54 protein-coding genes and 1 tRNA gene (2 of these 55 running past the window's edge) are annotated in these 57,671 nt (G+C 37.1%); 32 read left to right on the top strand and 23 right to left on the bottom strand.

Going from position 1 to position 57,671, the window contains the following annotated elements; all coding sequences use genetic code 11:
- The 5 genes from BUA76_RS01100 to BUA76_RS01080 form a co-directional block, all read right to left on the bottom strand.
- Positions 1–4 carry the 5' portion of a 3-hydroxyacyl-CoA dehydrogenase/enoyl-CoA hydratase family protein gene (locus tag BUA76_RS01100; protein ID WP_072882794.1) on the bottom strand. It extends 2,390 nt beyond the left edge of the window, so 4 of the gene's 2,394 nt are visible here — the first part of the coding sequence; its start codon is at positions 2–4; its stop codon lies off the left edge, out of view.
- Positions 5–93: 89 nt separating this feature from the next.
- Positions 94–543 carry a MarR family winged helix-turn-helix transcriptional regulator gene (locus BUA76_RS01095; RefSeq protein ID WP_066436062.1) on the bottom strand — a complete coding sequence of 150 codons (450 nt, stop codon included), beginning with the start codon at positions 541–543 and terminating at the stop codon, positions 94–96.
- A gap of 163 nt (positions 544–706) precedes the next feature.
- Positions 707–1,630 carry an ABC transporter ATP-binding protein gene (locus BUA76_RS01090; protein WP_072882791.1) on the bottom strand — a complete coding sequence of 308 codons (924 nt, stop codon included), beginning with the start codon at positions 1,628–1,630 and terminating at the stop codon, positions 707–709.
- Between the two features lie 223 nt (positions 1,631–1,853).
- Positions 1,854–2,825 carry an iron ABC transporter permease gene (locus BUA76_RS01085; RefSeq protein ID WP_072882789.1) on the bottom strand — a complete coding sequence of 324 codons (972 nt, stop codon included), beginning with the start codon at positions 2,823–2,825 and terminating at the stop codon, positions 1,854–1,856.
- 15 nt (positions 2,826–2,840) lie between these two features.
- A complete protein-coding gene (locus BUA76_RS01080) occupies positions 2,841–3,395 on the bottom strand; it encodes a TlpA family protein disulfide reductase (RefSeq protein ID WP_072882787.1) in 555 nt (184 codons plus the stop codon).
- Between the two features lie 28 nt (positions 3,396–3,423).
- On the opposite strand from BUA76_RS01080, the gene BUA76_RS01075 reads away from it, so the two are divergent.
- Both BUA76_RS01075 and BUA76_RS01070 read left to right on the top strand, forming a co-directional pair.
- Positions 3,424–4,548: a ferredoxin--NADP reductase gene (locus tag BUA76_RS01075; RefSeq protein WP_072882785.1), complete on the top strand. Its 1,125-nt coding sequence runs from the start codon at positions 3,424–3,426 to the stop codon at positions 4,546–4,548.
- A complete protein-coding gene (locus tag BUA76_RS01070; protein WP_072882784.1) occupies positions 4,545–5,162 on the top strand; it encodes a SanA/YdcF family protein in 618 nt (205 codons plus the stop codon). The genes BUA76_RS01075 and BUA76_RS01070 overlap by 4 nt, the downstream gene beginning before the upstream one ends.
- On the opposite strand, the gene tamL is transcribed toward BUA76_RS01070, so the two are convergent.
- Positions 5,159–7,756, bottom strand: coding sequence for a translocation and assembly module lipoprotein TamL (tamL, locus tag BUA76_RS01065; protein ID WP_072882783.1), 2,598 nt, complete (start codon positions 7,754–7,756; stop codon positions 5,159–5,161). The two genes, BUA76_RS01070 and tamL, sit on opposite strands and share 4 nt — an antisense overlap.
- On the opposite strand from tamL, the gene BUA76_RS01060 reads away from it, so the two are divergent.
- On the top strand, positions 7,742–8,473 hold the full coding sequence (locus tag BUA76_RS01060; protein ID WP_072882782.1) for a TrmH family RNA methyltransferase: 732 nt from the start codon (positions 7,742–7,744) through the stop codon (positions 8,471–8,473). The genes tamL and BUA76_RS01060 overlap by 15 nt on opposite strands.
- Before the next feature lie 71 nt (positions 8,474–8,544).
- On the opposite strand, the gene BUA76_RS01055 is transcribed toward BUA76_RS01060, so the two are convergent.
- The 5 genes from BUA76_RS01055 to porQ form a co-directional block, all read right to left on the bottom strand.
- A complete protein-coding gene (locus BUA76_RS01055; protein WP_072882781.1) occupies positions 8,545–9,042 on the bottom strand; it encodes a phosphoribosyl-ATP pyrophosphatase in 498 nt (165 codons plus the stop codon).
- A gap of 3 nt (positions 9,043–9,045) precedes the next feature.
- On the bottom strand, positions 9,046–9,354 hold the full coding sequence (locus BUA76_RS01050; RefSeq protein WP_072882780.1) for a phage holin family protein: 309 nt from the start codon (positions 9,352–9,354) through the stop codon (positions 9,046–9,048).
- An 81-nt stretch (positions 9,355–9,435) separates the two neighbouring features.
- Entirely contained in the window at positions 9,436–9,783 is a 348-nt protein-coding gene (locus BUA76_RS01045) for a YtxH domain-containing protein (RefSeq protein ID WP_072882779.1), read from the bottom strand.
- A gap of 93 nt (positions 9,784–9,876) precedes the next feature.
- Positions 9,877–10,551 carry a (d)CMP kinase gene (gene cmk / locus BUA76_RS01040; protein WP_072882778.1) on the bottom strand — a complete coding sequence of 225 codons (675 nt, stop codon included), beginning with the start codon at positions 10,549–10,551 and terminating at the stop codon, positions 9,877–9,879.
- A gap of 172 nt (positions 10,552–10,723) precedes the next feature.
- On the bottom strand, positions 10,724–11,716 hold the full coding sequence (porQ, locus tag BUA76_RS01035; RefSeq protein WP_072882777.1) for a type IX secretion system protein PorQ: 993 nt from the start codon (positions 11,714–11,716) through the stop codon (positions 10,724–10,726).
- Between the two features lie 370 nt (positions 11,717–12,086).
- On the opposite strand from porQ, the gene pyrH reads away from it, so the two are divergent.
- Complete coding sequence (gene pyrH, locus BUA76_RS01030) at positions 12,087–12,794, top strand: UMP kinase (protein WP_072883355.1); 708 nt, start codon at positions 12,087–12,089, stop codon at positions 12,792–12,794.
- Positions 12,795–12,938: 144 nt separating this feature from the next.
- Complete coding sequence (frr, locus tag BUA76_RS01025) at positions 12,939–13,493, top strand: ribosome recycling factor (protein ID WP_072882775.1); 555 nt, start codon at positions 12,939–12,941, stop codon at positions 13,491–13,493.
- Positions 13,494–13,546: 53 nt separating this feature from the next.
- Here the strand turns inward: frr and BUA76_RS01020 are convergent, their stop codons facing one another.
- From BUA76_RS01020 to BUA76_RS01005, 4 genes are all read right to left on the bottom strand, one after another.
- Positions 13,547–14,188: a hypothetical protein gene (locus BUA76_RS01020; protein ID WP_143149832.1), complete on the bottom strand. Its 642-nt coding sequence runs from the start codon at positions 14,186–14,188 to the stop codon at positions 13,547–13,549.
- Positions 14,189–14,287: 99 nt separating this feature from the next.
- A complete protein-coding gene (locus BUA76_RS01015; RefSeq protein ID WP_072882771.1) occupies positions 14,288–15,748 on the bottom strand; it encodes an LptF/LptG family permease in 1,461 nt (486 codons plus the stop codon).
- An 87-nt stretch (positions 15,749–15,835) separates the two neighbouring features.
- Positions 15,836–16,483, bottom strand: a complete 648-nt coding sequence (locus BUA76_RS01010) for an outer membrane lipoprotein periplasmic chaperone LolA1 (protein WP_072882769.1) — start codon at positions 16,481–16,483, stop codon at positions 15,836–15,838.
- A gap of 144 nt (positions 16,484–16,627) precedes the next feature.
- Complete coding sequence (locus BUA76_RS01005) at positions 16,628–19,138, bottom strand: FtsK/SpoIIIE family DNA translocase (protein WP_072882767.1); 2,511 nt, start codon at positions 19,136–19,138, stop codon at positions 16,628–16,630.
- Between the two features lie 419 nt (positions 19,139–19,557).
- Here BUA76_RS01005 and ccsA point away from each other — a divergent pair, with 419 nt between their 5' ends.
- The 27 genes from ccsA to hisIE all read left to right on the top strand — a co-directional run bounded on the left by ccsA (position 19,558) and on the right by hisIE (position 48,658).
- On the top strand, positions 19,558–22,803 hold the full coding sequence (gene ccsA / locus BUA76_RS01000) for a cytochrome c biogenesis protein CcsA (RefSeq protein WP_072882765.1): 3,246 nt from the start codon (positions 19,558–19,560) through the stop codon (positions 22,801–22,803).
- Positions 22,804–23,030: 227 nt separating this feature from the next.
- The gene (locus tag BUA76_RS00995) at positions 23,031–23,897 is read left to right on the top strand and encodes an SPFH domain-containing protein (RefSeq protein ID WP_072882763.1); all 867 of its coding nucleotides are present in this window, start codon (positions 23,031–23,033) and stop codon (positions 23,895–23,897) included.
- 46 nt (positions 23,898–23,943) lie between these two features.
- Positions 23,944–24,132: a type II toxin-antitoxin system antitoxin gene (locus tag BUA76_RS00990; RefSeq protein ID WP_072882761.1), complete on the top strand. Its 189-nt coding sequence runs from the start codon at positions 23,944–23,946 to the stop codon at positions 24,130–24,132.
- 333 nt (positions 24,133–24,465) lie between these two features.
- On the top strand, positions 24,466–26,016 hold the full coding sequence (amaB, locus tag BUA76_RS00980) for an L-piperidine-6-carboxylate dehydrogenase (RefSeq protein WP_072882759.1): 1,551 nt from the start codon (positions 24,466–24,468) through the stop codon (positions 26,014–26,016).
- 120 nt (positions 26,017–26,136) lie between these two features.
- The gene (lat, locus tag BUA76_RS00975) at positions 26,137–27,459 is read left to right on the top strand and encodes an L-lysine 6-transaminase (RefSeq protein ID WP_072882757.1); all 1,323 of its coding nucleotides are present in this window, start codon (positions 26,137–26,139) and stop codon (positions 27,457–27,459) included.
- A gap of 62 nt (positions 27,460–27,521) precedes the next feature.
- Positions 27,522–27,752, top strand: a complete 231-nt coding sequence (locus tag BUA76_RS00970) for a DUF2007 domain-containing protein (protein ID WP_072882755.1) — start codon at positions 27,522–27,524, stop codon at positions 27,750–27,752.
- 237 nt (positions 27,753–27,989) lie between these two features.
- The gene (locus tag BUA76_RS00965) at positions 27,990–28,502 is read left to right on the top strand and encodes a GNAT family N-acetyltransferase (protein ID WP_072882753.1); all 513 of its coding nucleotides are present in this window, start codon (positions 27,990–27,992) and stop codon (positions 28,500–28,502) included.
- Between the two features lie 117 nt (positions 28,503–28,619).
- Complete coding sequence (locus BUA76_RS00960) at positions 28,620–29,072, top strand: hypothetical protein (RefSeq protein ID WP_029293232.1); 453 nt, start codon at positions 28,620–28,622, stop codon at positions 29,070–29,072.
- Position 29,073: 1 nt separating this feature from the next.
- Positions 29,074–30,261 (top strand): efflux RND transporter periplasmic adaptor subunit, encoded by a 1,188-nt coding sequence (locus BUA76_RS00955; RefSeq protein ID WP_072882750.1) that lies wholly within the window; start codon positions 29,074–29,076, stop codon positions 30,259–30,261.
- 3 nt (positions 30,262–30,264) lie between these two features.
- The gene (locus BUA76_RS00950; RefSeq protein ID WP_072882748.1) at positions 30,265–33,411 is read left to right on the top strand and encodes an efflux RND transporter permease subunit; all 3,147 of its coding nucleotides are present in this window, start codon (positions 30,265–30,267) and stop codon (positions 33,409–33,411) included.
- A gap of 79 nt (positions 33,412–33,490) precedes the next feature.
- On the top strand, positions 33,491–34,906 hold the full coding sequence (locus BUA76_RS00945; protein ID WP_072882746.1) for a TolC family protein: 1,416 nt from the start codon (positions 33,491–33,493) through the stop codon (positions 34,904–34,906).
- A gap of 172 nt (positions 34,907–35,078) precedes the next feature.
- Positions 35,079–35,152: transfer RNA gene (locus BUA76_RS00940), tRNA-Ala, on the top strand.
- Positions 35,153–35,458: 306 nt separating this feature from the next.
- Complete coding sequence (locus BUA76_RS00935; RefSeq protein WP_072882743.1) at positions 35,459–35,830, top strand: hypothetical protein; 372 nt, start codon at positions 35,459–35,461, stop codon at positions 35,828–35,830.
- Positions 35,831–35,966: 136 nt separating this feature from the next.
- The gene (locus BUA76_RS00930; RefSeq protein ID WP_072882740.1) at positions 35,967–36,539 is read left to right on the top strand and encodes a C40 family peptidase; all 573 of its coding nucleotides are present in this window, start codon (positions 35,967–35,969) and stop codon (positions 36,537–36,539) included.
- A 93-nt stretch (positions 36,540–36,632) separates the two neighbouring features.
- On the top strand, positions 36,633–37,445 hold the full coding sequence (locus BUA76_RS00925; RefSeq protein WP_072882738.1) for a 2,3,4,5-tetrahydropyridine-2,6-dicarboxylate N-succinyltransferase: 813 nt from the start codon (positions 36,633–36,635) through the stop codon (positions 37,443–37,445).
- A 29-nt stretch (positions 37,446–37,474) separates the two neighbouring features.
- Positions 37,475–38,644: a glycosyltransferase family 87 protein gene (locus tag BUA76_RS00920; RefSeq protein WP_072882737.1), complete on the top strand. Its 1,170-nt coding sequence runs from the start codon at positions 37,475–37,477 to the stop codon at positions 38,642–38,644.
- A 4-nt stretch (positions 38,645–38,648) separates the two neighbouring features.
- Positions 38,649–39,578, top strand: a complete 930-nt coding sequence (locus tag BUA76_RS00915) for a glycosyltransferase family 2 protein (protein ID WP_072883354.1) — start codon at positions 38,649–38,651, stop codon at positions 39,576–39,578.
- A 1-nt stretch (position 39,579) separates the two neighbouring features.
- Positions 39,580–40,356 carry a polysaccharide deacetylase family protein gene (locus tag BUA76_RS00910; protein ID WP_072882736.1) on the top strand — a complete coding sequence of 259 codons (777 nt, stop codon included), beginning with the start codon at positions 39,580–39,582 and terminating at the stop codon, positions 40,354–40,356.
- A complete protein-coding gene (locus tag BUA76_RS00905) occupies positions 40,353–41,447 on the top strand; it encodes a glycosyltransferase family 4 protein (RefSeq protein WP_072882735.1) in 1,095 nt (364 codons plus the stop codon). Before BUA76_RS00910 ends, BUA76_RS00905 begins: the two co-directional genes overlap by 4 nt.
- 250 nt (positions 41,448–41,697) lie before the next feature.
- Positions 41,698–42,555: an ATP phosphoribosyltransferase gene (hisG, locus tag BUA76_RS00900; protein ID WP_072882732.1), complete on the top strand. Its 858-nt coding sequence runs from the start codon at positions 41,698–41,700 to the stop codon at positions 42,553–42,555.
- Between the two features lies 1 nt (position 42,556).
- On the top strand, positions 42,557–43,849 hold the full coding sequence (gene hisD / locus BUA76_RS00895) for a histidinol dehydrogenase (protein WP_072882730.1): 1,293 nt from the start codon (positions 42,557–42,559) through the stop codon (positions 43,847–43,849).
- Entirely contained in the window at positions 43,836–44,861 is a 1,026-nt protein-coding gene (gene hisC, locus BUA76_RS00890; protein ID WP_072882728.1) for a histidinol-phosphate transaminase, read from the top strand. Before hisD ends, hisC begins: the two co-directional genes overlap by 14 nt.
- Before the next feature lie 63 nt (positions 44,862–44,924).
- Entirely contained in the window at positions 44,925–46,019 is a 1,095-nt protein-coding gene (gene hisB / locus BUA76_RS00885; RefSeq protein WP_072882726.1) for a bifunctional histidinol-phosphatase/imidazoleglycerol-phosphate dehydratase HisB, read from the top strand.
- The gene (gene hisH, locus BUA76_RS00880) at positions 46,019–46,597 is read left to right on the top strand and encodes an imidazole glycerol phosphate synthase subunit HisH (protein ID WP_072882723.1); all 579 of its coding nucleotides are present in this window, start codon (positions 46,019–46,021) and stop codon (positions 46,595–46,597) included. The genes hisB and hisH overlap by 1 nt, the downstream gene beginning before the upstream one ends.
- A gap of 6 nt (positions 46,598–46,603) precedes the next feature.
- Positions 46,604–47,326, top strand: coding sequence for a 1-(5-phosphoribosyl)-5-[(5-phosphoribosylamino)methylideneamino]imidazole-4-carboxamide isomerase (hisA, locus tag BUA76_RS00875; RefSeq protein WP_072882720.1), 723 nt, complete (start codon positions 46,604–46,606; stop codon positions 47,324–47,326).
- Positions 47,319–48,071 carry an imidazole glycerol phosphate synthase subunit HisF gene (gene hisF / locus BUA76_RS00870; protein WP_072882718.1) on the top strand — a complete coding sequence of 251 codons (753 nt, stop codon included), beginning with the start codon at positions 47,319–47,321 and terminating at the stop codon, positions 48,069–48,071. Before hisA ends, hisF begins: the two co-directional genes overlap by 8 nt.
- A complete protein-coding gene (gene hisIE, locus BUA76_RS00865; protein WP_072882716.1) occupies positions 48,068–48,658 on the top strand; it encodes a bifunctional phosphoribosyl-AMP cyclohydrolase/phosphoribosyl-ATP diphosphatase HisIE in 591 nt (196 codons plus the stop codon). Before hisF ends, hisIE begins: the two co-directional genes overlap by 4 nt.
- A 151-nt stretch (positions 48,659–48,809) precedes the next feature.
- Here the strand turns inward: hisIE and BUA76_RS00860 are convergent, their stop codons facing one another.
- The 8 genes from BUA76_RS00860 to BUA76_RS00825 form a co-directional block, all read right to left on the bottom strand.
- Positions 48,810–49,982, bottom strand: coding sequence for a M28 family peptidase (locus BUA76_RS00860; RefSeq protein ID WP_072883353.1), 1,173 nt, complete (start codon positions 49,980–49,982; stop codon positions 48,810–48,812).
- A 104-nt stretch (positions 49,983–50,086) separates the two neighbouring features.
- Positions 50,087–50,431, bottom strand: a complete 345-nt coding sequence (gene rplT, locus BUA76_RS00855; RefSeq protein ID WP_029293267.1) for a 50S ribosomal protein L20 — start codon at positions 50,429–50,431, stop codon at positions 50,087–50,089.
- Between the two features lie 121 nt (positions 50,432–50,552).
- Positions 50,553–50,750: a 50S ribosomal protein L35 gene (gene rpmI / locus BUA76_RS00850; protein WP_002979658.1), complete on the bottom strand. Its 198-nt coding sequence runs from the start codon at positions 50,748–50,750 to the stop codon at positions 50,553–50,555.
- A 91-nt stretch (positions 50,751–50,841) separates the two neighbouring features.
- The gene (locus BUA76_RS00845; protein WP_072882714.1) at positions 50,842–52,611 is read right to left on the bottom strand and encodes a hypothetical protein; all 1,770 of its coding nucleotides are present in this window, start codon (positions 52,609–52,611) and stop codon (positions 50,842–50,844) included.
- A gap of 142 nt (positions 52,612–52,753) precedes the next feature.
- Positions 52,754–53,317, bottom strand: coding sequence for a hypothetical protein (locus BUA76_RS00840; RefSeq protein ID WP_072882712.1), 564 nt, complete (start codon positions 53,315–53,317; stop codon positions 52,754–52,756).
- Between the two features lie 233 nt (positions 53,318–53,550).
- Positions 53,551–54,051, bottom strand: coding sequence for a translation initiation factor IF-3 (gene infC, locus BUA76_RS00835; protein ID WP_177175308.1), 501 nt, complete (start codon positions 54,049–54,051; stop codon positions 53,551–53,553).
- A gap of 152 nt (positions 54,052–54,203) precedes the next feature.
- A complete protein-coding gene (gene thrS / locus BUA76_RS00830) occupies positions 54,204–56,123 on the bottom strand; it encodes a threonine--tRNA ligase (RefSeq protein ID WP_072882707.1) in 1,920 nt (639 codons plus the stop codon).
- 160 nt (positions 56,124–56,283) lie between these two features.
- On the bottom strand, positions 56,284–57,671 hold the 3' portion of the coding sequence (locus BUA76_RS00825) for a hypothetical protein (protein ID WP_072882704.1). 157 nt of this gene lie beyond the right edge of the window; 1,388 of the gene's 1,545 nt are visible here — the last part of the coding sequence; its start codon lies off the right edge, out of view — the gene reads right to left on this strand; it ends in the stop codon at positions 56,284–56,286.

Below are 57,671 nucleotides of genomic sequence, written 5' to 3'. Positions count from 1 at the left end.
TCATTGATTTATTATTTGTAATTGTTTTAATTTTATTGCTATTCTGAATGACATCTAAGGAGATTTCCTTTTGTGAGAAAACAGCCCAGACATTTATTTTCTATTGTTTAAATCGGTAGCAATTTTCATAATTTCATTCATGACTTCCTTAAAAGTTTCAAGCTTTTCAGGGGCAATTTTCTCCATTATTCTTTTATTGAAATTAACTACTACTTCTTTAGACATATTTCTTGAGTGCAGACCTTTATCAGTAAGTTTGATGATTACTTCTCTTTTATCCGTAGTCGTTTTTTCTTTGTAGATATATCCATTATCCTCAAGAAGCTTAATAATTCTTGTTAAAGAAGTGGGCTCAATGGCCATTTTAGGACCAAGATTGGTGCTTCTTGTACCTTCCTTCGGATCTATTTTAAGAAGAGTAAGTGCCTGAACGGCGGTAGAATCATGTTCCTGAGCCATTTCAGTATACATTTTGGAAACGGCAAGCCATGTTTGTTTAAGAATTAGATCAACATTTTCTATTTTGTCTTTCTTATTATCCATCATTTTTATATCAAGGTTTAACCAAATATACTAAATATTATGCATGCATAGTATTTATTTGCGTTAAAATTTGTTAACATCTTGATAATAAAAACCTTAATTGATATGACGCGCATAATATTATGCATGCATAGTATATCAATTCAATAAAGAAATGAAAGTGTTAATGAATGGTTTTTAATAAAATGACAATATCTTCAAAAGATTCACATTGATGAATATCTGCAAATCCTGATATTGTCCACTTTTTATTTTTCAATTCAAAAGTAAGATGCGATAAGTCTTGCCTGAAATTTTTCTGTAATAACGAAAACAGCATTTCTTTGTAAACATCCGGGGCAATAATGTGTGGAGGAATATAATCCGGATTGATTTCAAAAAGCGTAGCTCGCGTCAATTCTTCATGCTGCAAAAGAATGTCTTCCACCATACCGGAATACAAATATTCATCTTTTACATACCATATTTTATCGGCAAATTCCTTAGCAAGCCTCCAGTCATGGGAAGAAAAAAGAATGAGTTTATGATGTTCTTTGGCTAAAGCACGAAGTGTTTTAAGAATAATGATTTTATTTTTTTCATCAAGATGCGTTGTAGGCTCATCAAGAATGATGACAGGCGAATTTTGTGTAATGGCTCTTCCGATAAATGCTTTCTGAAGGTTTCCATCCGAAAGGTTTCTGAGCGGTGTATGTCTATACTGAACCAAATCCAGTGTTTCAATAATATGTGTGACTTCGTCTCGGTCTTCTTTTTTAAGTTCAAAATAAAAAGGATAATAAATATATTTCCCCAGTGAAATCAGATCTTCAACAGTATAATTCTGCGGGATGACCGAACTTGAGAAAACAACAGCAATTTGCTCTGCAATTTCTTTTGCCGAAAGTTCTTTTATATTTTTGTTATTAATGCTGATTTCACCTTTAAGAAGCGGAATCTGGTGTAAAATAGATTTGATTAAAGTTGTTTTTCCTACCCCATTATTCCCGATCAGCAGGCATACTTCTCCTAAATTCAGACTGGTATCTGCATTTGAAATTAATGGTTTATTGTAACCGAGGTTTGCTTGTCTGATTTGTAGGTGCATTTGTTTTTTTATTTCCTGCGGATTTCACGGATTTTCACGGATTTTTAATCTATTTTTTTATATTTATTTTGTCATGCTTAAAGCATCTCTACAAAGTTAATTTGGATTTCTACGGAATGACAAACTTGGAATAAAATTAAAAAATATACTCAAACATCTGCGCCATCTGCAAAATCCGCGAGAGAATTTTAAAATTAACAATTTACCCATTTACAATTCACTTTTAAACTCTATTCTGCTTCAAAAGCATTCCCAAAATTACAGGAATCCCAAAGACTGAACTTATCACATTCAACGGAATCTGTGTTTTTTCTGCGATTATGGAGAAGATCAGCATGATGAGCATCCCTAAAAACATGTTCAAAATCCATTGCTGCCAGAGTTTTGCCGGGTTATAAATTAATCTGCAGAAGTGGGGAACTATAATTCCGATGAATAAAACCGGACCTAAAAAAGCTGTTACCGAAGCTGAAAGCAGGGATGAGGCAATAATAACAAAAATTTTGAGCTGATTGAGATTAACGCCCAGACTTTGCGCATATGAAGTACCTAATGAATTCCCAATCAGCGGCTTTATCGTTTTAAAACAAACCCATAAGCCAGCTGAAATTAAAACGGACAGTACATAAATCTGATTTCTGGAAACCATATTATTCGCTCCGAAAGACCACAAAATATAATTTTTTAAACTTTGATTCTCCGCATACAATTGCAATAAAGAAACAACCGCTCCGGAAAAGGCCGATATGAGGAAACCGAAAATAATTAAATAAGACTTATCCTGAAATTTTCTTGTGACGGAAAGGAAAATGAGCATCATCAGTAAGCTTCCTGCGATGGCTGATAGACTTAGAAAGCTATTTTGAAGAATTTCCGGAATCAGCAAATCATGTGAAAAAAAAATGTAAAATGCCACTGATAAACTCGCCACGGAAGTTATACCCAGAATATCCGGACCGGCAAGAGGATTCTGGAAATATTCCTGCATCAGAAATCCTGAAGTCGGAATGGAAATTCCTGCTAAAAGCATTACCAGCAAACGGTTTACGCGAATTTCAGCTATCTGGCCGTTCGATGATTCTGTAAAAAAATCCTTTACATTCAAACTTAAAAATCCTGTGTTCAGGTTTACTACTGCTGCAAGCAAAATAGCAAGAATTAATACCAAACACAGGATTTTAAATTGATCTGACATAAAAAGCCCGACGTTTTATTTTAAAAGAGAATTGATTTTTTCGGTGAGCTGTTCTTCACTTATCATTCCCAAAGTCTCATCTGTTTTATCACCTTTTCTCATAAAAGTAAAGGGAATTGCACCGCCATCCCAGCTTTTAAAATTAGCAGCAAAAAAATCACCGCCAAGCTGCTGCCCGTCTAACAATATTGTATTGTTGCGGATTCCCTGCTCATCCACAAACTGTTGAACTTTTGTATTCCAGTCATTTTTACTGTCAACACTTACAAAAGTAATTTTAACAGGTTTTCCGTTAAGTTCCTGGATTTTATTTTTAAAATGAGGAATTTCCTTCACGCAGGGCCCACACCATGTGGCAAAAAAATTGGTAACATATAAAGTGTCATTTTTTTTACCTAAAAACTCGGAAGTCTGTTCAGCAGTAAACATCTTTAAAGCAGCAGGAGCTTGTGTAGTTTCTGAAACAGAAGCAGAATCCTGCACAGCCATTCCGTCTTCTGTTTTAGCAGATTCTTTTTTACAGCTGAAAACCGAAATTAGGAAAAGGGTGGATAAGATTATCTTTTTCATTATTTTTTATCTATTTTTGAATTGAAGTATGGAACAACAAATCTATAAGGGGAAACTTACAAAGTTTCATTGGCTAAAAATAACGAAAAAGGAAGAACTGACCAAAAATACTTTTTCTCTGGAGTTTGAAATTCCGGAGGATTTGAAGGAGAATTTCAGGTTTGAAGCAGGACAGTTTGTCAGTATACAATTCAGGTCTCACGGGCAGAATGTTATCAAAGATTATTCAATGACTTCCGCACCGTACGAAAAAAAAATTGCTTTGGGAATAAAGATGAATTCCCCAGAAGGAGACGCAGCAGAATTATTCAGAAATTATCATACAGGAGATCTTCTGCTGGTAAGTGAACCGGCCGGAAGATTTACACTCATTTCCAAACCCAGCGAGTTCAGAACCATTGTTGGATTTGCTGCAGGTATTGGAATTACGCCTATTCTCAGTCATTTTAAAAACATTCTTCATACAGAACCAAGAACAAGACTTTTCCTTTTTTTTGGCAACAAATCTTCTGAGGACATGATTTACCGCGACCAGCTCGACAATCTTGCCCGGACCTGCGGCGAGAGGCTTCAGATTTTTTATTTCTTTTCCAGGGAAAACCAATCGAACAGTTTTTTTCACGGAAGATTGGATGATAAAAAGTTGAGCCTTATCATCAATCAGATTCTTCATTTGGACGATACCGATGAAGAATCTACGATCTGGGATGCTGTAGACGAAGTCCTGATCTGCGGGAAAGGAGATATGATTAAAACATTGGCCAATGCCTGTTATCACCACGGAATCCCTAAGAAAAATATACATTTTGAACTTTTTGAGGAATATAATGACGATATTTATCCTGTGGAAAAAGAATTTCCGATTATCGAAAATATTGATGTAGAATTTACGATGCTTGGAAAAACTTATGTTACTAATCTTCCGGATAATAAGGAAAGAATATTGCAGCAATTGCTGATTCAGAAGTTTGCGGTTCCGTATTCGTGCAAATCCGGCATTTGCGGAAGCTGCGAATGCATTCTTGAAGAAGGCAAGGTAGAGCTGCTGGAAAATGAATATCTTACGGAAAAAGAAGAAGAAAAAAGACATATCCTGGCTTGTATGTCTGTTGCCAAAAGCAAGAAAATAAAGCTTAACTTTGATCTGAGTTGAGAATAATAAAAAACATATTTAACCTCATATTGATATCAGTGGAGATCATGATCCTGCTGATATGTCTTGCTAATGCCTGGGTTTTCGCGCTCACGGACGGGCGGACATACAACAAGATCTCTAAAATTCCGCCGAGAGAAGTTGCGTTGGTTTTGGGAACTTCACCAAAAATGCGATCCGGACAATCCAATCCGTATTTCACCAAAAGAATGGACGCGGCAGCATTACTTTATCACCATGGAAAAATAAAAAAAATATTGGTGAGTGGTGAAAAAAGCAAAGGATACGATGAACCTGCAGCGATGAAAAATTACCTGATCTACCAGGAAGGAGTTCCGGAAGAAATCATTATCGAAGACCCGAAAGGATTTAACACCTACCGAAGTATTCTTCGCTGTAAAGATGTGTATAGAAAAGATAATGTAATTATTGTGTCGCAGGGTTTCCACAATCTCCGGGCATTGCTTTTTGCAAGGAACAACAATATGAACGCACTGGGATTTGACGCCCAGGACGTTACCAAGCCTGAAAGCTACTACAGAAACCAATTCCGGGAGATTTTAGCCAGAACGGTTGCTGTCGTGTATTTTGCTTTAGGAATTTCACCGGATTAGAACGGATATCCGAATGCGATATTCAATGTTGGTTTAAACGGCTGGAAATATTTCAGTCTCCATCGGTCGCCTTCAGGTTTATTAGGATCATACATTTTATACGCAAGATCAAGTCTTAAGGTGATATAAGCAATGTTTGCCCTTAACCCGAAACCACTCCCGACACCGACCTGTTTGAGGAATTTATTAAGCTTAAACTCATCCGAAGCAGCTTCATTAGAGTTTTTCAAAGACCAGATATTACCGATGTCCGTGAAAAGCGCTCCTTCATAGGTTTCATTAAACGGAACCCTGAATTCAATATTGGTGGTAAGTTTCAGGTTTTCCGTAATGTAAGTACGTACGCGCTCATCGATTTGTGAATCTGCAGGACCTAGTCCGCCAAAAGGCACCCACGCCCTGATATCATTGGCTCCGCCGTTAAAATAGGATCTGATTACCGGCATGCTGGAAGAGTTTCCGTAAGGAATTCCAAGCCCTACAAACTGCCGCAGCACAAGGGTATTTTTACTAAATTTAAAATATTTTCTGATATCAAAATCAAATTTTACGAATTGTGCATATGGAACACCGAAAATAGTTCTTTCGGGACTGGTAATAACTCCGCCTTCATTTCTTTTCTGATTAAAAATGCTGAAGATATTTCCTGCAAGTTCTACTTTACCGTTAAAATAAAATGAGTTGGGATAATCTTTTTTCCCGATTTCATTATATACAAAATTGTAAATAAAAGAAGAAATTAAAACATCCTGTGTCTGGCGGTCTTTATTGACAAGCGTTCCCAAAAATGCTAAAAGTTTGTCAGCTCCCTGCTGATTGAGTGTTGAAACATAATCCGTATCTAATACAATTTCTTTTGAGACTTCGTCTATCGTCTTTTGTCCTGAAGCGAATTGTTGCGCTAGGGAAGGGTTGAATGCAAAATAATCATTAAATACTTCTCTTCTTATTTCATCATCATTCACGAAATAATCATAATAAGCATCTTTATTTTTGGTTAAACTCAGCTGCGTATTGAATATGGTAAGCCTGTGAGACACTTTGTCGTTTACGGTGGCAAGATAATTTAAACCCGTATTAAAGTTTACCCTTCCAAGACCGATATTATTTTGCACGGAAGCTCCCAACACGATGGATGATGTAGGACTGTACCGTTTCGGAAGCAATTTATAATAATCGAAAGGCAATAGCAATCTTGGAAAATTTAAAGATGCCTGGGCGGAAATTTCATAAGCAAGAACCCTGCTGTTGATATCTTTGGTACTTCTTATGGATCCGAAAGTTCCCGAAAGGCTGGTGGAAAGGTTTTCTGCTCCGCCAAAAACATTTCTTGTCGTAAGATCTACCGAAGGAGATACCCCGAGATTCAGCAGCTGGGAATAATTGACATCCGTACCGAGCTTGAGCTCATATTTCGGAAGTGGTTTAAGAACATACATTACATCAATGATACTGTCATTGGGGGCAGCACCGCCTCCGTGTCTTAAAGAGTCTCTTGATTTGAGTATGCTGAAATTGTTCATTGCCAAAAGATTTCTTCTGGTAAGATCAAATTTTTTCTGATCATATACCTGTTTATTTCCAACAGTAATCGCCCTCCATATTGCTCTTGAATCGTATTGATTATTTACCTTGTGAAAACGTATTCCTCTTAAGCTGTCTTTTTTTGTATTTTTAGGATAATCTCCAACTTCATCTACAATGGCAACATCAATATTCCCTATTGTAGAAACTTTGTACGGGCTGTCCAGAGAATCTTTATGGATTTCAAGGGTTAAAGGAACCTGCTTTCTGCTTTTTAGGGAGTCGGCGATAAAATAAACTTCGTCCCCCAGATTATTGAACCGGTAATATCCGTAATCCTTCATCAGATCATTGATTCTCGTGACTTCTTTTTCAAGAACTGTCTGATCCAATATCTGTCCCTGCCTGATCAGACTTTCCCTGATCTTCTGCTGATAGATATTTTTTACAGCCGGGTCTGTGATGTTATAGTAGTAATCTTTGATGTAGGTAGGATCTTTATGGGTAATAAAATAGGTTACCGCTGCTTTTTTTGCTGCTGAATCAAGATCATGTTTAAACTTTACTTCGGCATCCCAATATCCGCGGTAGGTAAGTCTTTTCTCTATTGATTCCGCACTTTTTTCCGTTTTAGTCTGATCCAGGATTACAGGTGCCGAACCCCAGTTATGATATAACCTGTCAAAAAATAAGCTTTTGCCAACACTGCTTTTCATATTGTATTTAATAAAAAGAGAATCTCTTAGTTTTTGATTTCTCAATTCATTAGGATACGTCATATATTCGTTTAGAAGCGTATCATATTTTGGATTGGCAGCATTATAAAGCCATAAACTGAGCGGCATAAAAAGAAACTGCCTTTTATTTGGCTTTTGCTGTACATAGCCTTTCAGTTCACCATCAAACGGAGTTTTTTTATCTTCAAATTCAAAATTATTCTGTACCAGCAGATATTCTCCGTCCGGAACCTTTTTGGTGGTGCTACAAGCATAAAGGAGACCTACAAATGTTGCAAATGATATAATTTTATAATACTTTTGAGGAGAATTCTTATAATGCTTACAGCTCATACAATAAAAGTTTTACAATCTTTAGATAAAAAAAAGTTCAGACAAAAATACAATTTGTTTTTGGTTGAAGGTAATAAAACGATCACTGAACTTTTCAATTCTAACTTTAAAATTAAAGAAATATTTTCTACCGATCCGCAAAAATTGGACCGTGCGAATGTTCCTGTAACCCATATTTCTGATAATGAGCTTAAAAAAATAAGCTTTCTGCAAAATCCGAAAGATTCTGTTGCCGTTTGTTACCTTAATGAAGAGAAAAAGCTGAATGATGGAAATCTTCAGCTTGTGCTGGATGGCATTCAGGATCCGGGAAATATGGGTACAATTATACGTCTTGCCGACTGGTTTGGTATTGAGCAGATTATCTGTAGTAAAGATACGGTTGATTTTTATAATCCTAAAGTGATCATGGCCAGCATGGGATCTTTTACAAGAGTGAATGTTATTTACAGCGATTTAGTGGAATATCTTTCCGGAACTAAAAATATCAATATCGGTACGGATATGGACGGTGAAAATATCTATTCATTTAGCAGACCTGAAAAAATGAATCTGATCCTTGGAAATGAAGGAAACGGAATGCGTCCTGAAACCGAAAAACTTTTGGAAAAAAGCGTTATGATCCCCAGATTCGGAAAATCACAATCTACGGAGAGCCTTAATGTCTCTATGGCTGCGGGTATTATTTTAGGGCAACTTTTCAGTGAAAGAGAGTAATAGAGTTTGAGAGTGGGAGAGTTGATGAATCATAAATAACTTAAAACACTCAAACGCTCCCACACTACAACTCAAATAAGCTGCTCCATGCTTGAAACACTTTGATTTTTCTGGTAGTTTTCCAGTTTCTTTCTGATAAATCTTAATGCAATTGGTGCAAGATAAATGAGTGCTACTCCGGCAACTTTTCTTTTCCAATTTGAACTTTTAAGGCTTTTTCTGGCATAGTTTCCCACAATGGCAGTAACTCCCAGTTTAATCAGCATATCTACAGCATCTCCTTTTAATGCAGAGCCTGCAATGCCCATTGCCGTGTTTTTATTGATTAATGCTCCTTTTATTTCGGAAGTGATCTGTTTGGCAATTACGTCTTTTTTCAGAACAACTTTTTCGTCGCCATCTTCATCTACTTTTTCTTCGAGATACGGATCTGTCAAACCATTGGTGAATGCACTTAAACTTTCTTTTGTGTTCTTGAATGTAAGAAGATCTTCCAATCCTTCGATTTCCTGTTTCAACAGTTTTTTCTTTCTTCTTAATTCTTCTAAGCTTTCATACTTTCTGCCCATAGTTTAATGATTTAAAAATTTAATAACCTGATCTGCGACATAATTTACAATTTTCTTTTTAAATACCATTAAAATCATCATGATAAGAAAATAAAATGCTGCTACAATCAGAAATCCATACGAAGTACCACCTACTGCTTTTCCGATAAGAAATGCAATCCCAAAGTTGAACAGGATAATGAAAAAACCAAAGGCTACCAACATTAAAACAAGATAGGTAACAACTCCGGCTGAAAGTGAAGATTTTTCAGTGGCTTCAATTTTCAGGAGGTCAATTCTTTTTGATGCGTATTCTTTAATAGTTTCAATCATTGTTTTTATTTAAAGTTACAAAAAAAGGAACTTTTGTTTATAAAGTTCCTTCTCATAATTTACCTAAAAAAATAAATTATTTTATTGTTTTAGATCATTTAGTTCAGATTCTACATTCTTTACTACATCTGCAGTTTTTGAAACAATCTGATCTTTGTATTTATCGTATCCGTCTTTAACCGTGTGAGCAACGTTACTTGCTGTTTCTTTGAAAGTAGAAGAAATATTGCTGTACTGGTCTTTTACCTTTTCAGAAACCTCTCCGTATTTATTTTTAGCCTGATCTTTAATATCATTGGCTTTTTCTTTAATTTTTTTTCTGGTTTCCTTACCTTCTTCCGGAGCATAAAGCATTCCTAAAATTACACCCGCCGCAGCACCTGCAAGAAGCCCTGCCAAAATACCCGCTGTATTGTTTTTCTTAGACATTTTCGTTTTTTTTAATAGTTAATATACTAGTTTTACTTGCTTAATATTTGTACAATTAATATACCAAAGGAAGCAAATATCTATTAAAAAGTGTTAAATATTTTTGATGTAAGAAAGAATACTTTCTATGGTTTCTTCTTTTGAAATACTGGTATTATCGATAACTATGGCGTCATCTGCTTGTTTGAGTGGTGCTATTTCCCGCTCACTGTCAATCTTATCGCGTATAATAAGGTTTTCTTTTACCTGTCGTTCATTGGATTCGATTCCCAGACTTATCAGTTCCTGATAGCGTCTTTTTGTTCTTTCATCAATGCTTGCCGTCAGGAAAAACTTATAGTCCGCATTTGGCAGAACTACTGTCCCGATGTCACGTCCATCCATGATAATACCTCCTTTTTCTGCCAAAGAGCGCTGTGACTGCAGAAGAAAATCACGTACTTCCTTCTGTTTTGCGACAAAACTTACGTTTTCTGACACTTCATTGGTACGGATGGCTTTTGAAATGTCAATATGATTTAAGAAAAGAACCAGTTCTCCATTATCATTTTTAAATTCAAGCTCTATCTCATCAAAAGAAGAAAACAGACTTTGAAGATTAATTGATCCGTCGTCATTCAAACAATTCTGAAGAGCAAACCAGGTAACTCCTCTGTAGAGTGCACCCGTATCCAGGTGAATAATCCCCAATTTTTGGGCAATAATTTTAGAGATTGAACTTTTTCCGGTAGACGAGTACCCATCGATTGCTATAACAGGTTTTTTCATGACACAAATTTCCAGATTTTTTATTAAAAACCAAGTAAAGTAATCGTATTTTATTGATGATTATATGCAGCAAGTTGTTCAAAGTATACAGAACCGGCTTTACATCAAATATTTAAATTAAAAAATCCCCGAATAAATTCAGGGATATATTTATTAAATGATTTTTATTTAATTATTCTCCGGCATGGCTTACAAGATCTACGGAAACACCAATCTGATTAACATTGGTTGAATTATGATACCTTACATGGGCATAATCGATTCTGAATCTTGATAATTTAATCCCAAACCCTGCGGAAAGCCCGGAGAAGTTTCTCTGATCTGCCACTGCCAGTTCGTTTCCTCGTTTTACATTATATCCAAGCCTGATGTTGAATCCTTTTTCAGGAAACAATTCTGCACCCAGGGAGAAGTGATCGGCAATTTTTCTACCCAGATTTACTTCCTGACCGTTTACATTGTATTGTGAAGAAATATCAAATTCCTGAAGATCGTGCGCGGTAATGGTAATCGCCAGCGGAATTGCTTTTAAAATCCGGGTATATCCTAAATCCACACGGAAAGGAAGATTTTCCCGGGTTCCGTTGAATGATTTGAACTGATATCCGAAGTTTCTGAATACCAGAGAAGCCGTTTCTTTGTTCTTTCTATTGTGATAAGTAATTCCTGCGTTTCCTGATATGGCCGAAGAGGTATAGTTATCAATCTTAGAAGTGATAAAATTTAATCCGCCGCCTATTGTCCAGTCTTCTTCAAACTGATACGCATATCCTGCACCGATGGCTACATCGGAAGCTTTGAATGTTCCGTTTTCGAAACCACTTTCATCAGTTCTGGGAATATCTCCGTAACTCATGTAGCGTGCATTGATAGTAGCCATGTGACCATTATCAAAATCTTTGGCATAGGCTATTGTTCCGTATTTGGAATCGGCAAGGTATGCCGCCGCATTTACAGACAGCTGGTTATCGGAATCTTTATTAAGCAATGACGGGTTTGCAATGGCAAAGGAAACATCATGATCTCTTACTGAAATTGCATCGCCGCCAAGTGCAGCCTGTCTCGCAGAAACCGGAATATTTAAAAACGGGTAAACGTTTGTTCCTGTTTGTGCATAAGAAACAATCCCTGACAGAAATAATGAAAAAATGACAATTTTCTTCAATTCAGTTTATTAGTAATGCAAAAATAATCCTTTTTCGTACTTTTCAAAATATTTCTCACATTATTTACCGGGAAATTTTAACTTTTTTGAAATTTACGTCTTATTAGCCCCGATTGAAACGACATCCTTTTCGGGTGCGGGCGGAGCAAAGCGGAGCCCGTACCCGAAAAGATACAGTGGAAAGCGGGAAAAAGCTTCAAATAAATAGTAAATACAGCTTTTTAACGTGATCAAACTGCTCACCTGAAAACAGCTTCAGAAACAACCTTTAAAAATTTAATCCGGAATTAAAAATCAACCTGATTAATGATTATATTTGCAAAGTCAAATTTCTGACGAACCAACCGATAAAATGTATTTAAAAATAAAGATGAAATATAAAAGAATCCTTCTGAAACTTAGTGGTGAAGCCTTAATGGGAAACAGACAATATGGTATTGACAACGAAAGGCTTCAGGAATACGCAGCTGAGATCAAAAAAGTAGTGGACAAAGGCTGTGAAGTTGCCATTGTAATTGGAGGAGGAAATATTTTCCGCGGTGTGGCCGGAGCTGCCAAAGGAATGGACAGAGTGCAGGGCGATTATATGGGCATGCTTGCAACGGTAATCAACGGAATGGCACTTCAGGGAGCACTGGAAGATGCCGGTATCAAAACGAGATTGCAGTCTGCCATCGAAATGGACAAAGTAGCGGAACCTTTCATCAAAAGAAGAGCAGTGAGACATCTTGAAAAAGGAAGAGTAGTGATCTTCGGAGCCGGAACAGGAAATCCTTATTTCACAACCGATACTGCGGCAACATTAAGAGCAATTGAAATCGGAGCGGATGTCATTTTAAAAGGAACCAGGGTAGACGGAATTTATGACAGCGATCCTGAAAAAAATGTAAATGCCGTAAAATATAATTCATTATCTTTCGACGAAGTTTACGCCAAAAACCTTAAAGTAATGGATATGACTGCTTTTACGTTAAGCCACGAAAACAAATTGCCGATTATCGTTTTTGATATGAACAAAGACGGAAATCTTGAAAAAATTGTTGACGGAGAAAATGTTGGTACTTTAGTTGATTTGTAATTTTAAGAGAAAAGTAAAAAGTGAAAAGTAAAAAGTGAAAAGTGAAAGAGCCAAGTAGAACCGGTGATGAAGTTTGTAAGTAGGTAGGCTTTACTTTTAACTTGAATCTTCAAAATGTGTAACTTATCAAATTTTTATTATATAATGGAAGAATTAGATCTTATAGTAGAGTCTGTGCAACACGATATGGAAGCGGCTGTTAAGCACCTGGATCATGCATTTCAAAGAATCAGAGCGGGACGTGCGTCTACAAATATGGTTCAGGATGTAATGGTAGAATATTACGGAGCACTCACTCCCATCAATCAGGTTGCCAATGTTTCTATCCCGGATGCCATGACGATTTCTATTCAACCTTGGGATGCTAAAGCAATTAATGATATTGAAAAAGCGATCATTAATTCTAATCTTGGTTTTGCCCCATCTAACAACGGGATCAATATTATTCTTAATGTTCCACCGTTAACAGAAGAAAGAAGAAGAGAGCTGGCAAAACAGGCAAAATCTGAAACTGAAGATACGAAAGTTGTTGTAAGAAATGCAAGACAAAATGGTCTGAAAGAGCTTAAAAAGCTTGACGGTGTATCTGAAGATATTATTAAAGGTATTGAAGCTGACATCCAGGTTCTTACGGATAAGTATGTGAAAATTTGTGACGAGCATCTGAAAGTAAAAGAAGCTGAAATCATGAAAGTCTAATTTTCAGAAAATACAATATAAAAGCGGCCTCAGAATTTGAAGCCGCTTTTTTGTTACAGGCAGTTGATACCGCCTTTCCTGTCTTTATTTTTAACGATAAGCTGATATTTTTTCATCAATTCAGCAATATCACATTTTGTTTCTTTATTGGAAATGGTTTGAGGATTCTTATTATTTCCTTTGGAAGATACGGAATAGTTTTTCTCAAAACACTGAACGGGTTTATGATCTAAAATATAAATCCTTTTTTCTTTAATATCATCCTTTGTCTCCGGTTTTTCAGGAGTTCCGCTGTCATCAAAATTCCAGACTGTTTCATCATTGAAAATAAAAAACACCTGCTCGTTTTTTATGAAATAAAGGGTTGAAGAAGAAAAATGGCTGTGTTCCGCATAAAAATCCTTCACGGCTGCAAGCTTCTTATCTTTATAGTAAAGGGTAACTTCACCTTCTCTTTCATCACAATTATAGCTGAATTGCGTTGAATCTAATTTCTTTGAGATTAGCATACTGTTTATACTGGCGTACTCTTTCTTTATATCATCAATTGTTTTTATTGAATCATCTCTGGTTATCAAAGAAGTGTTATTGTTTATTGCTGGATCTTCAGATTGTTTTTTTTTGATTGCTTTTGCATCTTCTTTTTTGCAGGAGATGATCATAATAAGACTTAGAACAGTCAGTATATTTTTCATATGTAAATGGTTTTGGCTGCCTCATTAGTACAAAAAACATGCTATGACAATCACCTGTACTGAAAATAAAAAGATCCGGAATTTCCGGATCTTCTAATATTACTGATATCTTTTATGTTCCTGATTTTTGACGAACAGCTTCGTGACCGGTTTAAAGAATGCCTTGTATTTTTCCGCATCAAATAACTGCGAATCGGTAAGTGCCTTATAGGTCATCCATATCCCGAAAGGAAATAAAACAAGATTAGGAATCCAGGCCGCAAGATAAGGATTTACTTTTCCGGACCAGGCCATATTTTCCACTCCAACGTTAATGACATAAAATATAATGAAAATAACAATGGCAATAATCACGGGCAGTCCCATTCCTCCTTTTCTGATGATAGATCCGAGACTTGCACCGATCAGGAAGAAGATAATACAGGTGAATGAATAGGTAACAATTCTCTGCTGATAAATGACCACTTTCCCGTAATATTTAACGACAGGATCGATTTCATTATTTTTACCGTCGACGGTACCTTTAAGGTTTTCAAGGCGGGTATACGCATTATTAATAATCTCCAGCTTTTTGTCATTTTTTAAAGTATCAAGCTTTAAAAGCTGCTTGGGTTTTGCTTTGGATCTGTTCTGTTTGGTATCCATATACGTTATCACAGAGTTGGTTTGACCCAGAACATCATTATTTATATTGGTAAAGAATTTATTGTTATCCTTCTTGGTCTGATCAATAGTTTTATCAAGCTGGTTGAATGTCTGGAAACGGTAATCATCCGTAATTTTTTCTTCTTCGATTGCTTTATTAATAATTTCACTTACGTCAAAATGCGAAGTCAGCGAATCAAATTTTATAGCTTGATCAGGCTGTTTCAGGCGTACATTTTCCGCTTTTCCTGCAAAATTGTCTTCGTACACATATCCGTTGTAAAGAATGAGTTTAAGATAATTCTTGTTGGCAGCCGGCACAAATTTTCCTTTTTCTGCTACGATTGATTGTTGGTTATCATAAGAGGTTGCTTTTTTATGGATAAAAACACCGTCGATATTTTCCCCATTTTCCCCGCTTATTTTATCAAACTTCACCATGTATCCGGGAATCTGATCGATAAACTGACCCGGCGTGAAGTTGAGCGCTGGTTTGGTCTGTGCAATATTGAAGAGCATATTTTTCGCCTTTCGCTGAAAATCCGGAATAATATTATTGGAGAAAAAATACAGCATGACTGAAAGAACAACCGTTACACCAAGCAATGGAAGCATTACCCTGGTGAGCGAAATTCCCGCGGCTTTCATGGCTGCAAGCTCATACCGTTCCCCGAATTCCCCGAAGGACATGATACTTGCCAGAAGAATCGTCAATGGCAATACCATACTGATCACGCTTACTCCCAGATAAAAAAGAAGTTTAAGAATTTGAAAGGTGCTGAGTCCTTTTCCCATAAATTGTCCCAGCTGAACCCAGATGATATTCACAATAAATATGAAAAACAGCACGCTGAATATAAAGAAAAACGGTCCGAAGAAAGTTTTTATAATATATCGGTCTAGTATTTTTAACATGTGCCAAAATTAATGAAAAAGCCACAAAGTTTCCTTTGCAGCTTTTATATTTTATGAAATTTTTATAATCTGTAAAACAGCTCGCTTTTAAAGCTCGGTAATCAGGTAATTTTTGTATTTATTTTTATCAAAAACAAACATTCCCGGATCCAGATTCTGATTTTCTTTGTACTCTTTAATGGCAATCACTGCAACATCTTTGTTGTTTCCATGCTGTTCAAGCTTTACCATCTGTTTTTTTACCGGGTCTACAAACAAATACACATATTGTATTCCATTCGCTTTTACTGGTGTCAATTTAATAAAATCTGTATTTACACCGTTTACATTTTTCTTCCCGTTGTATGTTACATTATAATCATTTCTGTAGGTGGAAAGATAGTTGATAGGGGAGAACATAGATCCGCTTCCGTTGGGTTTTGCAACGGTTACTTCCATATCTTCCGTATTGATATTGTAGATTTTGTTGCCGTCAAAAATCTGTTCCGTTTCCATGATCTTTAACTTATACTTATCTCCGGCGGCATAGTAAATTCCCGGTTCCGTTTTTGAAACCTGTCCGTTGGTTCCTGTTCCGAAAGAAAATTTAAAATAAGAATTCTTCTTGGAATTATAGTTTGCCGTAATATCATCCAGAATTTTTTTTGCCTTCGCGTCAATTTTCTGGGCATTGGCAAATCCAACTACGCCCACAACCATACTGCTCACTATAATTTTTGAAATACTATTTTTCATTTTTATTTAAATCTTTAATCTTTAGACTTGCTTTATTGTTAAAAGTTAAACTTCATTGGCCTTTAACTGCGCAGGTCACTCAAAAACTGTTCCAAAGAATCTTCTTTATTCCTGTTTGAATCTTTAAAAAACTATTAAAGAATCTTACCCTTTTAAATCATCCAGAAACTGCTCAAGAGAGTGAAGATCACTGATGAGCACCTCTCTTGCTTTAGCCCCGTTAAATCCGCCTACAATTCCGCTTGCTTCCAATTGATCCATAATTCTTCCTGCTCTGTTGTAGCCCAACTTCAATTGTCTTTGAAGCATGGAAGTGGAACCTTGTTGGGTGGAAACAATAATTCTTGCTGCTTCTTCAAACAAAGCATCCTTTTCATTAGGGTCGAAAGCGCCTACCGTACTTGCAGAATCTTCGGAAACATATTCAGGAAGAATAAATGCCGAAGCATATCCTTTCTGCTCACCGATATATTCGGCCAGTCTTTCAACTTCCGGTGTATCTACGAACGCACATTGAAGCCTTAAAATTTCATTTCCGTTGAAATACAGCATATCTCCTTTACCGATCAGCTGATCCGCACCCGGAGAGTCCAGAATCGTCCTGGAATCTACACTGGATATTACCCTGAAAGCTGCCCTTGCCGGGAAGTTGGCTTTAATCATCCCTGTAATAACGTTTACAGAAGGTCTTTGGGTGGCAACAATTAAGTGAATTCCCACTGCTCTGGCCAGCTGCGCGAGCCTTGCAATAGGTAATTCCACTTCTTTTCCTGCAGTCATGATAAGATCTGCAAACTCATCTACTACCAAAACGATATAAGGGAGGTAACGGTGTCCGTTTTCCGGATTCAGTTTTCTTTCCGAGAATTTTTTATTGTATTCCTTTAAATTTTTACAGAATGCATTTTTCAGAAGATCATACCTCGTATCCATTTCGATACAAAGAGAATTCAGGGTATTGATTACCTTATTCGTATCGGTGATGATGGCTTCTTCTGCATCCGGAAGTTTTGCTAAATAATGTCTTTCTATTTTTGAATATAATGAAAGCTCTACCTTTTTAGGATCTACCATTACGAACTTCAGTTCACTCGGATGTTTTTTGTATAAAAGCGAAGTAAGAATGGCATTAATTCCCACCGATTTTCCCTGTCCCGTAGCACCAGCCATCAAAAGGTGAGGCATTTTGGAAAGGTCTGCCATGAAAATTTCGTTGGAAATCGTTTTCCCGAAAACCACAGGAAGATCCATATCAGTATTCTGAAATTTCTGAGACGCAATTACCGAACGCATGGAAACCATGGTAGGATTTTTTCTCGGCACTTCAATCCCGATGGTTCCTTTACCCGGCATTGGGGCAATAATCCGGATTCCCAAAGCAGAAAGATTAAGGGCGATATCATCCTGTAGCTTTTTAATGGCAGCAACTCTGATTCCCGCTTCCGGAACAATTTCATATAAAGTCACAGTTGGTCCTATCGTCGCTTTAATTTCAGCAATTCCTACATTGAAATTTTTCAGCAGTCCGACAATTTTATTCTTATTTTCTTCTAATTCTTCTTTGTTGATAGAAATTTCCTCATTTCCGTAATCCTTTAAAAGATCAACCGTCGGCATCTGGAAATTGGCTAAATCTAATTTATGATCATACAGACCGTGCTTTTCTACCAGTTCCTGGGATTTTCTGTCGGAATCATCCAAAATATCTACAACAGGAGCAACTTCTACTTTAAATTTAATATCATCTTCAGCCACAATTGCGGTTGAAGCCGCCGGTTTGATATCAAAAGCCTGTTCAGGGCTTGGCATTGGAATAGAAGGTTTCGGATTCAGATCTACGTGTAATGGTTGTGAAAAATCATTTTTATCCTCCTCAAAAGATGTTTTGTTTGGAGTTACGATCGTTTCAACTTCAGCAATAACAGGTTTATCATTAATTTTTTCCGGCTTTACGGTTTCCGTAACGGTAATTCTGGAAGGAATATTTTCTGCACTTTCAGCTTCTTCAATAAGTTCGTCATCTGCCTCAAAATTTTCGTCAGAACTCGGCATCATGGATTTTACCCTTCCAATCGTGTTTTCGTTAAGGTCATTCAGCTTAGATTTAATGGAACTAGGACGAAGATTGAATTCTAAGATAAAGTATAACGCAATGCTTGAAATTAAAACGAGCCAAAGACCGTAAGAACCAATAATTGTATTCAGGGAATCCATGATCTGGTAGCCGTACACACCGCTCAGAACACCCTGGCCTTTTGTAATAGCTCCGAATAAAATAGGAAGCCAGCAAATAAAAAACAAGGAATGTCCAACAGTTTTCCACGGCTTAAACATTTTCTTTTTAAGAATAATCGTTCCGAAAACTAAAAACAGAAACGCAATAATGAAAGAAGCCACGCCGATACTTTCGAAAATAAAAATATTTCCAAGCCAGTCGCCCAGCTTACCGAAAAGGTTGGAAGATTTAATGCTTTTATCCAGCATGGTTCCGGCCTGGCTTTGGTCTGCCTTCCAATTCATCAGGTAAGACACGAATGAAAAGGTGAGAACCACGGAAAAGAGAATGAAGGTAAGGCCGAAGAACACTCTTGGCTTCGATAAAAATCTGCCTTTTTCAGGCAATTCCTGTTGTTTTTTTTGTGTGTTTTTATCCATAATGTACTGTGGCAAATTTAATGTTTTTCAACATTAAAACAGGTGTATTACCGGTAAGAATATTATTATTTATTTGTCGGAAAATTATCAGCATAATTCCGGTTTACAGAAACTAAAATATTTAAAATAATTCAAATTTGATTTAATTTTTTCATTAATGTTTTTCCAGGCAGCGCTATTATTAAGACGATGTTTTTAGAATATACCATACATTGATTTACATAAATTTATTATAATCTCTAAATAATAAACTAAATTATCATTTAATAACTTTTAATTATTGCGTTTTTATCATCCCTTTTAATCTTATTAAGAACCTTTAAAAATAAGACTTATCAATGGTAAAGTGATAAAAAACAGCTTTTTTTCACGACATTGTAGTTTATCATCCTTATTTTTGCGTATCAAGTATATATAACATGAAGAAGCTCCAGGATATTCTTATCTCGACCAGAACAATGGCTGTGTTGTTACTGGTGTACGCATTTGCGATGGCATATGCAACGTTCTTAGAAAATGACTACGGAACTCCAACAGCAAAAGCTTTAATTTATGAGGCGTGGTGGTTTGAATTAATCATGCTTCTGCTCATTCTCAATTTCATAGGAAATATCGGAAGATACAGACTCTGGAAGAGAGAAAAATGGCCGGTACTGGTTTTCCACCTTGCATTCGTACTCATCTTTATTGGGGGCGCCATTACAAGATACATCAGTTTTGAAGGCACTATGCACATCCGGGAAGGAGAAACCTCCAATGAAATTGTAACGGACAAAAATTTCCTTAAAATTCAGATTGAAGAAAAAGGTGATGTCTTAAATTATCAGGACATCCCATATCTGATGTCTCCTTTACACAAAGATCTGCAGGCTACCTATGATTTTCATGGAAAAGAAGTAAAAATAGTGGCAAAAGAGTATGTTCAGAGAAAAAAAGACAGTCTTATTGCTGATCCTAACGGTGCGGAATATCTTCATTTGGTATCAACCGGACAAACCGGAAGACAGAATATCTTCATCAAACCCGGTGAAACAAAGTCAATCAACGGCACTCTGGTTACCTTTAACAGAGCCATAGAAGGTGCGGTTGAATTTAAAAATGAAGGCGGAAAGTTATTCATCAAAACACCTGTGGATGCGAGCTATATGACGATGGCAACACAGGCTACCGGAAATACCAAAAAGGATGAATTCCAGCCGTTGGCTTTAAGAAGTTTATATTCCATTAACGAATTAAAACTGGTTGTTCCTGAAGGTCTTAAGAAAGGAAAATTGATGGCCATTGAAGGAGACCGAAAAAAAGACCAGGCCGTTCCGGATATGCTTACGGTTGAAATTCAGGGCCCTAAAACAAAACAGCTGGTAGATCTTTCGGTTGAAAAAGGAAACCCGAATGCTTACAAACAGGTAACCATGGACGGATTGAATATTATGATCGGTTTCGGTCCGAAAATTTACAATACGCCGTTCTCACTTAAACTTGACGACTTTATTATGGAAACATACCCGGGAAGCTCATCTCCTAGTGCGTATGAAAGTCATATTAAAATCATTGATGAAGGCAAGCAAACACCATTTAAAATTTATATGAATCACGTTCTGAATCACAAGGGCTACCGTTTCTTCCAATCAAGCTTTGATCCGGACAGAATGGGTACCGTACTTTCCGTGAACCACGATTTCTGGGGAACATTGATCTCTTACATTGGCTATACGTTTTTATTTGGTGGAATGTTCTTTATGTTCTTCTGGAAAGGAACTCATTTCTGGAAATTAAATAAAATGCTGAAAGATGTTAATAAAAAGAGAGCGGTAACCGTACTTTTACTACTGTTAAGTTTCGGGTTGAACGCTCAGAAAATAGAAACACACGGAACAACAGACGGAAGCCGGGAGCATATTCATGTAGAAGGTGAAAATCACAATCATACTCCGGCCACTGAAACAGTTAACCCGCAAGGTGCACAGCCTTTTACCAAAATGAAAGTCGTTTCGGCAGACGAAATTATTGCCAGGAACAAAATAAACAAAGAGCATGCTGATAAATTCGGGTATCTTCTTGTGCAAAATTTCGAAGGAAGAATTGTTCCGATCAATACGCAGGCACTGGACGTTTTAAGAAAACTCTATAAAAAAGATGAGTTCAAAGGAACAGACGGAAATTCACTTACTGCAAACCAATGGTTCTTATCTGTAAATATTGATACGCCAAGCTGGACGATGGTTCCGATGATCAAGGTAGGAACAAAAGGCGGTGACGAATTAAAAAATAAAACTAAAGCCAATGAGGAGGGATACACTTCATTGATGAACCTTTTCCCCGCAGATGCCAACGGAAATTTAAAATACATTCTCGAAAGCGATTATAACACAGCGTTCCGTAAAAAACCTGCAGAACAGACCAATTATGATAAAGAAGTAATTGCCGTAAACGAAAGGGTTCAGATTTTCAATGAATTTTTCAGCGGACAGTTTATGAGAATTGTTCCGGTAAAGAATGATGCGAATCATACATGGCATTCATGGCTTGACCAGAAAATGGAACCTGATATGGAATCCCAGCAGGTGATGGGGCCGTATTTCGCCGAAGTTTTAAAAGCACAGCAAACCGGAGACTGGAGTAAAGCAGATTCGGAATTGACAAAGCTTTCAGACTATCAGCAGAAATGGGGCAAAGCAGTAGTTCCTGCCAAATCCAAAGTTGACCTTGAAGTTTTCATGAATAAAGTGAATATCAATTTCAAATTATTGATTTTCTATACGATCATTGGCGGACTTCTTTTATTATTGGGATTTGTAGAATTATTTAAGCCTAATAAAGTTTTAAATAAATCCATTAAAGTGATCATTGCAATCGGAGCTGTTGGATATTTCCTTCACTTCCTCGGATTGGTGGCAAGATGGTATATTTCCGGTCATGCACCGTGGAGTAACGGATATGAAGCAATTATTTTCATTTCGTGGGTTGGAATTACCGCCGGACTGTTATTATACAGAAATTCAAACGCATTAATTCCTGCTGCAGGATTTATGGTAGCCGTTATCATGATGGGATTTGCGCACGGAGGTTCTGCACTTGATCCGCAGATCACACCACTGGTTCCTGTACTGAAATCGTACTGGCTGATCGTTCACGTTGCGATTATTACATCAAGCTACGGTTTCTTTGCCCTGTCGATGATCATTGCGGTAATCAGCCTTGTATTTTATATTATATCCAATAAAGAAACGCATACAATTCATCACGATACAACTTTGAAAGAATTGACCATTGTTTCTGAAATGTCTTTAACAATCGGACTTTTTGCGCTTACCGTAGGGAACTTCTTAGGAGGAATCTGGGCTAATGAATCGTGGGGGAGATACTGGAGCTGGGACCCGAAAGAAACGTGGGCCTTCATTTCCATTATGGTCTATGCATTTGTTCTTCACATGAGATTAGTCCCTGGTCTACGAAGCAGATGGGCGTTCCACGTGGCGACCATGTTTGCATTTTGTTCGATGGTAATGACGTATTTTGGGGTAAATTATTACCTGAGCGGACTTCACTCTTATGCAGCAGGAGATCCTGTTCCGGTTCCGGCCTGGGTATATATCGGACTTGGAACAATGGCACTTTTATCAGCCGTTTCTTATTACAAGTTTAGAATCTTAAATAAAAAATAAATTTAAAATTTACCATCCATACAGTCCCTGGAATTAATTTTTTCAGGGATTTTTTATGTTGAATATTTAAACGACATAGGAAGCTGAAGCGTAAGAAAATTAAAATTCCAGGTACTGATTTTATCTCTTTTCACTCAGGTCAAGATAAATTTAAAATTAAATAGTTTTGATGTAAAAAAGTTATATCTTTATGATATCAAATTAATATCAAATTAAAAATCAATATCATGGAAAAAATTCTCAAACCGATGTCCGGTTATCTTACTTTGGTGATCTGTCTTGGACTTTTCATTGCTTCAATTTACCTTTTCGCAATAGGAGTTGATGAGAACATTACATTTGTTGTTCTTTCAATAATTATTTTTATTGTGTTCTGTTTCTTTCTGAAAGGTCTGATGATTATTCAGCCGAATCATTCCAGAGTGCTGAACTTTTTCGGGAAATATGTCGGAACCGTAAAAGACAATGGACTGTTCTTTATTAATCCATTATATTCTTCCCAAAGAATTAGTCTCCGTTCCGAAAATCTACAGGGACAAACCCTGAAAGTAAATGACAAAATGGGAAACCCCATTGAAATTGCTGTGGTTATCGTCTGGAAAGTTGGCGATACCTATAAGGCAGCCTTTGACGTTGAACGGTATTCGGATTTTGTAAAAATGCAGAGCGAAGCAGCGGTACGTCATTTGGCGATGAGCTTTCCTTACGACAATCTGGAAGACGATCATGCACCCATTACATTAAGAGAGGGCGGGGAAAAAATTAATGCCATTTTGGAACAGGAACTTACAGAGCGGCTTTCAAAAGCCGGAATTATCATTCAGGAAGCGAGAATTTCCCATCTTGCCTACGCATCGGAGATTGCAGGAGCCATGCTTCAGAGACAGCAGGCTACCGCAATTGTTGCAGCCAGAACCAAAATTGTGGAAGGAGCTGTGGGAATGGTAGATTTAGCATTAAAGAAACTTTCCGAAGAAAATATTGTGGAACTTGATGACGAAAGAAAAGCAGCCATGGTAAGCAATTTAATGGTTGTTTTATGCGGTGAAAAAGCAGCAACACCAATTTTAAATGCAGGGACACTGTATAATTAAATTAATCAGAAACTTTGTATAAGACAAAATATTAGAAAATAAAAGAATGAAATCAGAAAAAGCTCATAACAATTCTGAAAATAAAGGCAAGAAATCTTTTGTTTTGAGGATAGACGAGTCTACCTACAAGCTGCTTGAAAAATGGGCCAATGATGAATTCAGGAGTGTAAACGGACAGATTGAGTTTCTGCTTCATCAGAGTTTACTCCATTCCGGACGAAAGAAAAAAGAATAATTAATAGACAATCAATGAAAAAGCTGAGTAAAAATTTCTCAGCTTTTTATTTTATACAGCTTTGAAGCGTATCTGCCCCGAAGTAAAATATAACCAGCCAAATAAGCCCTTTAATGGTAAAAAAGGCAAATCCTGCCCATCCAACTCGTTTAAACCATTTCTTAAACTTCGAATTATTTTCCTGAGAACTTTCCATTTCTGTCTGTCAAAAGATTACCTTACAAATATAGTCATGTTTATAATTAGTCCAAATAAAAAATCCGTTAAAAAAATTTAAATTTTGCAGTTCGGTTAATATTTTTAACTTTAGGGAAAACGAAAAGTAAAATTTTTATGTCTAAAAAAGTAAAAGATTTTGGGATTGAAAAAACGCTCAAAAATCTAGGAATTAAGGATGAAAATAAAGGAACTTCAACAGGCGGAAAATACTTTGCATCAGGAACAACCATAGAAAGTTATTCTCCGGTAGACGGAAATCTAATTGCCAAAGTAAAAACTTCCGGAGCATCTGATTATGACAAGGTTCTTGAAGCTGCACAAAATGCTTTTAAAGAATTCAGGCTTATTCCGGCCCCCAAAAGAGGGGAAATCGTAAGGCAGCTCGGTCAGAAATTAAGACAGTACAAAAACGATCTTGGGAAGCTTGTTTCTTATGAAATGGGAAAATCCCTTCAGGAAGGTTTAGGTGAAGTTCAGGAAATGATCGATATCTGCGATTTTGCAGTAGGGGTTTCAAGACAGCTTCACGGGTACACGATGCACTCAGAGAGACCGGGGCACAGAATGTACGAACAATATCATCCGCTGGGAGTTGTCGGGATTATTACCGCTTTTAATTTTCCGGTAGCCGTATGGTCATGGAATACTGCTTTGGCATGGATCTGTGGAAATGTTACCATTTGGAAACCATCAGAAAAAACGCCGCTTTGTGCGATTGCCTGCCAGAATATCATGAATGAAGTTTTAAAGGAAAACAATCTTCCGGAAGGAATTTCAAGCGTTTTGGTGGCAGATCATGAGATCGGACAAAAACTGGTTGATGATAAAAGGGTAGCCTTAATATCTTTCACAGGCTCTACAAGAGTCGGGAGAATGGTTTCAGCAAATGTAGCACAGCGATTCGGAAAATCAATCCTGGAATTAGGAGGGAATAATGCGATTATCATTACTCAGGATGCCGACATCAACATGTCGATCATCGGAGCGGTTTTCGGAGCGGTAGGTACAGCCGGACAAAGATGTACTTCCACAAGAAGGCTTATTATTCACGAAAGTGTTTATGATGAAGTGAAAAATCGTTTGGTAAAAGCGTACGGACAGCTTAAAATAGGAAATCCTTTAGACGAATCTAATCATGTAGGGCCTCTTATTGATACAGATGCCGTAAACATGTATCAGGAAGCTATTAAAAAAGGTAAAAAAGAAGGTGCGAAATTCATTGTGGAAGGTGAAGTACTGAAAGGAAAAGGCTACGAATCGGGATGTTATGTGAAACCGTGTATCGCGGAAGTAAAAAACTCTTACGAAATTGTACAGCACGAAACTTTTGCCCCGATTTTATATCTTATTAAATACAAAACATTAGAAGAAGCCATCGCCATTCAGAATGATGTTCCGCAAGGTTTATCATCTGCAATCATGACCCAGAATTTAAGAGAGGCGGAATTATTCCTTTCTCATGCAGGTTCAGACTGTGGTATTGCCAACGTCAATATCGGAACATCCGGTGCGGAAATCGGTGGTGCATTCGGCGGAGAAAAGGAAACCGGCGGAGGAAGAGAATCAGGTTCAGACGTCTGGAAATATTATATGAGAAGACAGACCAATACCATCAATTATACAACAAACCTTCCTTTGGCACAAGGAATCAAGTTTGACCTTTAATTTAAACATTATTGAAATACGGAGATTTTAAAAATTAAAAATTGTCAACTTTTAACCATGATAAATCTCTTTGTTTCAACCTTATTAATTTACTATTAATCAACCCTAAGATTAATTAAAATGGAAACAATTGACATACAAGTAAACAAAGTAAAAGAAATAGTAGGAAAGCACGTTCTGGCCGATGGGTTCGATTTCGTAATGGATATCGAAAAATCGCACGGATCATGGCTTTACGATAAACTCACCAACAAAGAATACCTGGATATGTTTTCCATGTTTGCCTCGGCATCCATCGGTTACAATCATCCTTACCTGGTGGAAAAATCAGCCTGGCTGGGAAAAATGGCCGTCAACAAACCGACACTTGCCGATGTATATTCTGAAGAATACGCTCATTTTCTGGAAGTTTTCGAAAGGGTAGTAATTCCTGAAGAGCTTCAATATGCTTTCTTCATAGAAGGCGGCGCATTAGCTGTTGAAAATGCCATGAAGGCGTGCTTCGACTGGAAAACCCGTAAAAATTTTGAAAAAGGCCTTGATACAGAAGCCGGAATTTGTATTCATTTCAGACAGGCTTTCCATGGCAGAAGCGGATATACATTAAGCCTTACCAATACCGCAGATCCAAGAAAATATCAGTATTTCCCGATGTTCGACTGGCCGAGAATCCTGAATCCTAAACTTACCTTCCCCATTACGGAAGAAAATCTGGAAGAAACCATTAAAAACGAAAGACTCGCTTTATTAAATATCGAAGAAGCGATTTTAATGAACCCTAATAAAGTGGCATGCATTATTATTGAGCCCATTCAGGCAGAAGGTGGTGATAACCATTTCAGGGATGAATTTTTATCAGGAATAAGAAAAATATGCGACGAAAATGAGGTTCTTCTTATTTTTGATGAAGTGCAGACCGGAATCGGGATCACCGGAAAAATGTGGGCATTCCAGCATTTTACGGCAAAACCGGACATTATCTCTTTCGGTAAAAAAACGCAGGTTTGCGGTATTTTAGCCAATAAAGAAAAATTTGACGAAGTTCCGCAGAACGTATTCAGGGAAAGCTCAAGAATTAATTCTACTTTCGGAGGCAATTTTATTGATATGCTCCGTTTCCAGCTGGTGATGGAAGTTATTGAGAAAGAAAACCTTGTTGAAAATGCAAAAATTATGGGTGATTACCTCCTTGAAGGCTTGAGAACCCTTGCTGAAAAATATCCTGAAAAGTTAAACAATGCAAGAGGAAGAGGATTAATGTGCGCCATTGATCTTGCCACTCATGAGCAGAGAAATGCTTTAAGAGACGAGCTTTGGAAAGACGGAATGATTATTCTGCCGTGCGGGGATCACTCGCTGCGTTTCAGACCCCACCTCAATGTTACCAGAGAAGAAATACAGCTTGCACTGAATAAAATTGAGAATAACATTAATAAAATTTAAATTACGGATTTGTAATTTAAAAAAAAATGTCATAAATTTAGATACTCAAACGTAACAGAACTATGGAAAGAAGTACAAGAGTATCAGTTTTTGAAAGTGACAAACCCGCAGAAATTCAGCTTATTAAATCTAAATTGGATGATGCGAATATTAAAAATGCCGTAGAAAACAACTACCTTACTTTTACAACTACGCCAACGGCAACATCGCTCAAAGTAATGGTAAAACTGGAAGATGAAAAAAGAGCATTTGAAGTAATTGATGATTATCTCCAGCAAAATGAAAATCAATAAAACAATTTCATAATTTTAAATTTTACTACTTCGAACCGAAAATTAATAACAATTAGTTTTCGGTTTTTTTTAGGCTAATTTTTTATATCCTATTTTGAATCATTATGACATCATAAAAGTAAGACATTTAGTATTAGAGATGTCATGCTGAGCCTGTCGAAGCATAAACTTTAGCATTTTAAATTGAAATACTCATTTCACCCAAAACAACCTTTTTAATTAAAATTTTTCACAATAATGAATTTAGAAACCCAATTAAGAAAAGCGGAAATAACGGACAAAGATGTGATCTGGGACATTTTACAGCAGGCGATTGAAAGAAGGAGGAAAGATGGGAGCACCCAATGGCAACAGGGATATCCGAATATCAATACCGTTGAAAGTGATATAGAAAAAGGATTTGGGTTTGTAATGACCGTAGGTGGAGAAATTGCAGTATACACTGCTTTGATCTTAAATGACGAACCCGCTTACAGCACTATTGAAGGAGCGTGGCTGAGCAACGGAGAATTTGTTGTCGTCCATAGAGTAGCGGTTGACGAGAAATTTGCTGGTCAGGGAATGACTAAAAAACTGTTTGATCACATTGAAGATTTCACAAAATCCCATGGAATTCAAAGCATTAAAGTAGATACCAATTTCGACAATGTGGCGATGCTGAAAATTCTGGAAAGCAAAGGCTATACCTATTGTGGAGAGGTTTATCTGGCCGGTGGGATCAGGAAAGCATTTGAGAAGATTATAATTTAAAGGAAAAGTTAAATCCAACTTCATTGATTTTTTAAAAAATGCGAAATTTATAAACTCTATCATGTTTGTTCGTTTAGTTCAGAACTAATTTTTACTTTTGCTCCAAATTTATATACAATGCATAAGAGTATAGAAATTGATGAGAAAATTTTCCAGGATGCCGTAAAATTCTATGGCACAGTTTTCAATATACCTCCTCTGGCATCAAAAATATATGCTTACCTGTTATTCGATTACGAAAAAGTGGGCATTCCTTTTGACGAATTTGTAGAAGTATTTTCAGCCAGTAAAAGTTCCGTGTCAACAAGCATTTCCCTATTGCTGAATGCTGAACTGATTATTGATCACAACAAAATGGATGAGCGGAAACGGTATTTTTTCATCAATGACGGCTACAAGAAAATCAGATTTGAAAAAATAGTACAGAAAATGAAAGACGAATTAAAACTTTTGGACGACCTGGACCATTTTAAGAAAAATCATAATGGTTACGATGAAAAAATAGAAGCTTATAAAGCGCTTTTAAATAAAAATATAATAAATATTCAGGAATCTCTAAATAAACTTTAAAATGAATAATAAGCTAGTTATACTTTCTATTGCGGCCCTTTCCTTAGTGGCGTGCAAAAAAGAAGCTCCCAAGCAGGACGGCCCGAAACCGTATCCTGTTATTAATGTGGAAGCGAAAAATATAGTAGGTTACCAGACGTTCCCGGCAACCATTCAGGGTAAGGTGAACAACGATGTACGCGCTAAAATCCAGGGATATATCACACAGGTTTTGGTAGATGAAGGACAATATGTAACCAAAGGACAGCCTTTATTCCGTCTTGAAACCAATATTCTGAATGAAAATGCCGCAGCTTCAAAAGCGGGAATTAATGCGGCGGAATCCAATATCGCAGCGGCGCAGGCAGCAGTAAACGCAGCCAATGTTGAAGTGAATAAACTGAAACCTCTGGTGCAGAAAAATATTATCAGTAACGTACAGTTGCAGACGGCTCAGGCAAATTTAGCACAGGCGCAGGCGCAGCTGAAGCAGGCTCAGGCGGCTAAAAGCCAGGCGGTGGCCAATTACAAAGGAGTAGAAGCCAACATCGAGTATTCCATCATCCGTGCCCCTATTTCAGGAGTGATCGGAAAACTTCCTTTAAAAGTAGGAAGCCTTGTAGGACCGTCAGACCAGACACCTTTAACCACCATTTCAGACACCTCAGAAATCTATGCTTATTTTTCAATGAACGAAAAAGAGTATTTTGATTTCCTTGAAAAATCTCCGGGCGCCACCATGCCTGAAAAAATCAGAAATCTTCCTATGGTAGAATTACAGCTCGCCAACGGAAGCCTTTATCCTGAAAAGGGAAGAATTGAAGCGATCACAGGACAAATTGATCCTACAACAGGAACCATACAGTTCAGAGTTTCTTTCGCCAATGCACAAAAGCTCCTTAGCAATGGAAACAGCGGAACCATAAGATTCCCGCAGCATTACGACAACGTGCTCGTAGTTCCGGAAAGTGCAACCTACGAACAACAGGGAATTGTTTACGTATATAAAGTTGACAAGAGTGATACCGCCAGAAATGTTGTAGTAAACGTGATCGACAGAATCGACAATATGGCGCTGATCAAATCAGGCGTTAATAAAGGTGAAACCGTTATCGCAGCAGGAATCGGAGGCCTGAAGCCGGGAACTGCCGTTAAAAAACAACCTGTAAAAATGGATAGTCTCGTTCAATCAATAAAACCGAAATTCTAAAAAATGATTAAAAATTTTATAAACAGACCGGTTTTATCCACCGTAATCTCAATTCTGATTGTGATTCTCGGGGTACTGGGACTTATCGCCCTTCCGGTGACACAATATCCGGACATTGCTCCTCCAACGGTAAGTGTTACGGCCAACTATACCGGAGCCAACGCGGAAACAGTAATGAAAAGTGTGGTTGTTCCTCTGGAAGAGCAGATCAACGGGGTGGAAGGAATGGATTACATCACTTCCAGTGCAGGAAATGACGGTTCGGCCAACATCCAGGTTTTCTTTAAACAAGGAATTGATCCTGATATTGCAGCGGTGAACGTTCAAAACCGTGTAACAAGAGCAACCCCTTTATTACCAAGTGAAGTGACGCGTTCCGGGGTGGTTACCCAGAAACAGCAGACCAGTGCGTTGATGTATATGTCATTCTATTCTGAAAATAAAGACCTTGATGATGTATATCTTCAGAACTTTTTGAATATCAATGTTATTCCAAACCTAAAAAGAATTAACGGAGTAGGTGATGCCAACGTTTTCGGAGGTAAAAACTATTCCATGAGAGTATGGCTGGATCCTGCGAAAATGGCGGCTTACGGAATAACTCCTACGGATGTTACCAATGCCATCAATGAACAGAGTAGAGAAGCAGCAGCAGGTTCCATCGGGCAAAACAGCGGAAGCTCTTTCGAATATATCATTAAATATGTAGGTAAATTTAACGAAAAAGAACAGTACGATAATATTATCATTAAATCTTTGGGGGACGGACAAAACCTGATGCTGAAAGATGTTGCCAAAGTAGAACTGGCAGGACAGTCTTATACAGGAATCGGGGAAAACGGAAATAATCCTGCCATCAGTATGGGGATTTTCCAGACACCGGGTTCCAATGCTCAGGAGATCATCAAAAACATCAAAGAATACCTGAAATCAGCAGAGGGAAGTTTTCCGGAAGGGATTAAATATACCTTTAACTTCGATACCAATGAATTCCTTGAAGCATCAATTGATAAAGTAGTTCATACATTGATTGAAGCTTTCATCCTTGTATTCATTGTAGTATATATTTTTCTTCAGGATTTTAGATCAACGCTCATTCCGGCGATTGCAGTTCCGGTTTCTATTGTGGGTGCATTTTTCTTCCTGAATTTATTCGGATATTCCTTAAACTTATTAACCTTATTCGCATTGGTTCTTGCGATTGGTATTGTGGTGGATGACGCTATTGTCGTCGTCGAGGCCGTCCATGCCAAGATGGAAAACGGAATCTCCGATGCGAAAAAGGCTACTGTAGAGGCAATGGATGAAATCACAGGAGCAATTATCTCAATTACGTTGGTAATGGCATCCGTATTTATTCCCGTGACCTTTATTACAGGTCCCACGGGAGTTTTCTACCAGCAGTTTGGGATTACGCTCATCGTAGCGATTATCATTTCTGCCATTAATGCTTTGACTTTAAGTCCGGTTTTATGTTCATTATTCTTAAAACCTCACGATGCACATCATGCAGAATATAAAAATTTAAATTTCATCCAGAAGTTTTTCTATAAATTTAATATTGCTTTCAGAACAACAACGGAGCGTTACGGAAGAGGATTTATTTTTCTTTTAAGACATAAATGGGTTACCCTGATTATCTTTGCTATTACAGGAGGGATTTTATACTGGGCAAGTACTACCATGAAAAAAGGTTTCGTACCGACGGAAGACCGGGGGATTATCTTTACCGACGTTCAGCTTCCTCCGGGTGCTTCTATGGAAAGAACGTACAACGCTTTGAAAACGCTTCAGGCAAAAGCTTTAAAAGTTCCGGGGGTACAAAACGTTACCATTTCCACAGGTAGAGGTTTTCTTTCCGGAAACGGGAGTAATAACGGTCTTGCCTTCGTGAAGCTGAAGCCTTTTGATGAAAGGAAAAAAGACGGACAGACCTCTGAAGATATTACTAAAAGACTGTTCGGTATTACGGGAGCAGTTCCGGACGCCAAAGTGGTGTTCTTCCAGCCGCCGAGTGTACCCGGATTTGGGAGCAGCGCAGGTTTCGAGATGGTTCTTCTGGATAAATCCGGAGGAGAATATGTTGACCTGGATAATAAAACGAATGAATTTATCGGAAAGCTGATGCAAAGACCTGAAATTGAATTTGCCCAGACTTCTTTTAATACAAAATATCCGCAGTATGAGATGCAGATCAACGTACCTTTAGCAAAGCAGCTTGGGGTCTCTGTAAGCGACATCCTTTCAACTATGCAGGGCTACATTGGAGGAATTTATACTGCAGACTTTACAAAGTACGGGAAACAGTTCAGGGTAATGGTTCAGGCTCTTCCAGAGAACAGACAAAAGATAGAAAACCTGAATGAGTTGTATGTAAAAACAGGATCAGGAGCAATGTCACCGATTTCTCAGTTCGTTACTTTAAATAAAGCTTACGGACCGCAGTCAGTAAGCCGTTACAACTTGTTTACCTCCGTAAAAATAACGGGAGCCAATTCCGCAGGATTCAGTTCTGGGGATGCGATTACAGCCGTTCAGGAGGTAGCAAAAGAAACATTAAACCAAAATTACGATGTTGAATTTACGGGATTAACCAGAGAGGAATTAAATTCAGGATCTCAGACCGTGCTGATTTTTGCCTTGAGTTTAATTTTCGTGTACTTCATTCTTTCGGCACAATATGAAAGCTATATCCTTCCGCTGATTGTGGTGATTTCTCTTCCTCTCGGGGTAATGGGAGCCTATTTCGGACAGAAAATAATGGGACTGGAAAATAACATTTACTTCCAGATTGCCTTAATTATGTTGGTGGGACTTTTAGCGAAAAATGCCATCCTGATTGTGGAATTTGCCGTTCAGCGAAGACATCACGGAGAAACAATTGTCATGTCTGCCATCAACGCTGCAAAAGCCAGGTTAAGGCCTATCCTGATGACTTCATTTGCTTTTATCTTCGGACTTTTACCATTAGTTTTAGCAAGCGGAATTGGTGCGGTTGGAAACAGATCCATCGCTACAGGAGCTGCCATCGGTTTATTGATAGGTACTATTTTAGGACTTTTCGTTATTCCTGTACTGTATGTTATTTTCGAATACCTTCAGGAAAAAGTGAAACCTATAAAACAAAAGGACATCAATTTAGCAGAATAATTAAGCATTTTCAGGGTTTTCAGATTAAAAGTTTTGTACTGATCCGTGGCCCTGAACTTTAAACCTTAAACTTCAAATAATGAAGAATATTTCAAATATTATAAAAGGACTCTCTTTTTCCGTTGTACTTCTGGCAGTCGTATCATCTTGTATGGTAAGAAAGGAATACAACAGACCCAATAATGTGGTTGATGAAAAGCTGTACCGCACAGACATGCTTCCTTCGGACAGCACCAATATTGCCAATGTATCATGGAAAGAGATCTTTACCGATCCTATCCTTCAAAGACATATTTCAAAGGCTTTGGAAAACAATCTTGACATCAGAATTGCGCTGCAGAGTATCGCTTCTGCAGAGGCTTATCTGAAACAAAGTAAAGCAGCGTATCAACCAACATTATCCATCGGTCCCAACTATACTTTTCAGACACAGTCTATCAACACACAGTTTGGGCAGATTATCGGGGAAAGAAGATATATCAACCAATTTGATATTACGGCAAGTATCGGCTGGGAAGCGGATATCTGGGGAAGGCTGAAATCACAGGAAAAGGCTCAGCTTGCAGCCTATCTGGGCACTGTAGCAGCACATAAAGCCGTAAAAAGTGATTTGGTAGCATCCGTAGCTTCAGCGTATTATCAGCTTCTTACTTTTGATGCGCAGAAAAGAATCATCAACGAAACCATTGCAGTACGTGAAAAAAATCTTGAAACCACGAGAGCTTTAAAAACAGCTGGTACTTTGACAGAGGTTGCCGTACAGCAAAGTGAAGCATTGGTTTTTAATGCAAAATCTTTATTGATCGATATCGATACCCAGATCCAGCTTTTGGAAAACACCATGAGCCTTCTGATGGGAGAGCCTTCCCATACTATCGAAAGATCAACACTGGAAAGTCAGAGTTTACCAATCGACGTAAAGCTTGGATATCCTGCACAATTGTTGGCTAACCGCCCTGATGTAATGCAGGCAGAATATAATCTGATCAACGCTTTTGAATTGACCAATTCCGCTAAAGCACAGTTTTATCCTACTTTAAGACTTACAGGTAGCGGGGGAGTGCAGTCTGTGGATATTGACCATTTATTCAGCGTAAACTCATTATTTGCTAATGTTGTAGCAGGCTTAGCACAGCCTATTTTAAACAGAAGAGCCATCAGAACCAATTATGATGTAAGTCTTGCCAACCAGGAAACAGCCTATCTGAATTTCAGGAAAGCGGTTCTTACAGCCGGGAAAGAAGTCTCTGATGCCATAAGAGTGTTCTCTGTTCAGGATTCTTTCATTGAACTGAAACAAAAAGAGCTTAATGCTTATAAAAACTCCGTTGAATATTCCCAGGAACTGGTCAACTACGGGATGGCAGACTACCTTGAAGTACTCAACGCCAGTGTAAACTCACTGAATGCAGAACTGAATATTGCCAACGCAGAATACAGCAAAATGAAAGCTGCCGTTGAGCTTTATCAGGCTCTTGGCGGAGGATGGAAATAATATGGATTAAATAAAAATCGTAAAAAACGAGGCTGTCTTTAAAAGGCAGTCTTTTTTATTTTAATTTGAGAACTTAATACTTAGATAAAATCTCAATTATTAACTAAAGAAAACAAAAAAAAATGTTTGCATATTTGGTTTAAATACTTACTTTTGTACCGCTTTAAAAAATGGGGAATTAGCTCATCTGGCTAGAGCGTTAGACTGGCAGTCTAAAGGTGACGGGTTCGATCCCCGTATTCTCCACATTTGTAAAGAGTTACATTTTTTAAATGTAACTCTTTTTTTTATAATTACATTTGTTGTTAATTCTCGAATTGTAATTTCTTAATCCGTTTAAATAATTATAAAAACTTTTTTTTAAAAAAATTCAGCAACAATAGTTCGTTCCAGATATTTTATTATCTTTGGAAATAATTAAAAATAGAATAAAAACAGTCAAAAACTGACTATTTTTATAAGAAAATCAAAATACAACCAATTATTAATCAGGAGATAAGGAATTTCATTAAAAAACCCATATTCTCCATATTTGTTTATAAAACAAAAACTATGAAGAAATTATTTTTACTTGTATTCACCGCTTTTTTATTCATCGGCTGTAAAGATGAAGATACGATCTACGACTTCATCGGCACATGGGCCGGAACTTATTCGGGAACAGAAAAAGGAAACTGGAACATTGTAGTGGCAAGCGACGGTAAAGTAACCGGGACAATGAATTCTGAGCAGACTACAGAAAATTATTACATTTCAGGAACCCTTACCGAATCCGGCGAACTTAATGCGACCATCGGTTCTCCGGCAGACGGAGAGTTTAAGGGAACACTTACCAGGGATAAAAAAGCAAGCGGTACATGGGTAAATGCAGTTCCTACACCTACCAGATCCGGTACATGGAAAGGTGAAAAAACATCCAACTAATATAATAACTCACTATATCAAGCTATTCTTCTGAATAGCTTTTTTTATTGATAGTATATTCCTACCACAAGATGAAAAAAAAGGAAGGATAATTTATTTATATTTGTATCACGTTTGCCTGTAAAATCAAAGGAATATGAAGAAGCATCTGAATGATAAAGTTTCAAAGTATAAAATAATTCATACATTACTCATTGCATCTTTACTTACTCTCTCGTGCGGAGGTTCGAAAAAAGTAGCTTCCGGTAAAAATACAGGCACAAAATCCGTCACCACCGCTGAAAACCTCAGAAACCTGGATTCAAAATTCAGTGGTAAAGTTTCAAAATCCATTAATGAACTGCTCAAAGATGCAGAAAAATACCTGGGTGCTCCTTACAAATTTGGCGGAAATACGTCTTCAGGGTTCGACTGTTCCGGGTTAGCTGTAAAGGTTTTTGAGGAAAACAACTATAAGCTTCCCCGCAGATCTTCTGATCAGGCCGAAACCGGAAATACCATAGACATCAGGGAAGTGAAGCCCGGAGATCTTTTATTTTTCGCAACAGCAGGCGGAACAAGAGTTTCCCATGTCGGAATTGTTCATGAGATCGGAAACGACGGCGAAGTAAAATTTATCCATGCTTCGACTACAAAAGGCGTGATCATCTCTTCGCTGAAAGAAAAATACTGGAACAAAGCCTATCTGCACGCAAAAAGAATTCTTTAAAGCCATTCTTTAGACCGCATTTCTGCTCATTACAGTCAGAAAATTTTCCTTAACTTTTTGTATCTTTGGCGCAAATAATTTTAAACTAGAAACATGTCGTTACAACAAACAATTGAAAATATCTGGGACAACAGAGAATTATTGCAGAATGAAGACAGCCAGAAGGCTATCAGAGAGGTTATTGCTTTGGTGGACAAGGGAGAGCTTCGTACTGCGGAGCCTACTGAAAACGGATGGCAGGTAAATGAATGGGTGAAAAAAGCAGTAGTATTATATTTTCCGATTCAGAAAATGGAAACTATTGAAGTAGGTCCGTTTGAATTTCATGATAAAATACCTTTGAAGAAAAACTATGCTGAAAAAGGGGTAAGAGTTGTACCGCATGCAGTGGCAAGAGAAGGTGCTTATATTGCTCCGGGTGTTATCATGATGCCTTCGTATGTAAACATCGGAGCGTATGTAGATTCGGGAACGATGGTGGATACATGGGCAACCGTAGGAAGCTGTGCACAAATCGGTAAAAACGTTCACCTGAGTGGTGGCGTAGGAATCGGTGGTGTTCTGGAACCGCTTCAGGCTGCTCCGGTAATCATTGAAGACGATTGCTTTATCGGTTCAAGATGTATCGTGGTAGAGGGGGTTCATATAGAAAAAGAAGCTGTTTTGGGAGCGAATGTCGTTCTTACAGCCTCTACGAAAATCATTGATGTTACTGGTCCTGAACCGATTGAAATTAAAGGAAGGGTTCCTGCTCGTTCCGTTGTAATTCCGGGAAGTTACACCAAACAGTATCCGGCTGGAGAATACCAGGTTCCATGCGCTTTGATCATCGGTCAGAGAAAAGAATCTACAGACAAAAAAACGTCTTTAAATGATGCTTTGAGAGATAATAATGTTGCCGTTTAAGAATATACTTTAAACTAATACCAAAAATTTTGAAAGAAAAATTTCTTAAAATAATACTAAACCCTAAATATATATTTGGGGTTTATCTTATTATATCGGTCGTTACTGCTGTTTCCAAATATTTGAGAGGAGATTATGCCATTAACAATTATCTGATCTTCAAAAATGTATTTTTTAATACCATTCATCAGAAAAATCTGTTTATTCATTATCCTGATCTTTATTTTGATTTAAATCATTACGGCGTATTTTTCAGTGCACTGATCGCTCCTTTTGCCTTAATGCCCGACTGGCTCGGAATATCACTCTGGAATGCTATCAATACGTTTATCCTTATTTACGGGATTTACAAACTCCCGTTTTCAGATTCCAAAAAAGCATTATTCGGACTGTTCTGTCTGCAGGAATATATTACGGCAGCTTTAAGTCTGCAATTTAATGTTGCACTTACCGGACTTTTACTTTTATCTGCAGTCTACATTTACGAGAAAAAAGAGGTTAAATCGGTAACGGCAATCCTGGTAGGTGTTTTCGTGAAGATCTATGGAATTGTAGGACTGTCACAATTTTTCTTTATTAAAAATAAAACAAAATTTATTCTTTCAGGATTAGTTATTGCTGCAATATTCTTTGCCTTGCCTATGGCATATTCCAGTCCGAAATTTGTAATTCAGTGTTACGCAGACTGGTTTCATTCTATTGTAGAAAAAAACAATGAAAACCAGGTATTGGGAAATATGCAGGATATTTCATTAATGGGTTTTTTCAGAAGGATTCTGGGAGATGCTTCCATTTCAAATCTGGTATTTCTTGCATTCGGATTACCACTTTTTGCAGCACCTTATTTTAGAATTAAACAATACAGACAGTATGCTTTTCAGTTGATGATTCTCGCTTCAACATTGTTGTTTCTGGTATTATTCAGCTCAAGTTCGGAATCTCCTACCTATATCATTGCCATTGTGGGCGTACTGATCTGGTTTTTCCTTCAGAAAGAAAGAACACCTCTCGTTATCGGGTTATTGGTATTTGTAATTATTTTCACCTGCTTCTCGACTTCCGATCTGTTCCCGAAATACGTAAAACAGAACTACATCATCAAATATTCTTTAAAAGCCGTACCTTGCATTGTAGTCTGGCTGAGAATTACTTATGAGCTTCTCACCAAAAATTTCGAGAAAAATTACAGCCTTGAATAATCCTATGAAGAAAATTTCAATCGTCATTCCTGCACATAATGAAGAAGGAAACGTTGCTTTGGTCTATCAGAAAATAAAGAAAGTTTTTGATGGGCTGGAGCGTTACAGATTTGAAATCATATTTGTAAATGACGGCAGCCGGGATAATACCCAGCAAAAGCTGGAAGAACTTTCAGAACAGTTTGAAGAGGTAAAATTTATTGAATTTTCAAGAAACTTTGGGCATCAGCCTGCGGTAAAAGCAGGGATGGACAACGCAAGCGGAAATGCAGTCATTTCAATGGACGGCGATCTTCAGCATCCTCCCGAACTTATTCCGGAGATGATTAAAAAATGGGAAGAAGGCTACGATATTGTATTCACAGTAAGAAAGTATCCTAAAGAAATTTCGCTGTTCAAAAGAAAAACCTCCGACTTTTTTTATAAAATGCTCTCAGGATTATCTGATGTTGACTTAACGAAAGGCGGCGGCTCAGACTTCAGGCTGATGGATGCCGGTGCCGTAGAAATAATGAAAAATCTTAATGAAGATGATCTCTTCTTAAGAGGGCTCACCAGCTGGATGGGCTTTAAACAAATCGGAATCAGTTTTACTGCGAATGAAAGACTTTCCGGAAAAAGCAGCTACAATCTTAAAAAGATGGTTACCTTTGCCTTTACGGGAATTACGGCTTTCAGCGTGAAGCCTCTCTACATTGCGGCTTATCTGGGATTTTTATTTTCCGGGCTTTCGGTAATAGGATATGCAGCTTATGTGATTCATTCTTTCATTACCAAAACCGAAATTTCCGGTTGGGCGTCGCTGATTATGACCATTGTCTTCTTCGGCGGGCTGCAGTTAATCATATTGGGAATCATCGGAATGTACTTGGGTAAAATCTTTAAACAGGTAAAACAAAGACCCAATTATATCATCAAAAGTAAAAATTTTTAACATGGTTTTATTAAGTTTTGACATCGAGGAATTTGATATGCCATTGGAATACAAAGGTGAAATTTCTTTTCAGGAACAGATCTCCATTTCTCAGGCAGGATTGGAAAAAATCTTAAATATTCTGAAAACACATCAGGCAAAAGCGACATTTTTCTCTACCGTTGTTTTTGCGGAAAACAGTAAGCATTTAATTGAAAAATTGCTCAATGAAGGTCACGAATTGGCTTCTCACACGTGGTACCATTCGGATTTTAAAGAAGAACACCTGAAGCAGTCTAAAGAAAGGCTTGAAGAATTATTCAACACAAAGGTGACCGGACTGAGAATGCCGAGAATGATGCCGGTAAGCAAAAATGCGGTTGAAAATGCAGGATATTCATACAATTCATCCATCAATCCTACTTTTCTTCCGGGAAGATACAATAACCTGAAAGTCTCCAGAACCTATTTTAAAGAAGGAAATGTGATGCAGATTCCGGCTTCGGTTTCTCCCAACTTCAGAATTCCTTTATTTTGGCTGAGCTTCCATAATTTTCCATTATCTTTTTATAAAAAACTGGCTTCAGATGTGTTACAAAAAGACAACTATCTGAATATATATTTCCATCCGTGGGAATTTGCGGAAATTAAGGGTGAAGCATTTAAATTACCGGGCTTTACGGTGAAAAACTCAGGTGAAGATATGGTAAAACGTTTCGATGCTTTTTTAGCTTGGTTAAAAAGTAAAAACCACACATTCGGAACATTTCAGGAATTTCAAAAACAGATCGGCTCATGAAAATAGCTTTTGACGCAAAACGTTTTTTCCACAATACTTCCGGATTAGGAAACTATTCGCGGGATCTCGTAAGGATTCTGGCAACGTATTTTCCCAAAAATGAATACATTTTATTAAATAAAAATAAATCCGAAAGAGCTGCTGATCTTCTGGCTCTTCCCAACGTTGATTTTGTCAAAACAACAAAAGGAAGCCTTTCCCGCCAGCTGAAAATGGGAAAAGATGCCCAGCAGCAAAACGCCGATATTTTTCATGGACTATCGGGTGAACTGCCTTTGAAATGGGACAATAAACCCATCAAAAAAATCGTTACCATTCATGATCTTATTTTCATGCGGTATCCGCAATATTATTCCTTTTTCGATCGTAAAATCCATTTCTGGAAGTTTAAAAAAGCCGCAGAATCTGCCGATAAAATCATCGCTATTTCCGAACAGACGAAACGGGATATCATTCAGTTTCTCAACGTTCCAGAATCTAAAATTGAAGTAATTTACCAGGGCTGTCACAAAGCTTTCAAAGAACAGCAGCCGGAGGATTTTGTTCAACAAACAAAAGAAAAATTCAGCCTTCCGGAACGTTTTGTATTAAATGTCGGGACCATCGAAGAACGAAAAAACCTCCTGAATGTTGTTAAAGCATTAAAAGACATGGATATTCCGCTAGTGGTAGTCGGCAAAAAAACAAAATATTTTAAAAAGATTGAGCGGTTTATTCATCAGAATAAAGTCAAAGCTTATTTTTTAGAAGGCGTTTCAATGGATGAATTAGCCGTAATATACAAACTTGCAGATATCTTCATTTATCCGAGTTTATTTGAAGGTTTCGGAATACCTGTGATTGAAGCATTATTTTCTAAAACAGTGGTGATCACAAGCAATACAAGCTGTCTTCCGGAAGCCGGCGGACCGGATTCTGTATATATTGATCCCAATAATTTTCTTGATATTCAGGCAAAAATTAAATTTTTATGGCAAAACGAATCGGAAAGAAAACGCCGTGCAGAAAAGGGTTTCGAATTTGTGCAAAAGTTTAATGATCAGCCCATTGCAAAACAATTAATAAAACTTTATGAAAATATTTTACCATAATATTTGGATTTGTGAAATATATTGCTTTAAATTTGCACCATACAATTCAAACAAAATGAAACCGAATTTTTTAACAGTACATCATTATCATCATCATCTCTGCTAAGACGGAATTGATTGATATATGACTATGTTAAAAATCAAAATAATTAAAAACCGTCTGAGTAAACAGGCGGTTTTTTTGTTCTAAATTCTTCCCAGGCAATTTATTTCAATTCACCATTTGGTACTCAGACACAACAAAAGTGAAATGAGTATATTAAAAATTGCGATACAAAAAAGCGGAAGGCTTTACGAAGAATCTCTTCAGCTCCTTAAAGACTGCGGCATTTTCGTTAATAACGGTAAAGACCAGCTTAAAGTTTCCGTAGATAATTTCCCGATGGAAATCATGTACCTTCGAAATTCGGATATTCCGCAATATCTGGAAGACGGCGTAGTAGATATTGCTATCGTAGGTGAAAATCTTTTAGTAGAAAAACAGAAAAAAATAGATATTGTGCTGCCTCTGGGATTCTCAAAATGCAGGGTTTCTCTTGCCATTCCAAAGGAAATTGAAACAGATGACATTCAATATTTTCAGGGTAAAAAGATTGCCACTTCTTATCCGAATACCCTTAAAAATTTTCTTGATCAAAATAATATTTCCGCTGAGATTCACATTATTTCCGGTTCGGTGGAAATCGCTCCGAACATCGGTCTTGCCGACGGAATCTGCGATATTGTAAGCTCCGGAAGCACTCTATTTAAAAACGGACTGAGAGAAACCGTAACGCTTCTTACTTCACAGGCGGTTCTTGCCAAAACATCAGAGCTCAGCAAAGAAAAAACGGCTATTCTTGAAAAATTTGTATTCCGGATCAAAGCGGTTTTAAAAGCAAAGAATTCCAAATATATCCTGATGAATGTCCCGAATGAGAAAATCGAAATCGTTTCAAAAACACTTCCGGTTCTTAAAAGTCCGACTGTCATTCCACTGGCAGAAGAAGGCTGGAGCAGCATCCATTCGGTAATCGATGAAGACCGTTTCTGGGAAGTAATTGATGAGCTCAAAGACAAAGGAGCACAGGATATTTTAATAATTCCAATCGATAAAATGGTGATTTGACATGAAAGTAAACAAATATCCAATAAAAAAAACATGGTCTGAACTGATACAAAGACCTGTTATCAAAAGAGAACAGTTAACCGAAATAGTTGCCGGAATTTTCGATGAAGTAAAGAACAGAGGAGATCAGGCGCTGATTGATTTTGCTGAAAAATTTGATTCTGCTGAAATAAAAGATATTAAAGTTTCTGAAAAGGAAATTGAAGCCGCTGAAAGTCTAATCAGTGAAGAGCTGAAAGCAGCCATTCAGGAAGCGAAATCGAATATTACGAGATTTCACGCTTCACAAATTCCAACGATTGAAAAGATTGAAACAACAAACGGAGTCGTTTGTTGGAGAGAAAACCGCCCAATCGAAAAAGTTGGCATTTATATTCCCGGCGGAACAGCGCCTTTATTTTCTACGGTTTTAATGCTTGCCATTCCGGCTCAGTTAGCAGGGTGTGAGGAAATGATCCTTTGTACGCCACCGGATAAAAACGGGAATACCAATCCTGCAATTTTGTATACGGCAAAGCTTTGCGGCGTAACCAAAATATTCAAAACAGGAGGCGCTCAGGCAATTGCAGCAATGACTTTTGGAACAGAAAATATCCCGAATGTCTACAAAATTTTCGGGCCTGGAAATCAGTATGTTGTAGCGGCTAAAGAATATGCGCAAAACTACAATATTGCCATCGATATGCCTGCCGGACCAAGTGAAGTTCTTGTGATTGCCGATGAAAATGCAGTTCCGGAATTTTGTGCTGCCGATTTACTTTCTCAGGCAGAACATGGGAGTGACAGCCAGGTGATTTTCCTTTCCACAGATGAGAAAATTCTTGATGAAACCATTCTTGAAACCCAAAAACAGCTTGAAGCACTTCCGAGAAATGAAATGGCGGCAGAATCTTTAAAAAACAGCCATTTTATTTTACTGGACTCAATTGATGAAGCTTTGGAATTCAGCAATTTGTACGCGCCGGAACACTTGATTTTAGCAGTCAATAATTTTGAAAAATATATTCAGCAAATCCGGAATGCAGGTTCTGTTTTCCTGGGAAATTATTCATGTGAAAGTGCGGGAGATTATGCAAGCGGAACCAATCACACGCTCCCCACCAACGGTTTTGCAAAAAATTACAGCGGTGTTTCCCTCGATAGTTTCGTGAAGAAAATTACTTTTCAGAATTTATCCGAGCAGGGGTTACAAAATTTAGGAAAAACAATAGAAGTAATGGCGGAAGCAGAAGGATTATTTGCACACAAAAATGCCGTAAGCATAAGATTAAAAGAACAAAATGAAAGAATTTAATATCAACAGTTTAGTACGGAAAAATATTCTGGAACTGCAGCCTTACATAAGTTTCAGGGATCAGAATGAATTTGAAAACCCTGTGTTCATGGATGCCAATGAAAGCCCTTTCGGTGAATATAACCGTTATCCGGATTCAACTCAGAAAGAATTAAAAAACAAACTGGCAGCATTGAAAAATGTTTCAGCACAACAAATTGCAGTAGGAAACGGAAGTGATGAGCTCATTGATCTTATCATAAAAATCTTCTGCGAACCAAAAAAAGATTCAATTATGGTGATGAATCCTTCTTTTGCCATGTATAAATTTTATGCTTCGATTAATGAAAACAAAGTTGTAACATTAGACTTGGATAAAAATTTCCAGATTAATAAAGATTTATTTCTAACAGTTTCAGAACAAGAAAAACCAAAGATTTTTTTCCTGTGCTCACCCAACAATCCAACCGGCAACTCTATTCAGGATCTGGAGTTTTTTATTGAAAATTTCAATGGAATTGTAGTGGTTGACGAAGCATACATTGAATTTTCAGAACAGAAATCATGCATTGAGCTGTTGGAAAAATACCCCAACCTGATTACTCTTCAGACCTTCTCAAAAGCTTGGGGAATGGCTGGAGCAAGGGTAGGCGTTGCCTATTCATCAGACAGCATCATACAATTGATCAATACCGTAAAAGCACCATACAATGTTAACTCATTAAGTTTAAATATAATCATGCAATTAATTAATTATAAAATTATTATAGAAGAAAATATAAAAAATACTTTAAGCGAAATTTCAAGATTAAAAAATGAATTGCTTAACGTTGAGTGTGTTAAAAGAGTATTTCCTACCGATGCCAATTTCTTTTTGATTGAATTTACTAATGCTGAAAAAGTGTATCAGGAATTACTGAAGAATGAAATCCTGACCAGCAAGAGAAGCCCGCAGATTCCGGATTGCATAAGAATTAATGTCGGGAAAAAGGAAGAAAACAATAAGCTGATCAATGTATTAAAAGGAATTTAATTAGAATCTGAAACCTAACAGGTTTTTAAAACCTGTTAGGTTTAGAAGAGTAAAAAAAGTAAAATGAAAAAAGTATTGTTTATAGACCGAGACGGAACTTTAATATTAGAACCGCCAACCGATTTCCAGGTTGATTCTCTGGAGAAGCTTGAATTTTATCCCGGAGTTTTTCAGAATCTTTCCAGAATTGCCAGAGAACTTGATTTTGAACTGGTGATGATTACCAATCAGGACGGATTGGGAACGGAAACTTTTCCTTATGAAGATTTCATCAAACCTCAGGAAAAAATGATCAAAGCCTTTGAAAATGAAGGAATTGTTTTTAGTGATATTCTGATCGACAGAAGTTTTGAAAGTGAAAACCTCCCGACAAGGAAACCGGGAACCGGAATGTTGGGGAAATATATTTACGGAGATTATGATCTTAAAAATTCTTTTGTTATCGGAGACCGTCTTACGGATATTCAACTGGCAAAAAATTTAGGCTCAAAATCCATATTGATCAGTAAAGTTCATAATGATAAAGCAGATTTAACAACGGAAAGCTGGAGCGAAATCGCACAGTTTTTGACGAATATTCCAAGAAAAGCTAAAGTTTCCAGAAAAACCAGTGAAACTGAAATTGAAGTTGAAGTCAGCCTTGATGGAAGAGGGACTTCTGAAATTTCGACAGGATTACACTTTTTTGATCACATGCTCGAACAGATTTCCAAACACGGCAATCTAGATTTAAAAATTAATGTTAGAGGAGATTTGCAGGTGGATGAGCATCACACCATAGAAGATACCGGAATTGTTCTTGGAGAAGCTATTTTAAAAGCGTTGGGAAAGAAAAAAGGCATTGAGCGTTACGGATTTCTTCTTCCGATGGATGATTGTCTGGCCCAGGTTGCCATTGATTTTGGAGGACGGCCGTGGCTGATGTGGGAAGCTGAGTTTAAGCGTGAAAAAATCGGTGATGTTCCTACAGAAATGTTTTATCATTTCTTTAAATCGTTCACAGATTCTGCAAAATGTAATCTCAACATTAAAGTAGAAGGTGATAATGAACACCACAAGATCGAATCTGTGTTTAAAGCGTTTGCAAAAGCAGTGAAAATGGCCGTGAAACAGACCGATGAAAATTTCAATTTACCATCAACCAAAGGAAGTTTATAATGATTGCCATCATAAAATACAACGGAGGAAATGTCAGTTCCGTACAGAATTCATTAAACAGACTGAAAGTAGAGTCTGTCGTGACCGATGATTTTGATCTGATAAGAAAAGCCGACAAAGTAATTTTTCCGGGAGTGGGTGAAGCGTCTTCTACCATGAATTTATTAAAGGAAAAAGGTCTGGATCTGTTAATTCCCACTTTAAAACAGCCGGTTTTGGGAATATGCCTGGGAATGCAGCTTATGTGTAAAAGTAGTGAAGAAGGCAGTACCAAAGGATTGGGTATTTTTGACATTAAAGTGAAAAGATTTCCTGCCAAAGATGTTGTACCGCATATGGGATGGAATACAATTTCGGATTTTACCTCTGATCTTTTTTCAGGAATAACTGCGGATGATAATGTCTACTTTGTGCACAGCTTTTATTGTGAATTATCTAAAAATACAACTTCGGTCGGCAATTACATTTTGCCATTCAGCGCATCACTTCAGAAAGACAATTTTTATGCGGTGCAGTTTCACCCGGAAAAATCGGGAGATACAGGAAGCCGTTTACTGGAAAACTTTTTAAAACTGTAAACAAATATGAAAATTATTCCTGCTATAGACATCATTGACGGAAAATGTGTGAGACTGTCAAAAGGAGATTACGATACTAAAAAAATATACAATGAAAACCCTGTTGAAGTGGCCAAAGAATTTGAAAACTTCGGCATACAATACCTGCATCTGGTAGATCTTGACGGAGCAAAATCAAAGCATATTGTCAATCAAAAAGTTCTGGAAACCATCGCAAAGGAAACTTCTCTGAAAATTGATTTCGGAGGCGGACTGAAAACTTTGGAAGATATTAATATTGCTTTTAATTCGGGAGCAAAACAGATTACCATCGGAAGTATTGCCGTTCAGGATCCCGATTTTTGTTTTAATATGATTGAAAAATATGGTCCGGAAAAAATAATTCTCGGAGCCGACTGCGAAAACCGAAAGATAAAAACATCAGGATGGCTGGAAGAAAGTGACTTTGATATTATTGATTTTATTCTTGAATATCAGAATAAAGGAATTAAAAATGTGATCTGTACGGATATTTCCAAAGATGGCATGCTTCAGGGAGCTTCGGATGAATTATATAGAGAAATTTTAAAAAAAACAGAGGTTCAGCTTATAGCAAGCGGCGGAATTTCTTGTATTGAAGATGTTGAACAGATGAAAGGGATCGGCTGTTCGGGGACGATTATCGGGAAAGCCATCTATGAAGGAAAAATAAACCTGCAGCAACTCCAAAATTTTATTGAACATGCTTAAAAAAAGAATTATTCCATGTCTGGATATCAAAGACGGAACAACGGTAAAAGGAATTAATTTTGAAGGATTGCGAAGCGCAGGTGATCCCATCGAACTTGCCAAAAGATATGAGAAAGAAGGAGCTGACGAACTGGTTTTTCTGGATATTACCGCAACCATTGAAGAGCGGAAAACTTTCGCGGAACTTGTACGGAAAATTGCGAAGGAACTTAGTATTCCATTCACCGTAGGCGGCGGAATTTCTTCCGTGGAAGACGTAAGAAAGCTTCTTGAAGCGGGAGCCGATAAAATCAGCGTCAATTCTTCAGCCGTTAAAAATCCGCAGCTGATTACGGACTTGGCCAAAGAATTCGGAAGCCAATGTATAGTGGTTGCTATAGATACCAAATTCATCAACGGTTCAGACTGGGTCCACGTAAAAGGAGGGAGAGAAATAACAGAACTTAAAACATTAGACTGGGCAAGAAAAACCGAAGAACTCGGAGCCGGAGAAATTTTACTCACCTCGATGGATGGTGATGGTACAAAAAGCGGATTTGACCTCAGAATAACCAGACTTATTGCGGAGAATATAAATATCCCTGTCATTGCTTCGGGAGGCGCAGGAAAAATGGAAGATTTTGAGGAAGTTTTTACTCAGACAAAAGCCACAGGCGCTTTGGCAGCAAGTATTTTCCATTTCGGAGAGATAAAAATCCAGGATCTGAAAAATAATTTAAAATCTAAAAAACTGGCAGTACGATGAATATCGATTTCAATAAAAATAAAGACGGACTTGTGCCGGTAGTGATTCAGGACGACAGAACCTTACAAGTGTTAATGTTAGGTTATATGAACGAAGAGGCATTAAAAAAAACAGAAAAAGATGGCATCGTTACCTTTTTCAGCCGTTCCAAAAACCGGCTCTGGACAAAAGGAGAGGAGTCCGGAAATTTTTTAACAGTAAAAAATATTTCTGTTGATTGTGATCAGGATGCGATTTTGATTAAAGCTATTCCAACAAATGTAGTCTGTCACACCGGAAGCTTCAGCTGTTTCGGAGAGAAAGAATCTAAAGGTTTTTTATACGAACTGGAGGATAAAATAAACCGGAGAATTGATGGAAAAACAGAAGGTTCTTACACGTATTCACTGTTTCAGAGAGGAATCAATAAAGTCGCTCAGAAAGTAGGAGAGGAAGCGGTGGAATTGGTGATTGAAGCTAAAGACAACAACGATGATCTGTTTAAGAATGAAGCGGCGGATCTGTTGTATCACTTTTTAATTTTACTGAAAGCTAAAAATTTTACCCTAAATGATATTGAAGAAATTTTGCTATCCCGAAACAGATAAAATTGCATTTCAACGCGTGGCGGCATTTCGGGATAAATAATTCTGGTTATAAGCTGGTCTGTTTCCGGGAACATTCTGTAAAATAAATCAGCAACCCATCAAGAAAAAATCCTGAGCAGTAACTCAGGATTTAATTTATATTTTTTACTAATTATTTTCCGATAATTATTTTTCTGACCGCTTTGCTGTCTTTGGTTTTTATAGTCGCAAGATACGCTCCGTTTGTCAGTGCCGAAACATTTATCTGGGTTTCATTTTCTTTACTGATGACCAGCCTCCCGTTCATATCGGTGATTTCAAGATTGAAACTCTTAATATCTTTCGGCAGTTCAATATTAAGGATATCTTTTGCAGGATTTGGATAAATTTTTACTGTTTCCAAACTGTTTATGCTTTTTTCTTCGGTTGCCAGCAGGGTTGTTGAAGCCGTAGCAAAGTGCTGTAATGCTCCCACAGCCGCTTTTCCAACATTGAAAACATAAGTAGGATCTACGTTTACAAAAGTATCATTTACCGTATGTTCATTATAGCTTCGTACATTTTCATAAAATCCGGTAATAATATCCCCATTCTGTTCAAAAGGAATATAATCCGAAGCATAAGCATTAGACATTACCGTTTGCAGAGGAGAGTACAGCGTTGTACAGTTTGCAAGCTGTTGGGTAAAAGAAAGAGACTGGGCATTGTTTCCGCTCTGCCCGGACTGGTCGCTTTCGCATTTAATCGCATTGTTATTGTTGCCGATTTTACCACCAACCTGGTCAATATTAAATACCACTCTGATATTCAGCTGCCTTACGTTATTCTGAAAAACTACATTATCTGCATAATGGGTACTTCCATAGAGTCCCTGTTCTTCCCCGGAAAAATGTATAAATTTAATTGAGTAGTCCGTAGGAATATCCTTCAGAATCCTTGCTGCTTCCAGGATAATGGATGTCCCGCTTCCGTTATCGCTTACGCCATTACCGGTGATTGTATCATAATGCCCGCAAATAATCACATAAATATTAGGATAAAGTGTTCCCGTTTTTGTTATGATTAAATTTTTTGAGCTGGTGCTGCCAAATGTGAAAGGATCTTCCACAATCTGGTTCGCAGTATATCCGTACGATTGGTATTTCGCTTTAAGCCAGTTCAGGGTATTCGTATTGGCTACAGAGCCGGTAGTTTTTACACCAAGATTCTCAAATTCCTGAAGCATCGTGGTAATATTGGTCTGTGAAACCTGATCTGCCCTGTTTTTATAAGCCTGAATAAGACTTTGGGCCTCAAGGTTATAAAAAGCCAATGAAATGAGCAATAAAGAAGTTAGTTTTTTCACTCTTAAATAAAATTTTATATATTTAATAATTTTAGCAAATGTATATAATAAAAAAATCCCAGGCAAAAAAACCCGGGATTTATATTGATAACAAAAATTTTACATTATTTTACTTGATCTACAACTGCTTTGAAAGCTTCAGGGTGATTCATTGCTAAATCTGCTAAAACTTTTCTGTTAAGCTCAATGTTGTTCTTTTTAAGAGCTCCCATAAACTGAGAGTAAGACATTCCGTGCTCTCTGGTTCCCGCGTTGATACGAGTGATCCAAAGTGCTCTGAAATTTCTTTTCTTCTCTTTTCTACCACGGTAAGCATATTGCATTGCTTTTTCTACCGCGTTTTTAGCTACCGTCCAAACGTTCTTTCTTCTTCCGAAATAACCTTTAGCGTGCTTAAAAATTTTCTTTCTTCTAGCTCTTGAAGCTACCGAATTTACTGATCTTGGCATAATTAAATTGTTTTTTTTGAAATGTGCGGTAAATTGTTCCATTACTCTTAGCTGCACCATTTCAGGGTTAAAATGTTGAATTTGTTTTAATTCTTATAAACCGGATATAGATTTATAAAAACTACTTAATTGCTAATTGACGTTGTACACTTTTCTCGTCCACTTTAGCTACGTAAGAAGTAGTAGTAAGATTTCTCTTCTGCTTTGTTTCTTTCTTCGTTAAGATGTGGCTTTTGTAAGCGTTTTTTCTTTTGATCTTACCAGATCCGGTAAGAGCAAAACGTTTCTTAGCACCTGATTTCGTTTTTAATTTTGGCATTGTTTTGCTTTTTATTGTTTTGTTATCAATATATGTTTTTGGTTTCCGGTAATTCCCCGGAAATAATAGTTTGCAAAATTACAAAAAATTATTAATATTTCCTTTGCAATTCTATATTTTCTAAAAACATTTCATTTACCGGAATAAGAGTGATGGTCATTTCCTTATTTCCATAACTGATGTTGGATTCAGCAGAAAATAATTTTGAGGCAGATTGGCTTAATTCCCACTTTTCAGTGTTGAAATTTCTGATGGAAAGAATATATTTTTTCCCTTTTTGAAGATGCCTGAGAAGAGTATTTTTCCTAAAAATACTTTCATTATCTGTATCTGAACTTATAAGATAAGCCGGAATGATAATTTTATTTCCCTGTTTTCTGATTCCGGCACTTTTTCCATATTTATTAAAATATAATATATGTTCGTCATTACTTTGTCTGGCAAGCATTTCCACATAGTTATTCATAAAAACCGGATTGGTTTTCATCTGATCACCCACATTAAAGCGGGGAACAGCACCCATATGATAAATGATAATATCGGGATTTCTTCCGAGAACATAGTTCGCATCGCCCAATTCATGAGCCAGCATCCCGGTGCCGAAATTTTTCGGCGGATGACGCGGTGTGTAGTAGTCATTTAATCCAAGCATATCAACTGTTGGCAGCTCAGAAGCATAAGGAATACAGCCGGCTGCCGTAACCGCAATTAAAGTTGTTTCCGGGAAAGTGTTTTTCAAGGTTTTACCTAAATTCATCCCACGGAATTCCCATCGTTCTTCAATCGCATAATGATTATCCGGAATCACAAGCTGTATAAAAGGGTTAATTAATAATAAAGCAATAAATCCAACCCTGATCATTTTTATTTTAAAGTGAAACTTCATTTCATTCAACCCAAGAATAATAGCAAATACAAGTAAAATCAGCACTACATAATAATGACGAAAGGCCGGAAAAATATCGCCGCCTACCGTCATTATATAAACTGTCCATACCACAATATTCAGCAATAAATAAAATCCGAAAAGATTTTTCTTTTTGTATGCAAGATAAAACAGGCAATACAATCCAAGCGAAGAAAATAATAAAGTCCCGAAGAATGATTTGAAAACATAAAAACCGCCTCTTACAATATGATGTAAGGTTATTTTCACTTTAACCAAAGCGGTATTCGGAACCAGTTCACCATAAAAGTTATACCTGAAAAGGAGTTGCCCCAATAAAAATAAAGCCGGTAAGATTCCTGCGGAAACAAAAACTTTGATAAGATCTTTTCTGCTTTTTCTGAAAATAAAAACTAAAAATAGTGTTGTTAAAATAGTGAACAGAAAACCATCCGGTCTCGTAATTGCCAAAAGTCCAAGCCACAATGACAGAGAATAGATCCGTCCTTTATTTTTATCGTTAATAATTTTCGAAACTTCAGTTAAAGTGAGTGTGAGCAGAAAAATGTATAAAGGCTGCTCCAGTCCGCCAATGGCCCAAACGGTAAAACACGGAGTCGTTACCAAAAGAAATACCGTGAGAAAAACGTATTCTCTCCTGATATTTCTTGTTTTAAAATAAAAACAGATTACAGCCAGTGTACCCACAGAACATGCTATTCCCAATAGTCTGGCTGCAAGGATGAGATTCATTCCCAATTTTCCCAAAGCAGAAATCATCAGAATCCACAACAGGTTGGAATATCCTTCCACAGGATGTCCGTCGTTCCAGGTAAGTCCTTTACCTTCAATAAAACGCTGTGCATAGCGCAGGGAGATAAGACTGTCGTCTGAAAGAAAAGGGTAGTGGTAATAACAGCCTAATGCGAAAATAATCAGAATGAATAAAAAAAAGGAAAAATATCCTATCTTCATGTATTTGAATTAAAAAAATTTAATAATAATTGCAAAATAACAAAAAATTATTAGAGCAAGAGATATTAAGATTTAATAATAAAAACCGCCTGGTGGAAGGGCGGTTTAAATTTAAAATATAGCATGTAAGCGTTTAATTCTTTTAGTAAAAATCACTAAGATCGACTTCGGCAAAGGTTTTTCTTTCTACATTATTTCCACCTAATACTAGCTTGATTCTAATTCCCGCAGGTATAGAACCACCACTTCTGGTATATAATTGCATCTTTATGTGAGGGTTAGATACATTGCCGCTTACCGAACTATTTGTATGCCACAGCGGATTACCATTATTATATATAACAAGGTTTCCGTCATTTTGTGCGATAAGCCACGGTGTTCCACTATCTCGATGCGTGTTTGTACTCCAGATAGCACGCGTAAAGCCCGGTCTATCCTGATATAGTACAAGATTACTATCTCCTTGCATTTCCAATCTGTAGGTGTAGATGTTATACGATAAGCTGATTGATTGGCCCGGATCCAGTCTTTGTGGATGGTTCGTTGTTTCTTTAACGAAAGTTACTGTTGAGGAAATTCCGCGGGCTGCAATTTCTGAAGTTTTTAATTCACTGTTTTTCAGGGTTGCGTTTTCAAATGTTTCATCCTGAGCACAAGAAGTTAATAACAGTGCTGTTGCAAATCCTGTTAAAAGTTTAATTTTCATATTTTATTTATTTGACATTGCAAATATATAAATATTTATGATATATCCCATATTCAAGATATAATATATGTCCGGGAAACCCTTTATTTAAAGTATTTTTAATATAAAATTAAACTTAGGATAATCTCAACTTTGTGATTTATAATATTTTTAAATCAGGTGATTAAATAAAAAAAAGCTCCAATAAATTGAAGCTTTGTATTTTAAATTAACGGAACTACCGCCACCTATAATTATTTAGCCGGTTTTTTAGGACTCATCATCATTATCATTCTTTTTCCTTCAAGCTTAGGAAGCTGATCTACTTTTCCTACGTGCTCCAGTTCCTGGGCAAGCTTTAAAAGAAGAATTTCTCCCTGGTCTTTAAAGATAATCGAACGTCCTTTAAAAAAAACGTAGGTTTTTAACTTTGAACCTTCTTCGAGGAATTTTTCAGCATGCTTCTTCTTAAATTCATAGTCATGTTCGTCGGTTTGAGGTCCGAAACGAATTTCTTTTACTACTACTTTTACCTGCTTGGCTTTAAGTTCCTTCTGTTTTTTCTTTTGCTCGTATAAGAACTTTTTATAGTCCAAAACTCTAGCAATAAACGGTTCAGCCTTATCAGAAATCACTACAAGATCAAGTTCCTGCTCTTGAGCAATCTGCCTTGCTTTTTCTGTAGGATATACTCCCGGCTCTACGTTATCGCCCACTAAACGAAGCTCTCTCACACGAATTTTATCGTTGATCAAGTGAGCGTCCTCCTGTACCGGACGTCTCTGTGGGCCCCTGTTGTTAAATCTTTGTGCTATTGTATTATAATTTTATTGGTTAACTCTAATTTAATTGTTATTCAGAACTCAATGATAACATATTTTTAATTCTGAATTCAGAATCTTTGATTTTAGATCGCAGATTCTTTTTTGAAGTAAGAAACGAAGTCTTCTAAGTTCATTGCTCCCAAATCTCCTTCACCCCGTCTACGTACAGAAATTGTGCCATCCTTCTCTTCATTTTCGCCTATAACCAGCATGAATGGGATTTTATTTAATTCTGCATCACGGATTTTCTTTCCTGTCTTTTCGTTTCTGTTATCAATCTGACCGCTAATATCGTGATTTTCCAAAAATTCTGAAACTTTTTTAGCATAATCTGCATATTTTTCACTGATCGGAAGAATAATAAACTGATCCGGGCTCAGCCAAAGAGGGAAGTCACCGGCTGTATTTTCAAGCAAAATCGCAATAAAACGCTCCATAGAACCAAACGGTGCTCTGTGGATCATTACCGGTCTGTGCTTTTCATTATCGTTTCCGATGTAATGAAGATCAAATCGTTCCGGCAAGTTATAATCCACCTGAATAGTTCCAAGCTGCCATTTTCTTCCTAAGGCATCTTTTACCATGAAATCCAGCTTAGGACCGTAGAATGCAGCTTCACCGTATTCAACAACTGTTTTTAAACCTTTGTTTTTTGCTGCGGTGATGATGGCGTTTTCCGCTTTTTCCCAGTTCTCATCAGAACCGATATATTTTTCTCTGTTATCAGGATCTCTCAAAGAAACCTGAGTCACAAAATCTTCAAAACCCAAAGATCTGAAAACGTACAATACCAAATCGATTACCGCTTCAAATTCTCCCAGCAACTGATCCGGGGTACAGAATAAGTGTGCATCATCCTGAGTAAATCCGCGAACCCTTGTTAATCCGTGAAGTTCTCCCGATTGTTCATATCGGTAAACCGTTCCGAATTCTGCATATCTTTTTGGTAAATCTCTGTAGCTCCATTGTGAAGTTTTATAAATTTCACAGTGATGCGGGCAGTTCATCGGCTTCAGCATGAATTCTTCGCCTTCATTCGGGGTTTTAATCGGCTGGAAGCTGTCTGCGCCATATTTATCCCAATGTCCTGAGGTTACATATAATTCTTTGGCACCAATATGCGGTGACATTACGAATTCGTATCCTCCTTTTTTCTGAGCGGCAGAAAGGAAATTCTCCAGTTTTCTTCTCAAAGCGGTACCTTTTGGCAGCCAAAGCGGCAAACCGGCTCCTACTTTTTCAGAGAAAGCAAAAATTCCTAATTCCTTACCTAATTTTCTATGATCTCTTCTTTTTGCTTCTTCCAATCTTTCAAGATATTCAGTCAGCTCTTTCTGTTTCGGGAAAGAAATACCGTACACTCTTGTTAACTGAGGATTTTTTTCATTTCCTCTCCAGTAAGCTCCGGCTGCATTTAAAATCTTTACCGCTTTTACAATACTGGTATTCGGAATATGTCCTCCACGGCATAAGTCTGTGAAATCATCGTGGGTTACAAAAGTAATTTCACCGTCGTTAAGATTAGAAATCAGTTCTACCTTATAAGGATTATCTGCATATACTTTTAAAGCTTCTTCTTTAGAAACCGGGTATAGAGAGAACGTTGAGCCTTTTTTCGCATTTTCCAATACTTTTTTCTCAATCTTCTCAAAATCTTTTTCAGATAAGCTTTCGTCTCCGAAATCTACATCATAGTAGAATCCGCTTTCGATAGCAGGACCGATGGTTAACTTAGCATTAGGATAAAACTCAAGGATAGCCTGTGCCAGAAGGTGGGCAGAAGAATGCCAGAACGCTTTCTTTCCAAGATCATCATTCCAGGTAAGCAACTGTACCGTAGAATCCGTGGTGATAGGCGTGGTCGTCTCTACTTGTTTGTCGTTAACAATTGCGGAAATGGTATTTCTAGCCAATCCCTCGCTTATAGATTTTGCCACATCTAGCGGAGTTACTCCTGCCTCGAATTCTTTGACACTACTGTCTGGAAGTGTAATTTTTATCATTGTTTACTAAGAAATTTTAAGATGCAAAAATACGGAATTTTTATTTAAAATGCTACAGATGTATCTATTTGACGGAAGATTTAATACTAAAAAGCAAATAAAACCGTTTTTAAAGATTGAAATAATATCAACCTTTTAATTATGAATATGTTGGAATTATTTAATGAGCTCTTTTATATCTCACTTTCTCTTTAATAATTTCGATAACGTCAACATTTCTCACTTTAGATTTTACCCAGCCATGAATATCGATGTATAATAAAGACCTTCTGTAATATTCATTACCGGCAAAAACCTGGAGTTTCTTATCAAATTCTTTAAAAGATTCCAACTGATTGTGAGGCGTTAAATTATTCAGATTTTTAAAGAAGTTTACACTTTCAAAATGAAATTCATCCGGTTTTTTCATTTTTTTTGCAAACTTCAACGTTGCTTTTATAAACTCGTCATAATCTTCATCATTTCCGGATTCATATTTTGCCATTAAAATCAAAATCCTTGTATGAAACAGCAGGTCTTCCTGTACATTTCCTTTGGATTCAATAACTTTCAATGCATATCGTATCGATTCTTTGAACTTTCGGCTTCCGAAGAACATAGCCGCCATTTTAAGATATAAAATCATAAAATGATGTTCATCAATTTTATCACGGAGCCTATCCATTTTAAGCTCAATTTCAGGAATTATTTTCGTACCGGAGAAGAATTCGCCTTTCACAAAGTGAATATTCATTAACGTATTATAATGCGTCAGAAAAATAAGCGACTGCAGGTTTTCATTTTGAGCAAAACTTGAAGAATAGACTGCTTCGTTAAACTTCCTGAAACGGTCTTCCAGAATATCAATATTTCCGTACAGAAAAAGAACTTTCAGAAGATAAGTATTTCCTTTGATATACCATACGGGATGACTCATAATCATCTCCGGATTGTTATGAAAAAGATCCACCCAAAGAAAGGCATATTTTAGAGTGTACTTATATTCCTGGAGAAGCTGGTTTTTCCAGACATGCGCTTTGAAATACCATAATTTTTCCGTGAAATTTAGTTTTTCAAAGGTTATTTTCTGAATCTGTGCATTAAATATTTTCATGATTTCAGCACGCTCTTCATCCGTTTTTACATAACCGTGCGTCAGCATTTCACTGTATAATTTCAGAGATAAATTAGAAAGTTCCGTGGCATAATGATTCTGTTTGCTGATTTCGGTGGACTGCCTGATCAGTTCTTCAGCCCGTCCTTCAATACTTCTTGTAATAAACTGTGATTCAATTACTTTTTCAAGGTCGATAATTTCGGAAGCAATGGTCTTTTCATCAAGCTCAAGAGCAGTCTGTTTTGTTTTATCTAAAATTTTCAAAGCCTGTTTATATAAACCTTTTTGATACAGAATATTGGCGAAATCCAACTGTTCACGTAGCTGGATCCTGTAATTCTGATGACTCGGATTCATCCGTAAACTTACCAGAATCTGTTTGTAAAGATGTGCTTTCAGATTAGATAACTGCTGTTTTGTTGAAATTTTCTTCTGAACAATGATGCTTTCAT

This window comes from Chryseobacterium takakiae (genome assembly GCF_900129385.1).
Taxonomy (GTDB): domain Bacteria; phylum Bacteroidota; class Bacteroidia; order Flavobacteriales; family Weeksellaceae; genus Chryseobacterium; species Chryseobacterium takakiae.
Note: the sequence above shows the minus strand (reverse complement) of the source record. Positions and strands in the feature narration are given on the sequence as shown.

What these genes read in the sequence shown, in the direction of transcription:
- BUA76_RS01095 (WP_066436062.1), bottom strand. Translation starts at nt 543, where the DNA reads ATGGATAATAAGAAAGACAAAATAGAAAATGTTGATCTAATTCTTAAA.
- BUA76_RS01090 (WP_072882791.1), bottom strand. Translation starts at nt 1,630, where the DNA reads ATGCACCTACAAATCAGACAAGCAAACCTCGGTTACAATAAACCATTA.
- BUA76_RS01085 (WP_072882789.1), bottom strand. Translation starts at nt 2,825, where the DNA reads ATGTCAGATCAATTTAAAATCCTGTGTTTGGTATTAATTCTTGCTATT.
- BUA76_RS01080 (WP_072882787.1), bottom strand. Translation starts at nt 3,395, where the DNA reads ATGAAAAAGATAATCTTATCCACCCTTTTCCTAATTTCGGTTTTCAGC.
- BUA76_RS01075 (WP_072882785.1), top strand. Translation starts at nt 3,424, where the DNA reads ATGGAACAACAAATCTATAAGGGGAAACTTACAAAGTTTCATTGGCTA.
- BUA76_RS01060 (WP_072882782.1), top strand. Translation starts at nt 7,742, where the DNA reads ATGCTTACAGCTCATACAATAAAAGTTTTACAATCTTTAGATAAAAAA.
- tamL (WP_072882783.1), bottom strand. Translation starts at nt 7,756, where the DNA reads ATGAGCTGTAAGCATTATAAGAATTCTCCTCAAAAGTATTATAAAATT.
- BUA76_RS01055 (WP_072882781.1), bottom strand. Translation starts at nt 9,042, where the DNA reads ATGGGCAGAAAGTATGAAAGCTTAGAAGAATTAAGAAGAAAGAAAAAA.
- BUA76_RS01050 (WP_072882780.1), bottom strand. Translation starts at nt 9,354, where the DNA reads ATGATTGAAACTATTAAAGAATACGCATCAAAAAGAATTGACCTCCTG.
- BUA76_RS01045 (WP_072882779.1), bottom strand. Translation starts at nt 9,783, where the DNA reads ATGTCTAAGAAAAACAATACAGCGGGTATTTTGGCAGGGCTTCTTGCA.
- cmk (WP_072882778.1), bottom strand. Translation starts at nt 10,551, where the DNA reads ATGAAAAAACCTGTTATAGCAATCGATGGGTACTCGTCTACCGGAAAA.
- pyrH (WP_072883355.1), top strand. Translation starts at nt 12,087, where the DNA reads ATGAAATATAAAAGAATCCTTCTGAAACTTAGTGGTGAAGCCTTAATG.
- frr (WP_072882775.1), top strand. Translation starts at nt 12,939, where the DNA reads ATGGAAGAATTAGATCTTATAGTAGAGTCTGTGCAACACGATATGGAA.
- BUA76_RS01020 (WP_143149832.1), bottom strand. Translation starts at nt 14,188, where the DNA reads ATGAAAAATATACTGACTGTTCTAAGTCTTATTATGATCATCTCCTGC.
- BUA76_RS01015 (WP_072882771.1), bottom strand. Translation starts at nt 15,748, where the DNA reads ATGTTAAAAATACTAGACCGATATATTATAAAAACTTTCTTCGGACCG.
- BUA76_RS01010 (WP_072882769.1), bottom strand. Translation starts at nt 16,483, where the DNA reads ATGAAAAATAGTATTTCAAAAATTATAGTGAGCAGTATGGTTGTGGGC.
- BUA76_RS01005 (WP_072882767.1), bottom strand. Translation starts at nt 19,138, where the DNA reads ATGGATAAAAACACACAAAAAAAACAACAGGAATTGCCTGAAAAAGGC.
- ccsA (WP_072882765.1), top strand. Translation starts at nt 19,558, where the DNA reads ATGAAGAAGCTCCAGGATATTCTTATCTCGACCAGAACAATGGCTGTG.
- BUA76_RS00995 (WP_072882763.1), top strand. Translation starts at nt 23,031, where the DNA reads ATGGAAAAAATTCTCAAACCGATGTCCGGTTATCTTACTTTGGTGATC.
- BUA76_RS00990 (WP_072882761.1), top strand. Translation starts at nt 23,944, where the DNA reads ATGAAATCAGAAAAAGCTCATAACAATTCTGAAAATAAAGGCAAGAAA.
- amaB (WP_072882759.1), top strand. Translation starts at nt 24,466, where the DNA reads ATGTCTAAAAAAGTAAAAGATTTTGGGATTGAAAAAACGCTCAAAAAT.
- lat (WP_072882757.1), top strand. Translation starts at nt 26,137, where the DNA reads ATGGAAACAATTGACATACAAGTAAACAAAGTAAAAGAAATAGTAGGA.
- BUA76_RS00970 (WP_072882755.1), top strand. Translation starts at nt 27,522, where the DNA reads ATGGAAAGAAGTACAAGAGTATCAGTTTTTGAAAGTGACAAACCCGCA.
- BUA76_RS00965 (WP_072882753.1), top strand. Translation starts at nt 27,990, where the DNA reads ATGAATTTAGAAACCCAATTAAGAAAAGCGGAAATAACGGACAAAGAT.
- BUA76_RS00960 (WP_029293232.1), top strand. Translation starts at nt 28,620, where the DNA reads ATGCATAAGAGTATAGAAATTGATGAGAAAATTTTCCAGGATGCCGTA.
- BUA76_RS00955 (WP_072882750.1), top strand. Translation starts at nt 29,074, where the DNA reads ATGAATAATAAGCTAGTTATACTTTCTATTGCGGCCCTTTCCTTAGTG.
- BUA76_RS00950 (WP_072882748.1), top strand. Translation starts at nt 30,265, where the DNA reads ATGATTAAAAATTTTATAAACAGACCGGTTTTATCCACCGTAATCTCA.
- BUA76_RS00945 (WP_072882746.1), top strand. Translation starts at nt 33,491, where the DNA reads ATGAAGAATATTTCAAATATTATAAAAGGACTCTCTTTTTCCGTTGTA.
- BUA76_RS00935 (WP_072882743.1), top strand. Translation starts at nt 35,459, where the DNA reads ATGAAGAAATTATTTTTACTTGTATTCACCGCTTTTTTATTCATCGGC.
- BUA76_RS00930 (WP_072882740.1), top strand. Translation starts at nt 35,967, where the DNA reads ATGAAGAAGCATCTGAATGATAAAGTTTCAAAGTATAAAATAATTCAT.
- BUA76_RS00925 (WP_072882738.1), top strand. Translation starts at nt 36,633, where the DNA reads ATGTCGTTACAACAAACAATTGAAAATATCTGGGACAACAGAGAATTA.
- BUA76_RS00915 (WP_072883354.1), top strand. Translation starts at nt 38,649, where the DNA reads ATGAAGAAAATTTCAATCGTCATTCCTGCACATAATGAAGAAGGAAAC.
- BUA76_RS00910 (WP_072882736.1), top strand. Translation starts at nt 39,580, where the DNA reads ATGGTTTTATTAAGTTTTGACATCGAGGAATTTGATATGCCATTGGAA.
- BUA76_RS00905 (WP_072882735.1), top strand. Translation starts at nt 40,353, where the DNA reads ATGAAAATAGCTTTTGACGCAAAACGTTTTTTCCACAATACTTCCGGA.
- hisG (WP_072882732.1), top strand. Translation starts at nt 41,698, where the DNA reads ATGAGTATATTAAAAATTGCGATACAAAAAAGCGGAAGGCTTTACGAA.
- hisD (WP_072882730.1), top strand. Translation starts at nt 42,557, where the DNA reads ATGAAAGTAAACAAATATCCAATAAAAAAAACATGGTCTGAACTGATA.
- hisC (WP_072882728.1), top strand. Translation starts at nt 43,836, where the DNA reads ATGAAAGAATTTAATATCAACAGTTTAGTACGGAAAAATATTCTGGAA.
- hisB (WP_072882726.1), top strand. Translation starts at nt 44,925, where the DNA reads ATGAAAAAAGTATTGTTTATAGACCGAGACGGAACTTTAATATTAGAA.
- hisH (WP_072882723.1), top strand. Translation starts at nt 46,019, where the DNA reads ATGATTGCCATCATAAAATACAACGGAGGAAATGTCAGTTCCGTACAG.
- hisA (WP_072882720.1), top strand. Translation starts at nt 46,604, where the DNA reads ATGAAAATTATTCCTGCTATAGACATCATTGACGGAAAATGTGTGAGA.
- hisF (WP_072882718.1), top strand. Translation starts at nt 47,319, where the DNA reads ATGCTTAAAAAAAGAATTATTCCATGTCTGGATATCAAAGACGGAACA.
- hisIE (WP_072882716.1), top strand. Translation starts at nt 48,068, where the DNA reads ATGAATATCGATTTCAATAAAAATAAAGACGGACTTGTGCCGGTAGTG.
- rplT (WP_029293267.1), bottom strand. Translation starts at nt 50,431, where the DNA reads ATGCCAAGATCAGTAAATTCGGTAGCTTCAAGAGCTAGAAGAAAGAAA.
- rpmI (WP_002979658.1), bottom strand. Translation starts at nt 50,750, where the DNA reads ATGCCAAAATTAAAAACGAAATCAGGTGCTAAGAAACGTTTTGCTCTT.
- BUA76_RS00845 (WP_072882714.1), bottom strand. Translation starts at nt 52,611, where the DNA reads ATGAAGATAGGATATTTTTCCTTTTTTTTATTCATTCTGATTATTTTC.
- BUA76_RS00840 (WP_072882712.1), bottom strand. Translation starts at nt 53,317, where the DNA reads ATGAAAATTAAACTTTTAACAGGATTTGCAACAGCACTGTTATTAACT.
- thrS (WP_072882707.1), bottom strand. Translation starts at nt 56,123, where the DNA reads ATGATAAAAATTACACTTCCAGACAGTAGTGTCAAAGAATTCGAGGCA.